Origin of the sequence: Virgisporangium aurantiacum (assembly GCF_016863635.1) — a bacterium.
GTDB lineage: Bacteria > Actinomycetota > Actinomycetes > Mycobacteriales > Micromonosporaceae > Virgisporangium > Virgisporangium aurantiacum.
Window position 1 is genome coordinate 1 of record NZ_BOPG01000032.1, and the last position, 56331, is coordinate 56331.

55 protein-coding genes (1 of these 55 only partly in view) are annotated in these 56331 nt (G+C 71.9%); 32 read left to right on the plus strand and 23 right to left on the minus strand.

Annotated features, from left to right (window positions below):
* A partial coding sequence (locus tag Vau01_RS24840; RefSeq protein ID WP_239151826.1) for an Ig-like domain-containing protein occupies positions 1–329 on the minus strand: 329 nt, incomplete at its 3' end.
* 310 nt (positions 330–639) lie between these two features.
* Between Vau01_RS24840 and Vau01_RS24845 the strand changes: the two genes are divergently transcribed.
* The 4 genes from Vau01_RS24845 (at position 640) to Vau01_RS24860 (ending at position 6065) form a co-directional block, all read left to right on the plus strand.
* Positions 640–1635 carry a helix-turn-helix transcriptional regulator gene (locus tag Vau01_RS24845; RefSeq protein WP_203996852.1) on the plus strand — a complete coding sequence of 332 codons (996 nt, stop codon included), beginning with the start codon at positions 640–642 and terminating at the stop codon, positions 1633–1635.
* Positions 1632–2153, plus strand: coding sequence for a hypothetical protein (locus Vau01_RS24850; RefSeq protein ID WP_203996854.1), 522 nt, complete (start codon positions 1632–1634; stop codon positions 2151–2153). Before Vau01_RS24845 ends, Vau01_RS24850 begins: the two co-directional genes overlap by 4 nt.
* 79 nt (positions 2154–2232) lie before the next feature.
* On the plus strand, positions 2233–5529 hold the full coding sequence (locus Vau01_RS24855) for a S8 family peptidase (protein WP_203996856.1): 3297 nt from the start codon (positions 2233–2235) through the stop codon (positions 5527–5529).
* Between the two features lie 77 nt (positions 5530–5606).
* Complete coding sequence (locus Vau01_RS24860) at positions 5607–6065, plus strand: hypothetical protein (RefSeq protein WP_203996858.1); 459 nt, start codon at positions 5607–5609, stop codon at positions 6063–6065.
* Here the strand turns inward: Vau01_RS24860 and Vau01_RS24865 are convergent.
* On the minus strand, positions 6041–8851 hold the full coding sequence (locus Vau01_RS24865) for an AfsR/SARP family transcriptional regulator (RefSeq protein ID WP_239151828.1): 2811 nt from the start codon (positions 8849–8851) through the stop codon (positions 6041–6043). The genes Vau01_RS24860 and Vau01_RS24865 overlap by 25 nt on opposite strands.
* A 175-nt stretch (positions 8852–9026) precedes the next feature.
* On the opposite strand from Vau01_RS24865, the gene Vau01_RS24870 reads away from it, so the two are divergent.
* The 4 genes from Vau01_RS24870 to Vau01_RS24885 all read left to right on the plus strand — a co-directional run bounded on the left by Vau01_RS24870 (position 9027) and on the right by Vau01_RS24885 (position 12172).
* On the plus strand, positions 9027–9605 hold the full coding sequence (locus tag Vau01_RS24870) for a hypothetical protein (protein ID WP_203996860.1): 579 nt from the start codon (positions 9027–9029) through the stop codon (positions 9603–9605).
* Between the two features lie 106 nt (positions 9606–9711).
* Entirely contained in the window at positions 9712–10395 is a 684-nt protein-coding gene (locus tag Vau01_RS24875; RefSeq protein ID WP_203996862.1) for a VanZ family protein, read from the plus strand.
* Positions 10383–11048, plus strand: a complete 666-nt coding sequence (locus Vau01_RS24880) for a response regulator transcription factor (RefSeq protein WP_203996864.1) — start codon at positions 10383–10385, stop codon at positions 11046–11048. The genes Vau01_RS24875 and Vau01_RS24880 overlap by 13 nt, the downstream gene beginning before the upstream one ends.
* The gene (locus Vau01_RS24885) at positions 11045–12172 is read left to right on the plus strand and encodes a sensor histidine kinase (protein ID WP_203996866.1); all 1128 of its coding nucleotides are present in this window, start codon (positions 11045–11047) and stop codon (positions 12170–12172) included. Before Vau01_RS24880 ends, Vau01_RS24885 begins: the two co-directional genes overlap by 4 nt.
* Here Vau01_RS24885 and Vau01_RS24890 read toward each other — a convergent pair.
* The 4 genes from Vau01_RS24890 to Vau01_RS24905 all read right to left on the minus strand — a co-directional run bounded on the left by Vau01_RS24890 (position 12141) and on the right by Vau01_RS24905 (position 16353).
* Positions 12141–13211 carry a hypothetical protein gene (locus Vau01_RS24890; protein WP_203996868.1) on the minus strand — a complete coding sequence of 357 codons (1071 nt, stop codon included), beginning with the start codon at positions 13209–13211 and terminating at the stop codon, positions 12141–12143. The genes Vau01_RS24885 and Vau01_RS24890 overlap by 32 nt on opposite strands.
* Before the next feature lie 65 nt (positions 13212–13276).
* Complete coding sequence (locus Vau01_RS24895; protein ID WP_239151829.1) at positions 13277–14302, minus strand: NAD-dependent epimerase/dehydratase family protein; 1026 nt, start codon at positions 14300–14302, stop codon at positions 13277–13279.
* A 54-nt stretch (positions 14303–14356) separates the two neighbouring features.
* Positions 14357–15151, minus strand: coding sequence for a glycosyltransferase family 2 protein (locus tag Vau01_RS24900; protein WP_239151830.1), 795 nt, complete (start codon positions 15149–15151; stop codon positions 14357–14359).
* Between the two features lie 8 nt (positions 15152–15159).
* Positions 15160–16353 carry a nucleotide sugar dehydrogenase gene (locus Vau01_RS24905; protein WP_203996873.1) on the minus strand — a complete coding sequence of 398 codons (1194 nt, stop codon included), beginning with the start codon at positions 16351–16353 and terminating at the stop codon, positions 15160–15162.
* Positions 16354–16513: 160 nt separating this feature from the next.
* Here Vau01_RS24905 and Vau01_RS24910 point away from each other — a divergent pair, with 160 nt between their 5' ends.
* Positions 16514–18319: a hypothetical protein gene (locus Vau01_RS24910; protein ID WP_203996874.1), complete on the plus strand. Its 1806-nt coding sequence runs from the start codon at positions 16514–16516 to the stop codon at positions 18317–18319.
* On the opposite strand, the gene Vau01_RS24915 is transcribed toward Vau01_RS24910, so the two are convergent.
* The 5 genes from Vau01_RS24915 to Vau01_RS24935 all read right to left on the minus strand — a co-directional run bounded on the left by Vau01_RS24915 (position 18316) and on the right by Vau01_RS24935 (position 22265).
* On the minus strand, positions 18316–18897 hold the full coding sequence (locus Vau01_RS24915) for a GNAT family N-acetyltransferase (RefSeq protein WP_203996876.1): 582 nt from the start codon (positions 18895–18897) through the stop codon (positions 18316–18318). The two genes, Vau01_RS24910 and Vau01_RS24915, sit on opposite strands and share 4 nt — an antisense overlap.
* Before the next feature lie 65 nt (positions 18898–18962).
* On the minus strand, positions 18963–19850 hold the full coding sequence (locus Vau01_RS24920) for an SRPBCC family protein (RefSeq protein WP_203996878.1): 888 nt from the start codon (positions 19848–19850) through the stop codon (positions 18963–18965).
* Positions 19837–20400 carry a winged helix-turn-helix domain-containing protein gene (locus Vau01_RS24925; RefSeq protein ID WP_203996879.1) on the minus strand — a complete coding sequence of 188 codons (564 nt, stop codon included), beginning with the start codon at positions 20398–20400 and terminating at the stop codon, positions 19837–19839. Before Vau01_RS24925 ends, Vau01_RS24920 begins: the two co-directional genes overlap by 14 nt.
* A gap of 75 nt (positions 20401–20475) precedes the next feature.
* Positions 20476–21111, minus strand: coding sequence for a response regulator (locus tag Vau01_RS24930; protein ID WP_203996880.1), 636 nt, complete (start codon positions 21109–21111; stop codon positions 20476–20478).
* Positions 21108–22265, minus strand: a complete 1158-nt coding sequence (locus Vau01_RS24935; RefSeq protein ID WP_203996881.1) for a sensor histidine kinase — start codon at positions 22263–22265, stop codon at positions 21108–21110. The genes Vau01_RS24930 and Vau01_RS24935 overlap by 4 nt, the downstream gene beginning before the upstream one ends.
* A 136-nt stretch (positions 22266–22401) precedes the next feature.
* On the opposite strand from Vau01_RS24935, the gene Vau01_RS24940 reads away from it, so the two are divergent.
* The 5 genes from Vau01_RS24940 (at position 22402) to Vau01_RS24960 (ending at position 25630) form a co-directional block, all read left to right on the plus strand.
* Positions 22402–22809 (plus strand): hypothetical protein, encoded by a 408-nt coding sequence (locus Vau01_RS24940; protein ID WP_203996882.1) that lies wholly within the window; start codon positions 22402–22404, stop codon positions 22807–22809.
* On the plus strand, positions 22806–23240 hold the full coding sequence (locus tag Vau01_RS24945; RefSeq protein ID WP_203996883.1) for a GNAT family N-acetyltransferase: 435 nt from the start codon (positions 22806–22808) through the stop codon (positions 23238–23240). Before Vau01_RS24940 ends, Vau01_RS24945 begins: the two co-directional genes overlap by 4 nt.
* 113 nt (positions 23241–23353) lie before the next feature.
* Positions 23354–23977: a DUF998 domain-containing protein gene (locus Vau01_RS24950; RefSeq protein ID WP_203996884.1), complete on the plus strand. Its 624-nt coding sequence runs from the start codon at positions 23354–23356 to the stop codon at positions 23975–23977.
* 25 nt (positions 23978–24002) lie between these two features.
* Positions 24003–24374 carry a YciI family protein gene (locus Vau01_RS24955; protein WP_203996885.1) on the plus strand — a complete coding sequence of 124 codons (372 nt, stop codon included), beginning with the start codon at positions 24003–24005 and terminating at the stop codon, positions 24372–24374.
* Positions 24371–25630 (plus strand): RNA polymerase sigma factor, encoded by a 1260-nt coding sequence (locus tag Vau01_RS24960; RefSeq protein ID WP_203996886.1) that lies wholly within the window; start codon positions 24371–24373, stop codon positions 25628–25630. Before Vau01_RS24955 ends, Vau01_RS24960 begins: the two co-directional genes overlap by 4 nt.
* On the opposite strand, the gene Vau01_RS24965 is transcribed toward Vau01_RS24960, so the two are convergent.
* The 3 genes from Vau01_RS24965 to Vau01_RS24975 are packed head-to-tail and all read right to left on the minus strand — an operon-like array spanning position 25618 to position 30655.
* Complete coding sequence (locus Vau01_RS24965; protein ID WP_203996888.1) at positions 25618–28359, minus strand: hypothetical protein; 2742 nt, start codon at positions 28357–28359, stop codon at positions 25618–25620. The genes Vau01_RS24960 and Vau01_RS24965 overlap by 13 nt on opposite strands.
* Positions 28356–29330, minus strand: a complete 975-nt coding sequence (locus tag Vau01_RS24970; protein ID WP_203996892.1) for an AAA family ATPase — start codon at positions 29328–29330, stop codon at positions 28356–28358. Before Vau01_RS24970 ends, Vau01_RS24965 begins: the two co-directional genes overlap by 4 nt.
* The gene (locus Vau01_RS24975; protein WP_203996894.1) at positions 29330–30655 is read right to left on the minus strand and encodes a DUF4062 domain-containing protein; all 1326 of its coding nucleotides are present in this window, start codon (positions 30653–30655) and stop codon (positions 29330–29332) included. Before Vau01_RS24975 ends, Vau01_RS24970 begins: the two co-directional genes overlap by 1 nt.
* Positions 30656–30857: 202 nt before the next feature.
* On the opposite strand from Vau01_RS24975, the gene qcrB reads away from it, so the two are divergent.
* Together qcrB and Vau01_RS24985 are read left to right on the plus strand one after the other, a co-directional pair.
* Positions 30858–32414, plus strand: a complete 1557-nt coding sequence (gene qcrB, locus Vau01_RS24980; RefSeq protein WP_203996896.1) for a cytochrome bc1 complex cytochrome b subunit — start codon at positions 30858–30860, stop codon at positions 32412–32414.
* An 18-nt stretch (positions 32415–32432) separates the two neighbouring features.
* Positions 32433–33749: a cytochrome P450 gene (locus tag Vau01_RS24985; protein WP_239151831.1), complete on the plus strand. Its 1317-nt coding sequence runs from the start codon at positions 32433–32435 to the stop codon at positions 33747–33749.
* Here Vau01_RS24985 and Vau01_RS24990 read toward each other — a convergent pair.
* Positions 33746–34096 (minus strand): DUF6907 domain-containing protein, encoded by a 351-nt coding sequence (locus Vau01_RS24990; RefSeq protein ID WP_203996898.1) that lies wholly within the window; start codon positions 34094–34096, stop codon positions 33746–33748. The genes Vau01_RS24985 and Vau01_RS24990 overlap by 4 nt on opposite strands.
* A 164-nt stretch (positions 34097–34260) precedes the next feature.
* On the opposite strand from Vau01_RS24990, the gene Vau01_RS24995 reads away from it, so the two are divergent.
* The 3 genes from Vau01_RS24995 to Vau01_RS25005 all read left to right on the plus strand — a co-directional run bounded on the left by Vau01_RS24995 (position 34261) and on the right by Vau01_RS25005 (position 36805).
* Positions 34261–34518, plus strand: coding sequence for an AAA family ATPase (locus Vau01_RS24995; RefSeq protein WP_203996900.1), 258 nt, complete (start codon positions 34261–34263; stop codon positions 34516–34518).
* A 13-nt stretch (positions 34519–34531) separates the two neighbouring features.
* On the plus strand, positions 34532–35308 hold the full coding sequence (locus tag Vau01_RS25000) for a hypothetical protein (protein WP_203996902.1): 777 nt from the start codon (positions 34532–34534) through the stop codon (positions 35306–35308).
* Positions 35309–35476: 168 nt separating this feature from the next.
* Positions 35477–36805, plus strand: coding sequence for a vWA domain-containing protein (locus tag Vau01_RS25005; protein WP_203996910.1), 1329 nt, complete (start codon positions 35477–35479; stop codon positions 36803–36805).
* A gap of 22 nt (positions 36806–36827) precedes the next feature.
* On the opposite strand, the gene Vau01_RS25010 is transcribed toward Vau01_RS25005, so the two are convergent.
* On the minus strand, positions 36828–37985 hold the full coding sequence (locus Vau01_RS25010) for a hypothetical protein (protein WP_203996911.1): 1158 nt from the start codon (positions 37983–37985) through the stop codon (positions 36828–36830).
* Positions 37982–38461, minus strand: a complete 480-nt coding sequence (locus tag Vau01_RS25015) for a SigE family RNA polymerase sigma factor (RefSeq protein WP_203996913.1) — start codon at positions 38459–38461, stop codon at positions 37982–37984. The genes Vau01_RS25010 and Vau01_RS25015 overlap by 4 nt, the downstream gene beginning before the upstream one ends.
* A gap of 79 nt (positions 38462–38540) precedes the next feature.
* Between Vau01_RS25015 and Vau01_RS25020 the strand changes: the two genes are divergently transcribed.
* From Vau01_RS25020 to Vau01_RS25035, 4 genes are all read left to right on the plus strand, one after another.
* Entirely contained in the window at positions 38541–38789 is a 249-nt protein-coding gene (locus Vau01_RS25020; RefSeq protein ID WP_203996915.1) for a hypothetical protein, read from the plus strand.
* Between the two features lie 100 nt (positions 38790–38889).
* Positions 38890–39786 (plus strand): hypothetical protein, encoded by an 897-nt coding sequence (locus Vau01_RS25025; RefSeq protein WP_203996916.1) that lies wholly within the window; start codon positions 38890–38892, stop codon positions 39784–39786.
* A 65-nt stretch (positions 39787–39851) separates the two neighbouring features.
* On the plus strand, positions 39852–40274 hold the full coding sequence (locus Vau01_RS25030) for a hypothetical protein (RefSeq protein ID WP_203996917.1): 423 nt from the start codon (positions 39852–39854) through the stop codon (positions 40272–40274).
* Positions 40275–40333: 59 nt separating this feature from the next.
* Complete coding sequence (locus tag Vau01_RS25035) at positions 40334–41728, plus strand: GDSL-type esterase/lipase family protein (RefSeq protein ID WP_203996918.1); 1395 nt, start codon at positions 40334–40336, stop codon at positions 41726–41728.
* Positions 41729–41735: 7 nt separating this feature from the next.
* Here the strand turns inward: Vau01_RS25035 and Vau01_RS25040 are convergent, their stop codons facing one another.
* Positions 41736–41930 (minus strand): DUF1918 domain-containing protein, encoded by a 195-nt coding sequence (locus tag Vau01_RS25040; RefSeq protein WP_203996919.1) that lies wholly within the window; start codon positions 41928–41930, stop codon positions 41736–41738.
* Between the two features lie 146 nt (positions 41931–42076).
* Here Vau01_RS25040 and Vau01_RS25045 point away from each other — a divergent pair, with 146 nt between their 5' ends.
* Positions 42077–43186 carry a peptidoglycan-binding domain-containing protein gene (locus tag Vau01_RS25045; RefSeq protein ID WP_239151832.1) on the plus strand — a complete coding sequence of 370 codons (1110 nt, stop codon included), beginning with the start codon at positions 42077–42079 and terminating at the stop codon, positions 43184–43186.
* 4 nt (positions 43187–43190) lie between these two features.
* Positions 43191–44270 carry a hypothetical protein gene (locus Vau01_RS25050; RefSeq protein ID WP_203996920.1) on the plus strand — a complete coding sequence of 360 codons (1080 nt, stop codon included), beginning with the start codon at positions 43191–43193 and terminating at the stop codon, positions 44268–44270.
* A gap of 4 nt (positions 44271–44274) precedes the next feature.
* Here Vau01_RS25050 and Vau01_RS25055 read toward each other — a convergent pair whose 3' ends face one another.
* A complete protein-coding gene (locus tag Vau01_RS25055; protein WP_203996921.1) occupies positions 44275–45246 on the minus strand; it encodes a GNAT family N-acetyltransferase in 972 nt (323 codons plus the stop codon).
* Positions 45247–45352: 106 nt separating this feature from the next.
* On the opposite strand from Vau01_RS25055, the gene Vau01_RS25060 reads away from it, so the two are divergent.
* Positions 45353–47266, plus strand: coding sequence for a sensor domain-containing diguanylate cyclase (locus Vau01_RS25060; protein ID WP_203996922.1), 1914 nt, complete (start codon positions 45353–45355; stop codon positions 47264–47266).
* On the opposite strand, the gene Vau01_RS25065 is transcribed toward Vau01_RS25060, so the two are convergent.
* Both Vau01_RS25065 and Vau01_RS25070 read right to left on the minus strand, forming a co-directional pair.
* Complete coding sequence (locus Vau01_RS25065) at positions 47248–47853, minus strand: HdeD family acid-resistance protein (RefSeq protein ID WP_203996923.1); 606 nt, start codon at positions 47851–47853, stop codon at positions 47248–47250. The two genes, Vau01_RS25060 and Vau01_RS25065, sit on opposite strands and share 19 nt — an antisense overlap.
* A gap of 25 nt (positions 47854–47878) precedes the next feature.
* The gene (locus tag Vau01_RS25070) at positions 47879–48733 is read right to left on the minus strand and encodes a helix-turn-helix domain-containing protein (RefSeq protein ID WP_203996925.1); all 855 of its coding nucleotides are present in this window, start codon (positions 48731–48733) and stop codon (positions 47879–47881) included.
* A gap of 115 nt (positions 48734–48848) precedes the next feature.
* Between Vau01_RS25070 and Vau01_RS25075 the strand changes: the two genes are divergently transcribed.
* A complete protein-coding gene (locus Vau01_RS25075; RefSeq protein ID WP_203996927.1) occupies positions 48849–49394 on the plus strand; it encodes a carboxymuconolactone decarboxylase family protein in 546 nt (181 codons plus the stop codon).
* Positions 49395–49403: 9 nt separating this feature from the next.
* Here Vau01_RS25075 and Vau01_RS25080 read toward each other — a convergent pair whose 3' ends face one another.
* The gene (locus tag Vau01_RS25080) at positions 49404–50387 is read right to left on the minus strand and encodes a DUF5937 family protein (RefSeq protein WP_203996928.1); all 984 of its coding nucleotides are present in this window, start codon (positions 50385–50387) and stop codon (positions 49404–49406) included.
* Positions 50388–50449: 62 nt separating this feature from the next.
* Here Vau01_RS25080 and Vau01_RS25085 point away from each other — a divergent pair, with 62 nt between their 5' ends.
* The 5 genes from Vau01_RS25085 to Vau01_RS25105 all read left to right on the plus strand — a co-directional run bounded on the left by Vau01_RS25085 (position 50450) and on the right by Vau01_RS25105 (position 55012).
* A complete protein-coding gene (locus Vau01_RS25085; RefSeq protein ID WP_203996931.1) occupies positions 50450–51505 on the plus strand; it encodes a questin oxidase family protein in 1056 nt (351 codons plus the stop codon).
* Between the two features lie 69 nt (positions 51506–51574).
* A complete protein-coding gene (locus Vau01_RS25090) occupies positions 51575–52087 on the plus strand; it encodes a SigE family RNA polymerase sigma factor (protein WP_203996933.1) in 513 nt (170 codons plus the stop codon).
* Positions 52088–53233 carry a hypothetical protein gene (locus tag Vau01_RS25095; RefSeq protein WP_203996935.1) on the plus strand — a complete coding sequence of 382 codons (1146 nt, stop codon included), beginning with the start codon at positions 52088–52090 and terminating at the stop codon, positions 53231–53233.
* 78 nt (positions 53234–53311) lie between these two features.
* Complete coding sequence (locus tag Vau01_RS25100) at positions 53312–54382, plus strand: hypothetical protein (RefSeq protein WP_203996937.1); 1071 nt, start codon at positions 53312–53314, stop codon at positions 54380–54382.
* A gap of 90 nt (positions 54383–54472) precedes the next feature.
* Positions 54473–55012 (plus strand): DM13 domain-containing protein, encoded by a 540-nt coding sequence (locus tag Vau01_RS25105; protein ID WP_203996939.1) that lies wholly within the window; start codon positions 54473–54475, stop codon positions 55010–55012.
* On the opposite strand, the gene Vau01_RS25110 is transcribed toward Vau01_RS25105, so the two are convergent.
* On the minus strand, positions 55013–56331 hold the 3' portion of the coding sequence (locus tag Vau01_RS25110) for a hypothetical protein (RefSeq protein ID WP_203996941.1). The gene runs 418 nt beyond the window's last position; 1319 of the gene's 1737 nt are visible here — the last part of the coding sequence; the start codon falls outside the window, past its right edge — the gene reads right to left on this strand; its stop codon occupies positions 55013–55015.

Below are 56331 nucleotides of genomic sequence, written 5' to 3' on the forward strand. Positions count from 1 at the left end.
TACTCGAGGGGGGCGGTGGACCGCCAGATGCGCTGCTCACCGTCGAGCGAGCCGGCCAGCGTCTTGCCGGCGGCCGTGACCGCTACCGCACCGAGCGTGCCGCCGCTGACACTGATTGTGACCGCCTCGGTGACGGACACGTTGGCCGCGCCGGTCGCCGGGGCGAAGGTCACCGCGAGCGGCGACGAGTTCGACGCCGGTGCGTCGCCCGCCGCGTCACCGTCGGTGCCTGCTATGAACTTCGCCGGCTTGTCGTTCCCGCACGCGGCGGTCGTCAGGACCCCGACCGTCGCGGCGGTCGCACCCAGCATTGTTCGTCTACGGACCATCGATTCCTCCCGCGTATGGACCGTAGTGATATGAGCCGAAATCGCAAAGCCCGGACGTCACATTGTGTCCTACCGATATCCGCGAGCCGGACCGGCGTTGCACAAAGACGCAACCACGCGGTGTCGGGACGCCGACACGCATGCGCCGCAACCTCCGGCGGACACGGATCGCGACCAGGGTCGATGCGTCGACCGCAGGCACGGACCCGGGCATGGACCCGGGCCCGGGCGGCCGCCGGTCACCCGTTCGTCTGATGACGCCGGTTCCGGCGTCCGCAAATAATGCCGCCATTCGACGGGGGAGGCAGACATGCCGGTACCGACGCTCACCCGATGGGGCGTCTCGGCGCACGGGGACCTGGTGTATCGGATGCTCACCACGTTCGGCGCGAAGTCGGACGCCGCGCTCGCGCGCACGCTGCAACTGCCGGTCAAGAAGATCCGGGCCGGCCTGGAGGAACTGCACGGCCTCGGTGCCGCTTCGGTGCTGCCGGGGCCGCACGAGCGGACGTGGCGGGCCACGAGCCCGACGACGGTGGTGACCGTGCTGCGGGCCCGGCAGGCGCAGCTCGCCGGCGCCCGGTACCGGCTGCCGCGGCAACTGTCCACATTGGACATCGTCGTCTCCGCCGGGACGGCCCTGCGGACGGCGCGGCCGATCCACGGCGTCCCGGCCGTGCGCGCCCGGCTGGCCGAACTGGTCGCCGCCGAGCGCCGCGAGCACCTGGCGATGAGCCCGGAGCCCGCGTTCTCCGCCGCCAGCGCCAAGGCCGGGATCCCGGCCGGCCGGGCGGCACTGCAGCGGGGCGTCACCGCGTGGACCCTCGGCGTACCACCGAGCGCCGAGGACCGGAGCGAGGAACAGACCAGGGAGCTGTACGGCTACGGCCTGCGGTACCGCGAGCTTCCGCGTCAGCCGACGAAGCTGATGATCATGGATCGCGCCACCGCGTTCGTTCCGCTCAACCCGGCCGCCCTGTTCTCCCACGGGGTCTGGGAGATCTCCGCGCCCGCCGTGGTCGACGAGTTGGTCTCGTTCTTCCTGCGACATTGGAGCGCCGCCATGGAACCGGGACCCCGCGGCTGGGTGCCGCCGGCCGCGCTGAGCGCCCGGGAGCAGGCGATCGTCGCCCTGCTCGCCACCGGTGCGACCGACAGCGCGGTATCGGCCAAACTCGGTCTCAGCGTCCGCACGATCGCCTACACGGTCCGCGACCTCATGGAGCGTTACGGGGTGCAGACCCGCTTCCAGCTCGGCCTGGTGCTGGGCTCCCGATCCACCACCGACGGGGGGAACACCTCATGAAACTCGTATGGACGGCCGCCTTCCTGCTGGCCCTCGGCGCGCCGACGGTCACCACCACCGACGACGGTCCCACCTGGCTGGGCTGCGCCGGCGAACCCACGTCGACGACCGGTGTCCTGGCCGACTACCAGCCGGGCACCTTCGTCCGCGAGGTGTGGGCCGGAACGATCACCGGGACGCTCCGTCCCTGCCGTCCGCCGGTCGCCACCGACGTGTTCGCGGTCGCCGTCTACGACGCCCACGGCAGCGCGACCGCGGCCGCGATGCACTATCCGTGGACGGAGGGGTACGCCGCGCCCGTCGGCGTCCCGCCCAAGACCGTGGCGGTCTGCCTCATCGACCATCTGAAGAGCCGCCTCGACTGCATCGGGATCGGCTGGCTGGACCAACCGACTGGCCCGCCGCAACCGGTGAACGCCGGCCACCTCCCGGCCGACTCACCCCTGGTGGCGGCCACGCCCGTGGTGACCATGGCCGGCCGCACGGTGCACCCCGGCTGCCCCACCTGCGTGGATTAGACCATCTGAGAAGGCAACCTTTTGCCCGTCTCGACAGGTGTCGATGTATAGGACATCCATCGACATGACTGGAGAGCGGATGCGATCCCGAACACGAGCGCTCGGCGGTCTGCTGGCCGCGGTGCTGCTCGCCCCCACCGCGCTGATCGGTGCGCCGGGCATCGCCCAGGCCAGGCCGGGCACCGGCACGTTCGACCGGTCGGCGACGAAGAGCACGAAGGACAGCGGCGAGCCGGCGACCGTCACGCTGGTCACCGGCGACAAGGTGACCGTGAGCGGCTCCCAGCGGCTCCGGATCGAGCCGGGACCCGGCCGCGAGCGGGTGACGTTCGACGCCAGCCGGGTCGACGGGCACCTGCGGGTGGTGCCGAGCGACGTGCGGGCGCTGTTGCGGGCCGGCACGGTCGACGGCCGGCTGTTCGACGTCACCACGTTGATCGAGTTCGGTTACGACGACAAGCGCGGCGATCTCCCGCTCATCGTCACCGGAACGGCCGGCGCGGCCCGGTCGACCGCGGCGGGCGTCACCGTCGCCCGCACCATCCCCGGTGGCACGGCGGTGACGGTCGCCAAGAAGGGCATCGGCGCCGTGTGGCAGGGCCTGTCGGCGACCGTGCGCGCAGAGGGTACGGCGCGCGGGGGACCGGCGTCGAAGATCTGGTTGGACGGCAAGCGCAAGCCGGTGCTGACGGAGAGCGTCCCGCAGATCGGCGCGCCGGCCGCGTGGGCCGCCGGCTTCGACGGGACCGGCATCAAGGTGGCCGTGGTCGACAGCGGCGTCGACGCCGGTCACCCCGATCTGGCCGGACGCGTCGTCGCGGCCGCGAACTTCACCACCGACCCCGACAACTCCGACCTGGTGGGCCACGGCACCCACGTGGCGGCCACGATCGCGAGCACCGGCGCCGCTCCGGGCGGCTACAAGGGAGTGGCGCCCGGCGCGTCACTGCTGTCCGCGAAGGTGTGCAGCCTGGAGGACTGCACCGAATCGACGATCATCGCCGGCATGCAGTGGGCGGCCGAGCAGGGCGCGAAGGTGGCCAACGTCAGCCTCGGCGGGCCCGACACGCCCGCGCAGGACCCGGTGGAGGCCGCGGTCGAGCGGCTCACCGCCGAGTTCGGGATGCTCTTCGTGGTCGCGGCCGGCAACGATCCGCGCGAGGGCAGCGTCGGATCGCCGGGAAGCACCGACGCGGCGCTGACGGTCGGCGCGGTCGACAAGTCCGACAACCTGGCGCCGTTCTCCAGCCGCGGCCCGCGCGTCGGCGACGCGGCACTGAAGCCCGACATCACCGCGCCGGGCGTCGACATCACCGCGGCGCTCAGCCGCACCGCCGACATCGGCGCGCCGCCGGGCACCACGCACGTCTCGGCCTCGGGGACCTCGATGGCCACCCCGCACGTGGCCGGGTCCGCGGCGATCCTCGCCCAGCAGCACCCCACCTGGACCGCGACGGAGATCAAGGCCGCGCTGATGGCGTCGGCGAAGCCGAACCCGGACATCGCGACCTACGCGCAGGGCGCCGGCCGGGTCGACGTCGCGCGGTCGATCACCCAGACGGTGACGACCAGCCCGGCGAGCGTCAGCTTCGGGCTGGAGCAGTGGCCGCACGCCGACGACACGCCCGACGCGCGCACGGTCACCTACCGGAACGCCGGTGCCGCCGCCGTGACACTCGACCTGCGGCTCTCCGGTGACCTGCCGGCCGGCCTGTTCAGCCTGTCCGCGTCCACCGTCACCGTGCCGGCCGGCGGAACCGCCGCCGTGACGCTGACCTCCGACACCCGCGCGAACGTGCCGGACGGGCGCTACGGCGGGCGGCTCGTCGCGACCGCCGGCACCGCCCAGGTGGTGACGCCGTTCGCGGTGGACAAGGAGTTCGAGAGCTACACCGTCACCGTGAACCGGATCGACCAGAACGGCCGGCCGACCACCGACGGGTACGCGACGCTGGTCAACCTCGACACCGGCGAACCGATCGACCTCGACTCGCCCGACCGGATCGAGGCCCGGGTGCCCAAGGGCCGGTACGCCCTCATCGGGAACATCGTCGACTTCGACGCCTTCAAATGGTGGCGCGTGGTCGATCCGACGGTCGCGATCGACCGCGACCTGACCCTGACCGTCGACGCGCGGGTGGCCAAGCCGATGTCGGTCAGCGTGCCGGCGGCCGACGCGGCGCAGGTCGTGGGCTACGTCGACCTGACCTTCACCAAGGCCGACGAGTGGCGGTCCAGCTTCGTGCTGTTCGACACCAGCCTCAAGGGGCTGTTCATCGGGCAGATCGACCCGGCCGAGCGGCAGCCGATGCTGGTCTCGTCGGTCGGCAGCCAACTGGTCAAGGGCCCGGTGCCGGACGAGGGCCCGCTGGTGACGCCCAGCCCGTACTCCTACTCCGTGGCCGAGGAGTTCAAGGGGTATGCGCCGACCGGGTACGCGGGCCGGTTCACCGATCGTGACCTGGCCCGGGTCGACACCTCGTACTCGTCCCAGGGGATTCCGAACGGCTCCACGGTGGCCATGGGCACCTTCGAGTCGGGCGGGCAGGCGGTCGGCCGCGTCGTGCCGGTCACGCTGCCCGGGACGCGCACCGACTACTTCGCGGTGCGACCGGGCCTCACCTGGAACAAAGAACTGTACGAGGGTGACTGGCTGGACCCGGACAACATCCACATCGCGGCGCCGATCGCGTACACGGCCGGTCGCCGGACGTCGGAGCGGCAGAACGCCGCGGTGTTCGGGCCGGCGTTCGGTCCGTTCGACGGTGCCGCGCGGCTGGGTAACGAGATGTTCGTGGGCGTGGGGACGTTCGCGGGCGCGGGCAACTGGTCGGTGTTCTCGAACTCCACCGGGCACACCGTGGTCACCCGCGCCGGTCAGGTGATCTACGACGAGCCGACGCTGGGTGTCTACCTGCCCGAGGTCCCGCCCGGTGCCGCCGCGTTCACCGTCCGGGTCGACACCAACCGCACCGCCCCGAACAAGCTGTCGACGACGGTGAACACGGAGTGGTCGTTCCGCTCCGGCACCGTGCCGGGCACCGAGCCGGTGAACCTGCCGCTGTCGGTGATCCGGTTCACGCCACCGCTCAGCCCGACCAACACGGCCCCGGCCGGAAAGGTCTGGGCGGTACCGGTGGAGGTCCAGGGGCAACCCGACTCGGCGGCGGGCCGGGCCCGCACGCTGACCGTCGAGGTGTCCTTCGACGACGGGGCCACCTGGCGCCGGGCGCCGGTGGTGCGGTCGGGCCAGCACGGCGTGGTGCTCCTGAGGCACCCCGCGAAGGCCGGGTTCGTCTCGTTGCGGGCGGCGTCGACCGACACTGCCGGCAACAGCGTCAAGCAGACGATCATCCGCGCCTACGAGATCGCGTAGGCGAAGGGGGAGCGGCTCCGCTGCCGACGGCGGCGGAGCCGCTTCCACCGCGACCCGACCTGTGCCAGCGTGGGTTCATGGTGCTGACGCTGGTGCCGGGTCGCGGTGCCGGGCTGCCGTGGGCGGGCCGGTCGCTCCGGTTCGGCATGACGCTCGACGAGGTCCGCGGCAGCGTCGAGCCGTTCGCGGACCTGCGCGACACGTTCGTCTGCGGCGCCGCCTGGGCACGGGCGTTCGCTCTCGACGGCCTCCGGGTCTGTCTCTTCGCCGGTGAGTCCGGCGTGCTCACCGGCGTGTCCGCGAGCCGCACGCCGGACCGCCCCCACGTTCCTGTCGGGCTCGACGACATCGACCTGTTCGGCTGGCCGGTGGACGAGGTCCTCGACGCGCTCCGCGACACCGGTCGGGACGTGCGGGCGACCCGCACCACCGCCTGGGTCGACGGTGATCTCCATCTCGACTGGGCCCTCCCGCAGCCGGCGTTCGTCGGCCATCTGTGCCTCTACGCACGTCACGGCCGCGCGGGCGACGGGTAGTCCCGCCGCAGCCGGCTCCGGACGCCGTCCGCGTCGGGATGCCCGAGTTCGTCGAGGATCGCCAGCGCCCGCGTCCACGCGTCGGCCGCCCGGTCGGCCGACGCGTGCCGGCCCGCGAAGGCGTCGCCGAGGTTCGCCAGCGATGTCGCCTCCTCGTACCGGTCACCGAGAAGGTGGTACAAGGCGACGGCGCGCCGGTAGCAGGTGACCGCCCGGCCCCGGTTGCCGGCGTGCAGGTGGGCGTACCCGAGGCTGTCCCAGGTGGCGGCCTGCCCGGCCCGGTCGCCGAGGTCCCGCATGAGGGCGAGCGCACCCGTGCACGCGTCGAGCGCCTGCGGGTACTCGCCGACCCGCGCGTGGAACCAGCCGACGGCGTTGAGGGCGAGGCCGAGCCCCGACCGGTGACCGGCCGTCCGGAACAGGTCGCGGGCCCGCCGGGCGTGGTCCAACGCGTCCCGCTCCGCGCCCTGCCGCGCGGACAACTCCGCCAGGTTCAGGTGCGCGTGGGCCTGCCCGGCGGTGTCGCCGAGCGACCGGGACAGGTCGGCGGCGTGTCCGAGGTGCCGGTGCGCATCCGGCAGCCGCCGCAGCCGGAGATAGGCGCGGGACAACGTCCGGTGCGCCCGGGCCTGTTCGCCCACGTCGCCGGCCCGCCGGGCCGCGGCGAGCGCCGCCCGCTGGGTCGCGGCGAACTCCGGCCACCGGCCGCGCCGTTCGAGGACGTCGGCGAGCGCCCAGGCGAGCTGGCACACGTGCGCGTCGAAGCCGTTCGCCGCCGCATGGTCGACCGCCGAGAGCAGGACGGCGCGCTCGGCGTCGAACCAGGCGAGCGCCCGCAGGTGATCGTCGACCGGTTCCGGTGTCACGCCAGGCAGCGGGGGCGCCAGCGCGATCGCGTCCCGGTGCGGGTCGAGCGCGACGGCCGCGGCGTGGGCGGTGCGGAGGTAGTGGTCGAGGGCGCGGTGGCTCGCCGCCGTGCGCTCGGCCGGCGGGTCGACGCGGTCGCACCGCTCGGCGGCGATCGCGCGGAGCAGGTCGTGGGTGACGTACCGGCCGGGTGCGTGTTCGGTGAGCAGATGCGCGCCGGTGAGCTCGTCGAGCGGCTCCCGCACGCGCCCGGCCGGCACGCCGGCCAGGCTCGCGGCCGCCGCGACCGTCACGTCCGGGCCGGGGTGGCGGCCGAGCAGGCGGAACAGCCGCGCGGCCGCCGTCGAGAGGGTGCGGTACGACCACGACAACACCGATCGGACGTCGGTGTGCGCGTCGCCGGCCCGTAACGCGTCGAGCCCGTCCACCGGACGGCGCAGTTCGCCGGCGACGTCGGCGAGAGTGAACCGGGGCCGGGTCACGACGCGGGCGCCGACGACGGCCAGCGCGAGCGGCAGCCCCGCACACCGCGCGACGATCTCCCCGGCGGCGACCGGTTCGGCGTCGACCCGCCGGCGGCCGACCCGGCGGCCGAGCAGTTCCCGCGCCTCGGGGTCGGTGAGCAGGTCGAGCGTGACCGGCGTGGCACCCTCCGCGGCGACGAGCGGCGCGAGCCGGCTGCGGCTGGTCACGACCGTCAGGCACCGGGTGCCGCCGGGCAGCAGCGGCCGGACCTGCTCGGCGCTGCGGGCGTTGTCGAGCACCACGAGGACGCGTCGGTCGGCCAGCAGGCTCCGGTACAGCGCGGTCTGCGCCTCGAGCGTGGGCGGGACCCGGTCGGCGGGCACGGCGAACGCGTCGAGGAACCCACGTACCGCGGCGGCCGGGTCGAGCGGCGTTCCGGCCGGGTCGAAGCCGCGCAGGTTCACGTAGAGGCGGCCGTCGGGGAACCTGTCGGCGACGCGGTGCGCCCACTGGACAGCCAGCGTGGTCTTGCCGACACCGGCCGTGCCCGAGACGACGAGAACACCCGTGGTCGACGGCGTGAGCGCGGCGTCGAGGTCGGCGAGTTCGCCCGCGCGTCCGACGAACGCCGGCAGCGCGGGCGGCAACTGGGCCGGCACCGGCCCGGTGGTGGGTTCGGTGGCCGGCTCGGCCGTCGGCCCGGAGGCCGGGGGAGGGTGCGGGTCGAGGGCCGGGTCCTGCCGCAGGATCGCGCGTTCGAGATCGCGCAGCGGCTGGCCCGGCTCGATCCCGAGGTCGAGATCCAGCGCCTGGCGCAGGCGCCGGTACACGGCCAGCGCGTCCGCCTGCCGACCGGCCCGGTACAGCGCCAGCATCAGCCACCCGTGGACCTGCTCGTCGTACGGGTGCTCGGCGGTCAACCGGGTCAGCTCCGGCACGAGTCGCGCGCCCTCGCCGGCGGCGAGCCGGGCGTCGATCAGGTCCCGGCGGGCGGCCAGCCGCGCGTGCTCGAGTTCGCGGATCTCCGGCACGGCGGTGCCGGCCAGCGGTGCGCCCGTCCACAACGCGAGGGCCGCTTCGAGGACGGTGATCCGCTCGCGCGGATCGTCGCACCCGCGGGCGAGTTCGAGCTGCGCGAGGAAGCGGCCGGCGTCGATGCAGGCCGGGTCGGCGAGCAGCACGTAACCGTCGCCCCGGGTGGCGATGCGGACGTCCCCGCGTCCCGCGTCCTTCAGAGCCGCTCGCAGGCGCGACACCGCGACGCGGACCGCGTGGACCGCGGTTCGCGGCCCACCGTCGGGCCAGATCAGCGTCGTCAGGCGGCGAACCGGCACGACGCGGTTGGCCTGGAGCGCGAGGACGCCGAACACGAACCGTTGCCGGCGCGGACCCAGGTCCACACCGGACAGTTCGACCGGCCCGAGCACCACGATGTCGATGCCCGTCGCCACCACACCGGGACTCTAGGCCGCCCCGCGGATCGACTGCTGTCACCTTCCGGTCGGCAACCGGTCGGGCCCGTCGCCCGTCGCCAGGCCCCGACCTGCGGGATGACCTTTTGATGACCGGTGCGTGAACCGGTCCGGCTAGCGTCCGCCGGCAATTGCCGAACCAGAGTAGGGAGTAACGATGCGAACCATTCTCGGCATCCGGTTCCGCCGCACGACCCGGCGGGCTGTCACGGCGGCGGGCCTCGTGGCGGTCGTCCTCGGCGCGCTGTTCGTCGCGGCGTCCCCCGCGTCGGCCGCGCCGATCGGCCAGCAGGCGTGCAACTTCGGCGGGTACCTCTGGCACACCACCAGCTACAACGAATGCATCCTGATCGGCGGCTACAGCGACGGCGACTGGGACGTCCACGTCGGCCTCGACATCAACGTGCCGCCGGACTACGCGCAGCAGGCGATCCTGAACTGCCCGGCGAACTTCTCGGCCGAACTGTGGGGCTCGGACACCAGGAACACGCCCGGGTTCCAGTCCGGCCCGCCGCCGGGCGACGACGACTTCCTCACGTACCTGCCGATCTCGCCGGGGTGGCCGCGGCTCGGCGCCAACGGTCTCGGCATCGAGTTCGACAAGCGGGTGAACTGGCGGGTGCTCAACGAGGACGACGGCACCGACGAGGTGTACGTGGTGGTCAAATTCAACGACTGCACCACCGACTTCAACCCCGTCCGGCTCCGGACGAACGAGATCGTCCACAACTTCTGATCGCGGCGCGGGTGGCGTCTGCCCGTCCCCGGGCGGGCGCCACCTGTCGTCGGCGTATCGAAAAACGCATACGCCACCGCAACGGGCCGCCCGCTTCGATGAGGGCATGAACAACAGCGAAACCCTGTCGGCACCGCCGAACCGCACGCTCGGGATCGTGCTCGTGGGCCTGGCGGTCCTGGGCGTGGCGGGCGCGGTGTTCACCGGTCGGCGGATGCTCATGATGTCGGTTCCGAGCTGCCTGGGCGGGCACTGGAACGGCTGCTACGACACGGAGAACGGCGTGGTGCTCATGACGCTGGTGGGACTGCCGTTGGCCGCGGTGGTGGTGTGGGCATTGGCGCACCGGCGCCGGGCCGCCGGCGTCGCCTCGGCGTGGCGGATGTCGCTGGCCGAGGTGGGGATGGTCTACGGGACGCTGCCCTTCCTGTGGATGACCCTGATGCCAGGCGCGGGGGCCGGCGTCGTGCCCGGTCGGGTGAGCCTGGTCCCGCTGCGGGACCTCGTCACCATGGGGTCGCTCGGGATCGGCGGCAACCTGCTGGTCTTCGCGTCGCTCGGGTTCTTCGCCCCGATGCGATTCGCGGCGCTGGCGTCGGCGCCGCGGATCCTGGCGCTCGCGGGCGGCTGCTCGGTCCTGATCGAGACCGCACAGTACGTCCTGCGGCTGGACCGGGTGTCCTCGATCGACGACGTCCTGATCAACGCCGCCGGCGCCGCCCTGGCCGCGCTGGCGTCGCGCCCCTGGTGGCGCACCGCGCCGAATAGGCTCCAGACATGCGCGTACTGATCGTCGAGGACGAGCCGTACCTGGCCGAGGCGGTCCGTGACGGGCTGCGGCTGGCGGCGATCGCCGCCGACATCGCCAACGACGGCGACACGGCGCTGGAGCTGCTGAGGGTCAACTCGTACGACATCGCGGTCCTGGACCGCGACATTCCCGGACCCACCGGCGACGAGGTCGCCCGGCGCATCGTCGCGTCCGGCAGCGGCATCCCGATCCTCATGCTCACCGCCGCCGACCGGATCGACGACAAGACCTCGGGGTTCGAACTCGGCGCCGACGACTACCTCACCAAGCCCTTCGAGCTCCAGGAGCTCGTGCTCCGGATCCGGGCGCTCGACCGCCGGCGCGGCCACAGCCGGCCACCCGTGCGGGAGATCGCGGGCCTGCGGCTGGACCCGTTCCGCCGCGAGGTCCACCGCGACGGCCGGTACGTCGCGCTGACCCGCAAGCAGTTCGCCGTCCTCGAGGTTCTCGTCGCCGCCGAAGGGGGTGTCGTCAGCGCCGAGGACCTTCTGGAGCGGGCCTGGGACGAGAACGCCGACCCGTTCACCAACGCCGTGCGCATCACGGTCTCGGCCCTGCGCAAACGGCTCGGCGAACCGTGGATCATCGCCACCGTGGCCGGCGTCGGCTACCGGATCGACACGGCGCCGTGACCAGGGCTCCCGGCCTGAGCGTCCGCCTCAAGCTGACCCTCAGCTACGCCGGGTTCCTCATGGTCGCGGGGGTGCTGCTGCTCGCCACGGTGTGGGTGTTCCTCCTGCGCTACGTCCCCGACCCGCCGCCGGGGACCCGCGACCCGGCCGGATCCGACGTGCCCTTCCTGCACAGTCCCACCCGCGACGATCTCCTGGAAGCCTTCGCTCCGCGGGCGGCCCAGATGCTGGTGTTCCTGCTGCTGTTCGGGCTCGTGGGCGGGTGGATCCTCGCCGGCCGGATGCTCACCCCGCTGACCCGCATCACCGATGCCACCCGCCGGGCCACGCACGGATCGCTCTCGCACCGGATCCGGCTACCGGGCCGCCGCGACGAGATCCGCGAACTCGCCGACGCCTTCGACACCATGCTCGCGCGGCTGGAGACACACGTCGCCGAACAGCAGCGGTTCGCCGCCAACGCGTCCCATGAACTGCGCACCCCGTTGGCGATCTCGCAGGCGCTTCTCGACGTGGCCCGGCTCGATCCGACGCGGGACCCCGGCACGCTCGTCGAGCGGCTGCGCGACGTGAACACCCGGGCGATCAACCTCACCGAGGCGTTGCTCCTGCTGAGCCGCGCCGATCGGCGGTCGTTCCCGCGGGAACGCGTCGACCTGTCGCTCGTCGCGGAGGAAGCCACCGAGACGCTGCTGCCGCTCGCCGAGAAGCACGGCGTCACCATCGAAACCGGCGGCGACGTGGCACCCGCCGTCGGGTCACACGCGCTCCTGCTGCAGTTGACGACCAACCTCGTGCACAACGCGATCGTCCACAACCTGCCCGACGCGGGTGCCGTGTGGGTCACGACGAGCGTCGGACCCACCGCCGTGGTGCTCACCGTCGAGAACACCGGCGCGACGCTCACCCCGGAGTCGGTGCCCACGCTCGTCGAGCCGTTCCGGCGCGGTGCGGACCGCAGCCGCACCGACGACGCGGGCGTGGGCCTCGGCCTGGCGATCGTCAAGCGGATCACCGAGGCCCACGACGGAACCCTTTCCCTCACCGGCCGGGCCGGTGGGGGCCTCCGCGTCGCGGTGCGGCTGCCGGCCGCTACGGAGCGAGCAGCCGGGGGCCCGCCTTGATGACGTTCAGCGAGTCCTGGGTGGGGCTGCCGTCCGACTGTCCTTCGTGCAGGGAGTAGTACGCGGTCTCCGCGCCGACCCAGCCGCGGAACCGGCCGGCGTCGTCGATCACCTGCAGCAGCGGCTTCACGTGCGAGTTGAGCTTGTAGCACGTCTGGCCGGTGTTGGTCCGGTAGCCCAGGCACCGGAACCAGTGCTCGTAGGCGTTGCGGCGGTCGCCGGCGAACTGGGCGAGGTAGTAGTTGATCGTCGCCATGTCCGCGCTGTCACCCGGCGGGTAGTCGGTGCAGCCCTTGCCCGGCTTGGTCCGCGAGGTCGATCCGAGGCACCGCCCGTCCTGGCACTGGTTGAAGTTCCACAACGTGAGGTTGCTGGTACCCGAGGTGAGGGTGCCGGCGTGGATGCCGCTGTAGGCGTACGGATAGTTGACCTTGTTCTCCGGCAGCATCAACTGGGCCATGCTCGCGCTCACCGAGAAGCTGGCGTTGGACCCGAAGCCGTAGCCGACGGTCGCGGTGTAGCCGGTGCCGGCGCCGGCCCACACGAGCTGGACCAGGCTGGTGTCCACCGACCCGTCGGTCCTCAGCACCGGCGTGACGGTCCAGTTCTCCTGAAGCGTGCCCCAGAAGATCGTCAGCGCGTTGTCGACCACGTGGTAGGTGCCGGTGACGGTCTCCGACGGCGGCGACAGGTACCGCTTCGCCGTCCGCGCGTAGCACTGGGTGGGGCCGCAGCCGGCGGCCGCGACCGGGGTGTCCACCCGGATGTCACGCATGGACGTCTGGTTCCACCGCCACCACCGTCCGGTCACGGTCCCCTGGGCGGGGTCGAAGGTGTACTCGCTGATGCGCAACCAGTTGGTGGTGGTGTTGGCCGCGAACCCGCCGACCGAGACCGTGAAGTTGGTCTTGCCGCCCGGTGCGGGTTCGCTCGCCGCGTAGGCGCGGTCGGCGCCGGTGAGCGAGCCGGTGAGCGCACCGGCCAGCAGCACGCCGACGGCGAGCAGAGATGTGGTGAGCCTTGCCAGTCCCCGTTTCATGAGCCGGACAGTATCGAAGGGTATTTATCTCCGCAACGGTCCGGACCGAAATTGTGAGCGTGCGATTAGAGCCGCCCGTCGGCGACCGCCTGGCGCACCCACGGGATGACCTCGTCAAGCATCTTGTCGAGGGACGTGGTGGCCGTGAAGCCGAGCACGTCGCGGGTTTTGGACACGTCCGGAACCCGCTTCTGCACGTCGTACTCGTACGGGTCGTCGCTGACGAGCCGCAGCGGCACGTCGGCGCCCTTGATCTTGCGCCAGATGACCTCGGCGAGCTCGCGGACCGTCGTGGACTCGGCGGTGGAGACGTTGAAGTCCTCGTTGCGGGCCGCCTCGTGCTCCATCGCCGTCACGATGCCCTGCGCGAGGTCGCCGCCGTACGTGTAGTGCCGCACCTGGTTGCCGTCGCCGAGGATGTGCAGCGGATCCTGCCCCTTGAGCACCTTCTGCACGAGGTCGGGCACGACGTGGGACATCGCGAGCTTCACGTTGCCGGAGAGCACCTCGGCCTCGCCGAGCGCACGACCCTCGCCGACGCCGACGCAGTTGAACGGGCGCACGATCGTGTACGGCAACTTGTACTGGTCCCAGGCGGCGCGGGCGTAGTACTCCACGGCCAGCTTCTGGAACCCGTACGACGACAGCGGCGGCGGGATGGTCCGCTCGTCGCCCTCCTTCGACGGCCAGTGCGTGGTCGACTCGAACACCATCGACGACGACAGGTAGGTGACCTTCTGCAGCCGGCCCTGCCGGTGCGCCTCGATCGCCGCGTCACACGACGCCGCCATGATCCGCTCGTTGGTGGCGAGCAGGTCGTAGGCGTAGGCGTGGAAGTACGAGATGCCGCCGATCATGGCGGCACCGGCGATGAAGTGGTCGCAGTCGGCGAGAAGGCCGCTCAGCAGCTGGGCGTCGCGGGCGTCGCCCTCGACGAACTGGTAGTTCGGATCGTCGTCGTAGCTGTGGCTCACCGGCCCGTACTTGGAGAAGTTGTCGACACCCACCACCTGGTGGCCGCGGCGGAGCAGCTCCTCCACGACATAACCGCCGATGAACCCGGCGGAACCGGTGATCAGAACCTTCGCCACGAACCTCTCCCTACTTGAACACGATGACGCCGACGCACGAGACCGGCGGGAACGCTACGGCTGCTGCGGTGGCACGTACTCGGCGACCGGGGTCGGTGCCACGTCCGCGTCCGCGTACTTCCGCGCCCGGTCCGCCGCGCCGGCCCGGATCTGCTCGGCGGTCAGCTGCCGCCCGTAGGCGAAGCGGTACCAGCGCAGGTAGCTCGGTAGCCAGCGGGCCAGGTCGAAGCGGCTCTCGCCGAGCTGGCGGTCGAGCCAGATGGTCGGCAGCTCGGCGACCGGCAGCCGCATCCGCGCCGCCTTCGCGGTGAGCTCGAGACCGATCTCGAACCCGCTGCGGCTCTCGATGCCGACCTGGCGGACGAAGTCCGTCGAGTACGCCTTGAAGCTGTTGGTGGCGTCCCGCGTACCGACGCGCGCGAACCAGTGCAGCGACCGGCCGGCGTAGCGCGACATCATCCGCTTGAGACGCGGGCCGCCGACCTGCTGGCCGCCCGGCATGTAGCGGGAGGCGGCGGCGACCACCACGCCCCGGTCGACCAGCCGGGCGAGTTCGTCGATCTGGCGGGGATCGTCGGAGCCGTCGGCCATCGTGACGACGGCCACCGGTGCGACCGCGACGTCGACGCCGAACCGGATCGCGTTGGCCGGCCCGCGACCGTAGGTGTTGAGGACGGCGCGCACGCGCGGGTCCTCCGCCCCGATCGCCTCCACGTACGGAACGGTCGAGTCGTCCGGAATGTCGTGCACCACCAGGATCTCGCACGGCAGGGTGACCTCCCGCCGGATCCGGCGCAGGCACGACACGATGGCATCGCCCTCCTGGTACACCGGGATGACGACGCTCACCTGGGGCTTCACAACCGCATTCCCTGCCCGGCGATGCCCCACATGTCGGCGACCGGCTTGTCGGTGGTCAGGTCCCGGTACTCCGGATGCGGCGCGGCGATCACCAACAGGTCGGCCCGCTCCAGCACCTCCGGCAGCGGGAGGAAACGCGGGTCGTCGATGTACGGATCGGTGCACACGGTCTCGTTGGCCTTGAGCATGAGGATCTTCCGGAGCTTGAAGGCGAGGCTCTCCCGAGGATCGTCGCTGCCGCCCTTGAACGCCATGCCGAGGATGCCGACGGTGAGCTTGCCCAGGTCGAACGACTGCTCCAGCCGCGACACCACGTACAACGGCAGGCCTTCGTTGATCAGCATCGCCGTGTGGCCGAGCACGAAGTTGTTGTTGTTGAAGGCAGCCAGCTGCATCGTGTCCTTGAGCAGGCACGGGCCGGCCGCGAACCCGGGGCCGGGAATGTCGGCCGCACGCGGGTACTCGAACCGGATGGCGTGGCGGATCCGCTCGAAGTCGAGCCCCGCGTCGTTGGCCATCATCCAGAACTGGTTCGCCGTGGCGAACTTGATGTACCGCCAGGTGTTGGTGAACAGCTTCGCCAGCTCCGCCTCTTCGGGCTGGAGCGGAACGATCTTGTCGGTGAGCACGGAGAAGAACTCGGACGCGCGGCGCATGGCGCGCTCGCCCCGCGCCGAGACGAGCTGCGGCAGCTCGAACAGCTCGGTCATCGCGTGTCCCTCGGCGATGCGTTCGGGACAGAACGCCACGTCGATGTCGAACCCGTGCCGGGTGAGCAGGCGCTCGGTCAGCGTCGTCACGCCCGGGTGCACGGTGCTGCGGAGGACGACGAGCTGACCGTCACGCAGGTGGTCGATGCAGCGTTCCAGCGCGCGGGGCACGGCGCCGAGATCGGGGTTGAGGTGCTCGTCGACCGGGGTGCCGACCACTACCACGATCACTTCGGCGGCGGCGACGCTCGCCGGGTCGGTGGTGGCGACGAGGGTGCCGGCCCGGACCGCCTCGGCCAGATGCTCGGCGGCGCCGTCCTCGGTGAACGGCAGGCGACCCGAGTTGACGACGTCGACGGCGGCGGCGTTGATGTCGTACAGGGTCACGGTCTGCCCGCGGGACGCCAGCGCCACGCCGAGCGGCAGGCCGACCCGGCCACATCCACCCACGATCACCGCGGCCCGTTGGAACTGACCCATGCTCCCCGTCCCCACGCCGTTTCTCCCCAAAGAACGGGGAGACCATACACGAAGGAGACTCTCGTGTCGTATCGCCTACGCTGTGCCGGCGGCCTTCCCGGCCGTGCTGCGATGGCGGTAAATAGGTGTATTTCAGGCGACATATACCCGAGGGGGACGGATGCGGTCAGGTTTCCTGGTTCCACCGTTGCTGCTGCTGCAGGGCGCATGGTTCCTGGCACCCGGCCTGCTCGCCGCGCTGGTCCTGCTCGGTCGGAAACGCATCCCCGCCCACCTCACCGTGCTGGTGGCGGCGCTGATCAGCAGCCTCGTCGCGTACCTGGCATTCTGGGCGTATCTGCTCCACCGCAGTGCCGGGTTGGCCTACACCGCCGGCACGGCCGTCGTCGCGGCGGCGGCGGTCGTCGCGCTGCTGCGGGGCGACCGTCGCCGGTTGCTGCGGAGCGCGGACATCGGCCTGCCGCTGCTGTTGATGTTCCTCGTCGCGTTGTTCTACATCGGGGTCACGGACGGCTGCACCTGGCGTTCGCCGGCGACGATCGTGCACGACAGCTGCCACGTGTCCCAGCTGCCGGGCGACAACGTCCTGCCCCAGATGTTCGCCGAGAACGTCGCCCACGGACGGGCGCGCGACACGTTCTGGACCTTCCAGGGCAGTGACCGTCCGCCGCTGCAGGCGGCCGTGGCGCTGCAGCAGTCGCCGCTGACCCTGACCACGGCGTGGGAGGTCACCGGCTACCAGGTGATCGGCCAGCTCCTGCAGCTGCTGTGGATTCCGGCGCTGTGGGCGATGTGCCGGATGCTGCGCCTGTCCGGCCGCCGGTTCGCGATCGTCTTCGCACTCTGCGTGTTCAACGGCTTCTTCCTGCTCAACACGTACTTCGTGTGGCCGAAGCTGCTCGCCGGCGCGTTCGTGCTGCTGGCCATCGGGCTGCTGTTCCCCGGCGATCGCCGACCCGCGCCGGGCGAACCGCCGCGGCCGTTGACCGCATGGACGGTGGGCCTTGCCGGGCTGGCCGTGGCGCTCGCGATGCTGTCGCACTCCGGGGCCGTGTTCACGCTGATACCGGTCGGCGTGGCACTGCTGCTTCCGCGGTACCGCCCCCCACTGCGTCAGCTGCTGACGATCGGGGTGCTGGCCCTGGTGCTGATCGGCACCTGGACGGCGTACCAGCGGCTGTACGACCCGCCCGGCGACCGGCTGCTCAAGTGGCATCTCGCCGGACAGGCGGAGGAGGACCCCCGGTCGTTCCCGGCTGTTCTCGTCGATGCGTACACCGACACGCCCGTGAAGCGGATCGCGCTCAACAAGGCCGACAACGTCGGCGCACTGTTCTACACGTCGGAGGGCTGCGTGTCGCCGACCCTCGGACCCGGCAACGTGCTGCGCCACAAGGAGTTCTGCCACGTCGCCCCGTCGCTGGAGACGCTCAACGTGGGCTGGCTGCTGCTCCTGCTCCCGTTCGTCCGGCGGCGGTTGTGGACCCGTGCGGACCCGGCCCGCTTCCGGCTGCTGCTCGGCGTCACCGCCGGGGCGCTTCTCTGCTGGGTCCTGCTCATGTTCGGCAACGCGCCGGCGCTCACGTTCGCCTTCCAGGGCTCGTACGCGACCGCGATGCTGCTGTTCCTCCTGGCGGCGACCGTGATCGCCGTCCTGCCCCGACGCGTGGCGCACGCGCTGGTCGCGTTGCAGGTCCTCTACTTCGGGGTGGTGTGGGTCGCCCTGGTGTGGGCCCGGGACAGCTCGGTCACCCACCCACCGTCGTATGTGACGCTGACGGTGATCGGGGCGATCGCGGTCGGCGCCGCGCTGTTCCGGATCGCCCGCTGGCAACCGGACGACGCCCTGCCGGAGCCGACGGACAGCGCCACCGGTCCACCGGACGACGCCGCTTCCGAGGATGACGCCGCTTCCGAGGATGACGCCGCCGAGCCGGACCAGCAGATCGCCGGGCGCCCCACCTAGCCGGCGGACGACGTGAAGTCCCGCGGCACGAACGAGAAGACCATCATGTCGTGGGACTCGCCCGACCAGCGGGCCCGGTTCCGCAGGCGCCCCTCGAACACCGCGCCCGACTTCCGGGCGGTCGCGATGCTCGCCGCGTTGGTGGCCACCATGGTGATCTCGACGCGGGCCAGCCCCAGGTCGTCGACCGCCCACCGCGCGAGCCGCCGGGCCGCGCCGCTGGCGATTCCGCGACCGGTCGCCGACGACCGCACCCAGTAGCTGAGGTTCGTCGACGCGCGGGTCGCGTCGACGTTCTCCAGCGAGCACGCGCCGAGGTAACGCCCGCCGGCGGCATCGACGACGCTGAACGCGTACAGGGTTCCCTGCTGCCACGCCGATTCCGCGTACGACGTCCACGCGGCGATGTCGTTCTTCGTCTGGTCGTCACGCCACCACGCCATCGTGCCGCGCAACGCCCCGGCCGACTCGGTCATCGCCGCCCACATGTCGTCGAGGTGGCCCGCGTCGAGCGGAACGAGCGCGACGGACCCGGTCGACAGCACGATGTCGCGCGAGGGCGGGCTCATCGCAAGCATGCCCTCCATCATCCGCCGGAACGGACGCGGATGAGTGCCCCGGAACGGGTTCCGGGGCACTCGGCTCAGTCGTCGGTGGTGAACATGCCCATGGGTACGCCGGCGATCTCGATCTGACGCCAGATCGGGCGCCACTGCTCGAGCTCGTGGTAGCGGCGCAGCGCGGCGAGGCCGGTCAGCCAGCCGGCCCAGCCCGGGTACGGCGGGTTGGTGGGGTCGAACCCGCTCTGCGTCACGGTGAGCCGGGTCTTGCCGTCGGAGCCTTCCAGCTCCCACTTGTCGAGCATGCCGTCGGCGAACCGCAGCGTCGCCCGGCGGCCCGGCTCGAACTCGACGAACTTGGCGCCGCCGGGGTCCAGGTCGAACCCGCCCATCGCGAAGCGGCCGCCCACATGGGGCTCGATGTCGATGTTGGCGCCGGACCACCGGCGGAACTGCTCCGACTGCGTCATCGACTCGAACACCGTCTCCGGTGACGCGTCGATCACCATCGACGCGGTGAACTCGGTCGACGTGAAGTCGCACTTCGGCGTGAGCTCGCGGCCGGCCAGATAGTCCGCCAGGTTGGCGATCGCCAGCATCCAGAACGTCTGCAGCGCGCCCCGGGCACCGGCCTTGTCGGCGATGACGTCCTCGAAACTGGGCAGGTCGGTCTGGCTCAGCGTCACCAGCGTGCCGTCCGCGTCCTCGGCCAGCTCGAACTGCGACGTGGTCTCCACCCCGTCGACGGTCCAGGCGAACCGGATGGTGCGCTCGTCGACGTGCAGCACGCGCTGGTGCGGCTCGGCGCCATCCGGGGTGTAGCGGCCCCAGAACGCGTACGTGCCGGGCAGGTCGACCTCGGCGTGCTCGGCCAGCCACACACGCAACGCGGCCGGGTCGGTCAGCGCCTCGTACGTGACCTTCAACGGGGCCGGAACGACCGCGCGCAGGCGCAGGTCAGGTTCGGTCATCGGGGGTTCCCTTCGGATAGCAGGCGACGGCCAGTCGGAACGCGTCGCCGTCGGCACCGCCGTAGCGGGTGAACAGGTCCTGCAAGGTTTGCTGCAGTTCGTCGAGGAACGCCTTGCGCTCCTCCGGGCGCACCCGGATGTCTCCGGACACGGCGATCGAGGGCAGGTCGGGCCGGGTGAGGTCGAGCGCGGCGACGTCCGCCTGGACGTCCTCCATCAGGTCGACCAGGTAGCCCAGGTTGAGCTGGTCGCGGGTCTGGCGCAGGCCGATCCGGCCGACCAGGGCGGGGGACAGCCAGTAGGACCGGCCGGCCGCCTGGTAGATCCCCTCGTTGATCCCGCGCACCCGGCGCTCGGCCACCTGGCGGACCAGGTCGGCCTCCACCAGCCGTTTGACGTGGTAGTAGACCCGCTGCGGGGTCTGGGCGAGCTCGACCGCCACCTCGGTACACGACCGGGGCTCGGCGAGCAGCCGCAGCACTTCGATCCGCTGCGGCTTGAGCAGTGCCTCGGCCTGCTCGATCTGGTCGAGGTAGACGACATCTCTCATGACGAAAATGAGTCTTTACGTAAAGGACTTTTTTGTCAATGGACCGCGACGAGGGTGAGCTGGTCCGGAGCGGGGCTACGAAAGGCCGTGCCGGAACGCGTACGCGACGGCCTGGGCCCGGTCGCGGGCGCCGATCTTCGCGAACAGGCGGTTGATGTGGCTCTTCACCGTTCCCTCGCTGACCACCAGGTGAGCGGCGATCTCGGCGTTGGACAGCCCACCGGCCATCAGCGACAGCACCTCGGCCTCGCGCGGCGTGAGCCCGTCCCGCAACGTCGACTGAGCCGGCCGCGAAGCCGCGATGGCGTCGACGAGATGACGCTGGACGGCCGGGTCGATGACGGCCTGGTCGTCGAGAACCTGCCGCAGCGCCTCGTGGATCTGCTCACCGCTGGCGTCCTTGGTCAGGTAGCCGCGGGCACCGGCCCGCAACGCCTCCAGCACCGACCGGTCGTCCGAGTACGTGGTCAGCACCACCACCCTGACCTCGGGTGCCTCGGTGCGCAGGCGGCGGGTCGCCTCGACCCCGTCGCACCGCGGCATCCGCAGGTCCATGAGCACGACGTCCGGGCGTGCGGACAGGGCCAGCGTCACCGCCTCGGCGCCGTCGGCGGCCGCGCCGACCACCTCGACGCCCTTCATCAGGCCGAGCACCATGCCCAGCCCTTCCCGGACCACCCGCTGGTCGTCGGCGATGAGCACCCGGATCACGCCGGCACCGCCAGCTCGACCCGGAACCCGTGGCCGGTCGGACCCGCGTCGAGGGTGCCGCCGAGCAGTTCGGCCCGCTCGCGCATCCCGGTCAGCCCGTAACCGTCGGAAGCCGAGGGAACCACCGGCGGCCCGGCCGCGAAGTCCTCCACGGTCAGGCGGGTGGCCGTCGGCTCGTAGGCGAGGCGCAGCGAGACCCGCCTCGGCGACGCGTGTCTGGTGACGTTGGTCAGCGCCTCCTGGGCCACCCGGTAGAGGGCCAGCCGCGCCTGCGACGCCAACGGGTGCGGCTCCCCAAGCACCGTGAAGTCGCACGGTACGGCCTGGTCACGGGCGAACTGCTCGGCCAGCGCCGGCAGCCGTTCCGGCCCGGGCAGGTCGTCGTCGCGCAGCATGCCGATGGCCCGGCGGGCCTCCTCCAGGCCGGTCCGGGCGAGGTGGTGGGCGCGGTCGACGGCGACCGGCAGCCGCGGGTCGGTCGGATCGTCGGTGACCAGCATGCGGGCGCCCTCCAGTTGCAGCGTCAGCCCGGACAGTGAATGGGCGAGCACGTCGTGCATCTCCCGGGCCAGCCGCTGCCGCTCGGCCAGCCCGGCCGCCTCGGCCAGCGCCGCCTGGCCGGCCTCCAGCTCGGCGAGCAGCCGCTTGGTCTCGCGCTGCGCCTCGGCGAGCCGGAACGCCAGGTACATCAGACCGAACAGAACGGCGAACCCGGCGAGCACGGCCAGGAAGCCGAAGCCCTGCCCGGTGATCGTCGCCACCATCTCCAGCACCACGAACGCCGCGATCAACGCCGGGACGGCCACCCGTACCGGCATCAGCGCGGTCGCGGCGCACAGCACCGCGACCAGTACCGCCACCGAGCCCGGGCCGCCCGGCTGCACCGCCACCAGCGTCACCGAGCTGACCAGCATCGCACCGACGAACACCGCGTGCGCCGTCCCGGTCGGCGGCCCGGCGGTGGCGTTGCGACCGAACACCCCGACCACGAACACGGCGGCGGCCAGGACGACGATCAGCCGCCTCCCGGTGAGCCCGAATCCGGGGTCGGCGGTGGCGGCGCCCCAGCCGAACCAGGCCAGCATCAGCGGGGTCAGCAACTGCATCCACCGGACGACCCGCAGGCGGGTCAGCGCGGGCTCCTCGGTCTGCACCTCTCGAACCTAGAGCGAGGCTCGCCGTACCGGCATCGGCGCACGGGTGTAGGCGCGTCTTCACCCCCGGGTGGAGACGGGACTTCGGTCCGCGCGCCGATGCCCGACCGTGGCACCGGGACGCAGGCTGGGCGGCATGAGGAACGACCATCTGAACACCGTCGTCAAGCTGCTGGCCGCCTTCCTGGTGATCAGCGTGTCCACCGTCGTCGCCGCGGTGGTGCTGCGCCACCACCCGGCCCTCGTCACCCCGGCCGTCTGGATCCGCACCCCGCTGGTCGCGGCCAGCGCGGCGGTGCTCCTGCTGTTCGCCCGCCGCGCGGCCGCCGGCCACCGCGCCTCGTTCCGCCGGTTGCGCGTCATCTCGATCGTGGTGCTGGCCGCGATCGTCGCCGTCGTCGCCTGGCCGGGCGCGTTCCCCGGCTGGCTGCGCGTCGAGCAGGCCGTGTGCGGCGTGTTCATGCTCAGCGTGGTGGTCCGCACCAACCTGCGTTCGGTCCGGTCGGCGATGGAGCCCGTGTCATCGGCGACACTGGGCAGATGATCACTGTCGCCCCGCTGCAGCCCGAGGACCGCGCGACCTGGGAGGCGTTGTTCGCCGGCTACAACGCCTTCTACGACCGCACCTGGCCGGCCGAGCGCTACGAGCAGGCGTGGGAGGAGTTCCGCCGCGACGACCGGATCCACGTCCTCGGCGCCCGCCTCGACGGCCGCCTGGTCGGCATCGCGCAATTCCTGGTCCATGCCAGCACGACCTCGTCCGACCTGTGCTACCTCCAGGACCTGTTCACCGACGCCGACGTGCGGGGCCGGGGCGTCGGCCGGAGCCTCATCGAGGCCGTGTCGGACTGGGCCCGCGAGCGGGGCTGCGGACGGCTGTACTGGCACACCCAGCAGCACAACGACACCGCCCGCCGGCTCTACGACCAGGTCGGCGAGTACCGCGACTTCATCGTGTACATCCGGCCGCTGTAGCGGCGTCCCCGAATTCTTTGAAGATTTTTTGGACCGCGTGTCGAAACGGCGTGCCGTTGTTCGAGCTACAGGGCGAAGGCCGGGAAGCGGCCCGTTCCGGTGGGGAGAACACCATGTTGACGAGCACACGCCGACGAGACGATCTGCTGACCGCCGGCCTGGTCGGGGGTCCGCTGTACGTGGTGGTGTCCCTGATCGAGGTCGCGGTCCGCGACGGCTTCGACCCGTCCCGGCACGCGTGGAGCATGCTGGCCAACGGGTCCTTCGGCTGGGTCCACAGCGCGAACCTGGTGGTGTCCGGCGCGCTCGTCGTCGCGGGCGCCGCCGGCCTGTTCCGGGCGACCGGGAGCCGCGCGGCGGCGGTGCTGATCGCGCTCTACGGCGCCGGCATGGTGGGGTCCGGGATCTTCCGCGCCGACCCCGGCCGGGGCTTTCCGGTCGGCACGCCGGAGGTGGTGCCGGTGAGCTGGCACGGAATCCTGCACTTCGTGGTCGGCGGCATCGGCTTCCTCGGCCTGTTCGGGGCGTCCCAGGTCCTCGGACGCCGGCTGCGCCGGGAGAACCGTCCGCGACTGGCGCTCTTCTCGCGCGTCACCGGCATCGTGTTCCTGGTTTCGTTCGTCGCGATGGCCGCGACCGGCGGGGCCGCCTGGGCGCTGCTGGCCTTCACCGGCGCTGTGATCCTGGCCTCCGGCTGGCTCACGGTGGTCTTCGCCCACTACCGCCGTTCCCTCTGAACCACCCTCTGATAGGAGAGATGACATGCGCTACCTCACGTTGCTCCGCGGCACGCACTCCACCACGCCCCCACCGCCCGAGCTGATGGAGGCCATCATGACCCTGGGACAGGAGGCCACGCAGGCCGGTGCGCTCCTGGACACCGCGGGCCTGGCCCCGAGCGCGAGCGGCGCCCGGCTCAGCCTGGCCGGGAACGAGCTCACCACGATCGACGGGCCGTTCGCCGAGTCGAAGGAGGTCATCAGCTACGCGATCTACGACGTGCGGTCGAAGGAGGAGGCGGTCGAGTGGGCCGCGCGGTTCCTCAAGGCGCACCGCGACCTGTGGCCCGGCTGGGAGGGTGAGGTGGACGTCCTGAAGCTTTTCGGCCCAGAGGACTTCCCGGCGCCGGCATGAGCACTGATCCGGCAGCCGTGCGCCGCGTGGTCGAAGCGGTGTGGCGGATCGAGTCGGCGAGGCTTGTCGCGAGCCTCGCCCGGCTCGTCGGCGACGTCGGGCTTGCCGAGGAACTCGCCCAGGACACGTTCGTGGCCGCGATCGAGCAGTGGCCCCGCGACGGCGTCCCCGCCGATCCGGGCCCGTGGCTGCGGGCCACCGGGAAGCACCGGGCCATCGACGCGATCCGGCGCCGCCAGCGGTACGCCGGCAAGCTCGTCATCGTCGGGGCGGATACGGTCGAGCGCGACGGCGAGGACGAGCTCGTGGACTCCCTCGACGACCACATCGGCGACGACCTGCTCCGGCTCATCTTCACCGCGGCGCATCCCGTCCTCTCCACCGAGGCGCGCGTCGCGCTCACGCTGCGCCTGCTGGGCGGGCTGAGCACGACGGAGATCGCGCGGGCGTTCCTCATCCCGGAGGCCACCGCCGCCCAGCGCATCGTGCGGGCCAAACGGACGCTCGCGACGGCCGGCGTGCGGTTCACCATGCCGACACCGGCCGAGCTCGCGGACCGGACGGGCACGGTCCTCGGAGTGCTCTACCTGATCTTCAACGAGGGCTACTCGGCGACGGGCGGCGAATCCTGGACCCAGCCGGCGCTGTGCCGGGAGGCGATGCGCCTCGGGCGCGTGCTGGTCGGGCTGCTTCCGGACGAACCGGAGGTCCACGGGCTCGTCGCCCTGATGGAACTGCAGGCGTCACGGCTGCCCGCCCGCGCCGACGACGCCGGCCGGCCGGTCCTGCTCGACGACCAGGACCGGCGCCGCTGGGACCGGCTGCTGATCCGGCGCGGGCTGGCCGCCCTGGACCGCGCCGAGTCGCTCGGCGGCGGCTGGTACACCGTGCAGGCCGCCATCGCCGCCTGCCACGCCCGGTCGCACACCGCCGCCGACACCGACTGGAAACGCATCGCCGCCCTGTACGAGGTCCTCGCCTACCTGCGGCCCTCACCGGTGGTGCGGCTCAACCAGGCGGTCGCGGTGGGCCGGGCCGGCGACCCGGCGCGCGGCCTGACGATCGTGGAATCGTTGGGCCTGGCCCTACGCGGATATCCGCAACTGCCGGCGGTGCGCGGGGACCTGCTGGCCCGGGTCGGGCGGATCGCGGAGGCCCGGGCCGAGTTCGAGCGGGCCGCGGAACTGACCCGCAACGAGGACGAGCGGACGCTGTTCCTGGCCCGCGCGGAGGCACTGGCCACTCAATCGAGATGAAGCGGGGACCGCGTGTCGAGCCGATGCCGGGCCACGAACGCGCCCACCCGGTCGGTCATCAGGCTCAGCAGGGCGAATACGACCGCGATGCCCACACCTGAGGCCGTTGCCAGCGGGTCCTCCCCGGAGAGGACGAACACCAATGCGCCGACGATGCCGGGCGCCGTTGCGGTCAGCGGCCGCTGCCAGTCGCCCCACCGGGTTTCCCAGAACTCGGGCGGCGGCCGGTCCCGGAACCGCCCCATCTGCAAGGCGAAGCCGACCAGTACCGCGACCGCGGCCGCGTAGAGCAGCAGAATCGAGTATGGATCGGATGCGAGGAACCCGAAGCGGTCGCCGAGCAGGACGGTAGCCCCGAGCGCCAGCGGAATGACGCGCACGCCGCCGACGTACGCCGTACCCAGCCCGACCCCGAGGCCGGCCAGCGTCAGGCTGGTTAGGCCCCAATGCAACCAACTCTCCTGGTAGAAAAGGCCCGCTCCGATCGGCGTGAGGGAGGCGACGCCGGAGCCGACGGCGAATATCACCCGGTTCCGCCGCTGGAACCGGGTCCACGGCGTCGTGGTGGAGGTGAATTTCCAGGACAGCGTCGGAAGAATCCAGGCCCAGGCCAACACCGGCTCGACCACCAGCACGGCCGCCTGAAGGTTCGGCGGCAGGAGATTGTCGTCGTTCAGGAGAGACGTGGCGACGATGAGCGGGAGCGACAGGCCCGCACCGAGAACGAATCCGCGTCGTCGGCCGGCCGCCGCCGACACGACGCAGGAGAACATCCCCGCCACGAAGGACGTCAGCATCGGAAAGAATGCGACCGCGGGCCAGAAGTCCCGGGCCCGCCAACGCTCGTAGAGGGCATCGGGATCGGGTGAGCCGAAGGTCTGCCCGACCATCACCGCGACGCCGACCGTCGACATCAGCGTCGCGGCGACCACGATCGCGTTGCTCACCACGAGAGCCCGCCGCACCCGGGGCGCCGGCGCGTCGGCCGGGAGTCCCGTCATCGCGAGCCGGTGCCGCTGCCGCCGGATCGCCGCCACCAACGCCCTGGGCGCCGCCGCCGCGAGCTGCCGACGGCGGAGCGTCGGGTCGGTCAGGTGGACGCGGTCCGTCGGGGCTTCGCCGCGGCCGGCTCCCGGACCCGACTCGGTGACGGACAGTCCGGCTCCCGCACCGGCGGTCGGGAGAAGGCCGTCGGTCAGGATCTGGTGGACGGCCGACCGCACAGCGCCGAGCTGGCCGCGCGACAGCGTGACGATGAGGCCGGCGCGCAACCAGTCCGGCATGTAGGCGTGCCGGAACCAGGGCAGCCGGGCCAGCACCTCGATCGGCAGGTGGTCGGCCAGCGGTCGGCCGTCGTCGGCGTGGACCAGCCGGCCGAGCGCGACCGTCAACTCGTAGCTGATCTCGGGATACACCGCGCACGTCGCCAGCCAGTACCAGCCGCCCGGCCCCAACGCCGTCCCCAGCAGATCCATCGCCCGCACCAGCGCGTCGCGCGGCGGCGGCACCGCCTCGATCCAGACCTGGTCGTCCTCCTCGAAAACGGTCGGAAGCGCGAGCCCGGCCGGCTCCGACCGGACCCGCTCACGGGCCCACGCCGGGTCGAGCGCGCGCACGTCGTCCAGGACCCGGTGGACCGGCCGGAGCGGCCGGGCGTACCGGGCGTCGGGATCGACCTGGATCGTCTCGGCCCACCGGTCGAACCGGGCGAGCCACGGCCGCTCCGCGCCGGTCAACGGATCGCGCAGCGACGCGTCCCGGGCGAACAGCAACACCCGTTCCCGCTCGCTGGTGGGGTGGAGCGTGTCGAGGTGACGCGGGCCACGCGCCCGGTCGATGACGAGTTGCGAGCGCGCCTGCAGGCCGACCCGGCTCATCGCCACGCCCTGTGCGGCCAGCTGATCGACGACGCGGGCGTAGTGGCCGGCCAGCACGTCGCCCGCGCTGTGCTGCTCGATGACCGCGAGATATTCGGGAGCGCGTTTGTACTCCACGAATCGAGGCGTGAGCCGGACTCCAGCCCGGAGCGAGGCGTCGACCGTCCGCGGGACGTCGAGCGTGCTGCGGCCCGGCTCGCGGATGCGGGTCCGCAGCGTCCGGGCGAGCCGGGCGCTGTCGGCCGGATCCAGCGGGTGGGTGGTCTCCCAGCCGAGCTTCACGTCGGGGCCGGGCGCCGGCGACGTCGATCGCCGGCGCAGCCGCTTGCGGAACGCCAGCAGCATGGTCGCGGCGCCGGCGGCCAGGAACGCGACCAGGCCCGACCACATCCACACGGGCCAGCCCGGATCCTCGTCGGACGCCGGGCCGCCCGATCCACTCTCCCCGCCAGAGCTGCCGGTGCCCAGGTTCAGCCGCAGGAGCACGACGGCGAAGGCGATCACGAAGAAGGCCGAGAGAAGCAGGATCGGAAGGCTGTGCCGCCACGGCGGGACGGCCGGACGGGAATCGTCGTCGGACCCCGGCGCCGCCGCGGGCGCGCTGTCCCGGAAGACCTCGGCGAACACCTCCAGTTCGCCGTCCCGCGCGCAGAAGACCGGCCGCAGGTACCGTCGGAGCTCGTCGTCGGAGGGTGGGCGGCCCAGCGTGGCGAAGAGATACGCGACGACGTCCTGAGCCCGCTGGATCTCCCACAGCGAAATGTGCCAGCCCCGGGCCCGCAGCCGGCCGACCACACTCCACAGCGTCGCCTCGACGGCCGTACCCCGGTCCGGGTCGGGCGGCACGGTCACCGGTTCCGGTCGGCGAGCCAGGCGGTCAGCACGCCGTTCGCCCGCTCGACGTCGGCCGCGGTCTTCGCCAGGACGCCGATCGTGACGTGCAGCGTCCGGACGCCGAGCGGGTCCCCGTCGGTGCCGGCGTGCGCGAGCACCACCAACCAGTTCAGGAACTCGGCCAGTCCGGGCCGGCGGGACAGACCGGTGCCGTCCGCGCGTAGCGCCGTGAACAGCGAGACCGCCTGGTCGAGCAGCGGGTCCAGACCACGCACATGGGCACCGAGGTGGCTGAGCGCGATCCTGCGCAGGGTCTCGTCGTCCGGGAACGTCACGTGGTGGAACACGCAGCGGCGGAGAAACGGCTCGGGCAGGTCCCGCTCCGAGTTGCTGGTGATCACCACGATCGGGCGGTGGCGGTTGTCGGCACGGAGCACGACGTCACCGAGCTCGGGGATGCGGAAATACAGGTGCTCGAGCTCGTTCAGCACGTCGTTCGGGAAGTCGCGGGGCGCCTTGTCGATCTCGTCGATCAGGACGACCGACCGCCGCGGCGCGGATCCGTCGTCGCCGGCGGCGCAGAACCGGGCGCGCTGCTCGGGCGGCAGCGTGGCCAGGATCGCCCGGCCCAGCGCCGTCCAGGTGAGGAACCGGGCCGGATCGCCGACCTCGTGGCGCGACGACGCCTCGAAGCGTCGCAGCGAGTCGTACCGGTAGAAGAGGGAGTCGGCGGTCGAGTCGGACTTCGTCTCGAACTTGAGCAGCGGCCCCAGGCCGAGCGACCACGCCAGGTTGTCCGCGAGCTGGGTCTTTCCGCAGCCCGGCTCGCCGGTGAGGAGGAGCGGCTGGCCGAGCAGCAGCGCGACGTTCACCGCGTCGACGAGGTCAGGCGCCGGCAGGTAGGCGGCCGGGTCGGCCAGCCGGGCGGACGGGGAGGGCGGCATCGAAGCCGTCGACGCCCGGACCACGCCGGTATAGAAGTCGAGCATCAGGCCATCTCCGTGTTCGTCGCCTCGGACCGCAGCAGGTAGGTCAACGCGGCGGCGAGTTTCTCCATCGGCATGCCGCGTTCCCCGCTGGTGCGTTCGTGCTGTTCGAAGATCCGCCGGATCGCCGGCACCAGATCGCCGCCGCCCAGGAACCGGCGTACGTCGGGCAGCTCCGACCAGACCTCCACCTCGAACATCTCCACGTTGCTGAGCTCCGGCAGGACGACGGCCGATCCGGCGACCTTCCGCACGGCCTCGGCCAGGCGGGCGGCACCCGACGTACGCCAGGGGAGACGTTCGGCCCACCCGGAGGGCGCGCGGTACTGCGCGGAGATCACCGGCAGGACCCGCAGCGGACGCCGTCGCGGCCACGTCTCGAAGTACCTGACCAGCCGGTCGACCTGCCGCACCTGGGGCCGGCCGTAGCGCAGCTCCACCTCGACCGGGAACCGCAGCATCGTCAGCGTGCCCAGTTCGTGGAGTCGCGCGGCCAGCGTCGCCACGTCGGTGTCGGCGTCGAGCGAGCAACTCCGGGCGATCCGGCGGGTGATCACGTCGGGTTGGTCCAGTTCGGCGGCGCGCAGGGCGACCGCGAACATGTGCACCGTTCCGGTTGCCGGCAGGTGCCGCGCCAGCAACTGCTCCTGCATGTGCTCGGCGAACTTGTGGTGCGCCTGTCCCGCCGCGCCGTGCAGAACGACGACGGAAGGCGAGAGACCGAGACGGTCGCCACGCGCGGCCTCGGCGAGCTCCTCCTGCTGGGCGTGCCGGTCGGGGACGTACGGGAGCAGACCCGGCACCGGCGCGGTGTTCTCGCCGAGCAGCCGGTGCAGCGCGCGCCGGACACCGTCGGCCAACTGGTCGGGGGTGGTGAACTGGTCGACGATGTGGTCCCTGGCCTGAACCCGACGCAGCCGGCGCACCGCGCCCTGCGAACGGTCGACGTGAGCGGTCGGCCACGAGGCCTTCTCGTCGAGGTGGAACAGCAGGACGTGCTTGCGGAGGCGGACCGCCTCCTCGTACTCCAGGTGGGTGAAGCTCCGGCGCGAGCCCGGCGGCGCCGAACCGTAGCGCCAGGCCACGATCCCGACGTAGACCTCGCAACTGCCGACGTCGGCCAGGCACCGCTCGACCGGCGGGCGGCCGTCCGCGCCGTAGGTCTCCATCGAGACCACCTCGCAGCCGCTGCGCCGGACGACGTCGATCACCCGGCGGCGCGCATCGGCCAGATCGAGCGCCGGCGACGACACGTAGACCCGGGGCCTGCGGCCGCGGCCGGGGCCACCGGCGGGCGGCCGCGCGACCAGCACCTCGGTCTGGGACATGCGGGGATTGTCGGCCCGAAGCACCGGGCCCGATGCGGGAATGCGCCGTCACCCCACTTCCGGGTGGAACGGATGTGACTCGACGGTTCGGCGGACGCGTGACGCCCGCCACGGTGGTGCGCGTCACGGAGCCGTACGGTCACACGGCTCGGCCCTCTCTCGTCACACGGTGGAAGGACATCTCCACACGAGCGGGGCCGACATGAAACGTCGAAGGCTTGACCGCGCCGCGTTGTCGGCCCGGACCGGGACGGCGGTGGACGCCCGGCTACGGGTCGCCACACCGTTGCGGGGCATACTCAACCGCGTCTTTCCCGACCACTGGTCCTTCCTGCTGGGCGAGATCGCCCTGTACTCGTTGGTCGTGCTCATCGTCACCGGCACGTTTCTGTCGCTCTTCTTCGAGCCCTCGATGAAGGATGTCGTGTACGAGGGGTCGTACGTGCCGTTGCGGGGAACGCACATGTCGGCGGCCTATGCGTCCACATTGGACATTTCCTTCGACGTGCGCGGTGGCCTTCTGATGCGTCAGATGCACCACTGGGCGGCGATGCTGTTCATCGCGACGATCGTGATGTATCTGCTGCGGGTCTTCTTCACCGGCGCGTTCCGCAAGCCGCGGGAGCTGAAGTGGGTCGTCGGCCTGCTGCTGTTCTGGGCCGCCCTGGTGACCAGCTACACCGGCTACATGATGATGGACGACGGCATGTCGGGTACGGGCATGCAGATCCTGCAGAGCATCCTGCTGTCGGTACCCGTGGCCGGCAGCTGGTTGGCGTCGTCGGTTTTCGGCGGTGAGTTCCCGGGCGACGTCATCGTCGGCCGCTTCAACGTCCTCCACGTGGTGCTGCTTCCCGGGCTGCTGGTGACGCTCATGCTCGCTCTGGTCGGGCTGCGGCTCCGGCACGGGTCGACCCAGTGGGCGGGCCCTCGCCGCACCGAAACGAACGTCGTCGGCCGGCGGATGTTCCCCGGGTACGGGCTGAAGCAGGTCGGACTGTTCCTGCTCGTCTGCGCCGTGGTCGCGGTGCTGGGCGGCCTCTTCCAGATCAACCCGGTCTGGTTGTTCGGGCCGGCACAACCGGCGGCCGCGTCGGCGCTGTCGCAACCGGCCTGGTATCTCATGTTCCTCGACGGCGCGGTCCGGATCATGCCGCCGTGGGAGCTGAGCATCGCCGGGTACACCGTCCACCCGATCTTCTGGGCGGCGGTGGTGCTGCCGACCTTCCTCGTCGCGCTGCCCATGGCGTACCCGTTCATCGAGGCGCGGGTGCGCCGGGACCACCGGGAGCATCACCTGCTCGACCGCCCGCGGGACGTCCCGCGCCGCACCGCGCTGGGTGCCATGGCCCTCGCGTTCTACCTCGTGTTGACGCTGTCGGGCGCCGGCGACGTTATCGCCCTGACGTTCCACGTCAGCACGAACGCCGTGACGTGGGCCGGCCGGATCGGACTGCTGCTCCTGCCGCCGGTGGCGTACTGGCTGACGCACCGCGTCTGCCTCGCGCTCCAGCAGCACGACCGCGAGGTGCTGGTGCACGGCGTGGAGACCGGCATCATCCGGCGCATGCCGGACGGCGGGTTCACGGAGGTCCACCAGCCGCTCGCGGCCGCCGAGCTGTCGTATGCGGGCCGGGCGGTGCCGAAGAAGATGAACCACGTCGGCGCGCTCGCGCCCGCCGCCAAGGGATTCTTCACCCCACTGGAACGGCCCGCGGTCGCCTCGTCGTCCGCGCGCGCGGTCGATCGGGCGGCGTGACGACGATACGGTTCTCCTGTGCCGCGTCCCGACACCGAGATCGTCTTCGATCCGAACACCTACGTCGACGGGGTGCCGTACGACGCGCTGGCCCGCCTGCGCGCCGGGCACCCCGTGGTGTGGGTCGACGAGGTGCCGGTGCTCGGCTGGCCGGGCGGGCCGGGGTTCTGGCTCGTGCTGCGGCACGCCGAGGTCGAGTCCGTGCTGCGCCGGCCGCAGCTGTTCTCGTCGTGGCTGGGCGCGACCCAGATCCGTGACCCGGCCACGCCGGCCGCGCTGACCTACGTCCGCTCGATGATGCTGAACATGGACCCGCCGGACCATTCCCGGTTGCGGCGGCTGCTGGCCCGGTCGTTCACCCCGCGCGCCGTGGGCGAGCTGACCGACCGGATCGGCGCCCACGCCGCGGCGATCTGCGACCGGGTCTTCACCGGTCCCGCCGGCGTGTGCGACTTCGCCACCGACGTCGCGGCCGACCTGCCGCTGCTGGCGCTGGCCGACGTGCTCGGCATGCCCGAGTGCGACCGCGGGCTGCTGTTCGACTGGTCGAACCGGGTCATCGGCTACCAGGATCCGGACTACGCGTCGTCGGCGACGTTCGACCCGGCGGAGGGGACGCCGATGGCCCGCGAGGCGGTGGCGCTGCGGCCGGCCGCCGGGTCACAGCCCGACCCGCGAACAAGGGAGGGCATGCCGGACCTGTACGCCTACGCCCACCTGCTGGCCGAGGAGAAGCGCCGGCGGCCGGGCGACGACGTCATGTCGATCCTGCTGGCCCAGGTCGACGACGACGGCGGGCAGGTGTCGGTCGAGGAGTTCGAGAACATGTTCTGGCTGTTCGCGGTCGCCGGCAACGAGACGCTCCGCAACGGTCTCCCCGGAGCGTGCGTCGCCCTGCTCGAACACCCGGACGCCCAGGACCGGCTGCGGGCCGACCCGGGCCTGCTGCCCACCGCGGTCGAGGAGATGCTGCGCTGGTGGACGCCCGTCATGACGTTCCGCCGCACCGCGACCGCCGACTGCGAGCTCGGCGGGCAACCGATCCGCCGCGGCGACAAGGTGGTCGTGTCGTTCTCCTCGGCGAACCGGGACGGGACCGTGTTCGCCGACGCGGACCGGTTCGACATCGGGCGCAGCCCCAACCCGCACCTCGTGTTCGGCCACGGCCCGCACTTCTGTCTCGGCGCGCACCTGGCCCGGGCACAGATGCGGGCCCTGTTCGCCGAGGTGCTGCGGCGCACCTCGACCCTGCGCGCCGGCGGCCCGTGCGCGCGTCTGCGGTCGAACTTCCAGCACGGCGTCAAGCACCTGCCGGTGGCGTGGACGGCGCCCTAGGAGTCGGCGTGCGCCAACGTGACCAGAGCGTCGAGCTGTCGCAGGGCGGCCCGCGCCTGTGCGGCGGTGAGGGAGAGGAACTCCGGGTCCGCCGTCGTTCCGGCCTTGAGGTACGTCACCGGCTCCCACGGCGGCGCCGGCTGGGCGAGAAAGGCGACGAGCGGGTTGAGGTCGGGGTCGAGCACGATGTCGCCGACGTGCGGGACGTCGCCGAGCGTGACGGGTGCCGACCGGTGGAAGCCCGTCTCGCCGGCCCGGTACTCGGGTCTCGGCACGGTGGCGGTGCAGTGCGCCCGGTCGCACCAGCTGGGATGCTCCAACGTCTCCACCGGATCGTGCTCGTCCACAGCTAAACAGGTTACGCACACAGGGGTGTGCGCCGGGCCCGGACGGCCGGGCCCGGCACGGGTCGGACCGGCGGCACGCTACGGCCGGGTCGGCGACCCGGAACGGGGGAAGCCGCCCAACCTAAGGGCCAGAACCGTGGGACGCGTGCGGCTAGTGTCGACGCGTGGAGTTGTGGGAACGCTCTGCGGCACTGAGCCTGCTCGATGGGCTCCTGGCCGACAGCGCCACCGGCGGCGGCGTCGCCCTGGTGGCCGGCGAGGCCGGACTGGGCAAGTCCGCCCTGGTCACGGCGTTCGCCCGGCGGTGCGGGCCGCGGGCCCGGGTCCTCTGGGGCGGCTGTGACCGCCTGATCACCCCCCGCACGTTGGGTCCCGGCCAGGCCACCGCACTCGCCCACCGGCCGAACCTCGTGGGCCCATGAACGAAGGGACCGCATGAGTTACGCCGATCCGGCCCTCATCCAGGCGCGCAACTACCTGATCAGCATCGGGATCCCCGTCGACTCGATCGGGATCATCGGGGACCAGTCGCACCGGTCGAGCGGCGGGTACCACGTCGGCAACGACGTGCTCGCGATGATCGGGAAGCTGAACACCGACTACTCCAAACGCCAGACCGACCTGGACCGGCCCGGCAGCAACGCCGCGATGGCGCTCGACATCGGCGGCCTGTCGGGCCGGCAACTCTACGAGCTGACCGCCTGGCTCATCGCGCAGTGCCGGGCCGGGACGCACGACACGCGCAACATCCGCGAGGTGATCGGCCGCCGGTCACTTTCGGGCGGCGTGACGCGGTACGACGCGTTGGGAATCCTCCCCGACGCCGGAACCGCCGATCACGAGTCGCACACGCACATCTCGTACTACCGGGACTCGGAGGGCGGCGACAAGACCTCGCTGTTCCGCCGGTACTACCAACCCGATTCGTCCACGCCCGTACCGGGTCCGTCCGAGGATGAGGAAATCGACATGAAGCCGCTGATCGTGTTCACGGCCGCCGAGTCCGACCTGCCCCACCGGTGGGGGATGGGTGTCGTGTCCGGTGGCGAACGGATGTGGTTCGAGACGCTCGACCAGGACCAGGGCACCGCGTACGCCGTGAGCCAGGGCGTGAGCGCCAGCACCCTGTCGCAGTCGTCGTTCGCGGAGACGCGTGAGCAGTTCGGTGGGACGCCCGCCATCACCCGGTCCCTGCCGCCCGCGCTCGACTGACCGGGCGCAGCCGGCCCCTGCTGGTCGACGGCCAGCCGGTGCTGCCGTCGGGGGCGTACCTGAACGAGCACGGCCGGTTGCACGTCGGGCGGGACGCCCACGGCGACCGCGTTCACGGTCTGGCGCTTCGCCGCGTAGGTGCCACTCCCGGCGCCCTATGCTGCCCCGGTGACACCGACCGCGCTGACCAGCGGCGCCACCGTTCCCGTCCCCGACGCGACGATCCGGGTCGAGGTGCGGTGGGACCCGGCGGGTCCCACGGTGGACCTCACCGGGCTGCTCCTCGGCGCCGACGGCCGGGTGGGCGGCGACGGGGACATGGTCTTCTACAACCATCCCCGGCACGCTTCCGGCGCCGTCCGCCTGCACACCGGGGCCGGCCGGCTCGAGGTGGCGCTGCCGTCGGTGCCCGCGGAGGTCGCGACGGTGGCGCTGGCGGTGTCGGTGGACAGCGGCACGTTCGACGCGGTGACGGGGCTGCACCTGCTGGTGCGGGAGGTGGGGAACGAGCCGGTGCTGCGCTTCGACCCGCCGGAGCTGGCCGGGCTGTCGGCGCTGGTGCTCGGTGAGCTGTACCGGCGCGGGGCGGGGTGGAAGTTCCGCGCCGTCGGGCAGGGCTGGTCGGACGGCCTGGCCGGGCTGGCCCGGACCTACGGCATCGCCGTCGAGGCCGATGCCGACGGCGCCCCGTCGGTCGTGCCGGGCGTCGCCGCGCCGGCCGTGGCCGTGGTCGCGACGCCCGGGGAGGAGCGGTTGCCCGCCGACGTGCGTGACCGGCTGTCGTTGCGCAAACGGCTCGTCGGCGAGGTGCTCGCGAAGCAGGACGCGGCCGGGGTGCGGGCGCGGGTGTTCCTCGTGCTCGACGCGTCCGGCTCCCTGGAGCACGCCTACCACGACGGCACCGTGGCCCGGGTCGTCGAACGGCTCGCCGCCGTCGGTGCGCAGCTGACCCCCGACGGCGTCCTCGCCGCCTGGATCTTCGCCAGCACCATGACGCGGCTGCCCGACCTCACCGTCGCCGACCTGCCCGAGTGGACCCGCCGCTACGTGCGGCCCGGGCGGATCCAGGACTTCGCGGCGGACCCGGTGCCGATGTTCCGGCCCGACGGCACCCTCGACGGGGAGGCGCTCGGCTACGGCAACGAGGAGCCGAAGGTCATGAAGGACGTCGTGCGGACGGTGGCGGCGCTGCCGCCGGGGCCGCCGGTGCTGGTGCTGTTCCTCTCCGACGGCGGGGTGTCCCGGAGCCAGCAGATCGAGTCGATCCTGCGCAAGAGCGCCGACCGGCCGATGTTCTGGCAGTTCGTCGGCGTCGACGGGGCCAACTACGGGGTGCTGGAACGCCTCGACGCGCTCACCGGCCGGCGGGTCGACAACGCGGGGTTCTTCGCGGTCGACGACATCGACACCCTCACCGACGCCGACCTGTACGCGCGGCTGCTGTCGGAGTTCCCAACCTGGATCCGCGCGGCGAGGAGCGTCGGGGTGATCCGCTGACCTCGGCGTAGGTCCCGTCTCCTCAGCTGACGCACGCCCACCGCAGCGGCCGGTCGGCCTCCTTGGTGTCGCGGGCCGACGAGGTTCCGACCATGACGCCGTCGTCGCTCATTCCGACCGCGACGGTGGAATGGCGTCGCCGGTCCGGCGGCAGCGGCCGCACGTTGTTGTCCGGACCCACCAGCCGGGGTGGCTCCCGCGGCAGGAGGATCCGCCCGGCCGCGTCGACGGCGGCCGGCATGGCGTCGATGCCGATCGCGGCCACGTCGCCGGTGGTGAGGTTCCAGCGGACCGCGGCGAGCCCGCCCGGGGGAAAGTTCATCACCTGCGGGTTCGGTTCGTTGATCCGCCAGTGGAGCAGGCCGGTCGCCCAGGTTCCGGCCGCGTCGACCGCGACGCCACCGGCGGCGCCGGGCAGGGTGGCCAGCGGCCGGCCGGTGCCGTTCGGCTCCCACCGGTACGGCCCGCCGTCCTCGATCCCGCCGACGACGATTCCGGTGTCGGTGATCGCGTGGACCACCGGAGCCCCAGGCGTGTCGAGGAGCCGGTAGGTGCCGGGATCACTCGCGGGCCACACGATCGGGACGGTGGCGCCGTCGCGGTGCAGGACCCCGGCGATGTCGCCCCCGGCGTTGATGGCCACCGCGCTCGCCGCACCGCCGGGCGGGACCGGCAGCCGGTCGACCCGGCCGTCGCGGTAGACCCAGGCCGGGCTGCCGTCGGGGCTCGCGGCCGTGCCGACGACCACCCCGGACGCGTTGACCGCCGCGACGCCGCCGGTGCCGGCCGGGAGCAGCCGCGGCCGGCCGTCGGTCCACACGATGCCGGCGTCGCGGTCGGCGGCGCCGGCGACGAGGCCGACGACGAAGCGGCCGGTGGGGTCGATGCCGGTGACCGTCGCCGCCGTGACGCCGCCGGGCAGCGGCAGGTCCTCCGGAGTGCAGCCGGTGGCCGGGCGCCCCACCGTCGCGTCCGGTGGGAGCGTGGTCTCCCACGCCGGGATCCGCGCGACGGCCGCGGCCCCGGCGAGCACCGCCACCCCCGCGGCGACCGTGGCCGTCCACCGGACCGCCCGGCGCCGCCGCCCGATCCGCACGGTGTCCCGGACGTCGTGCCGCGGTTCGGGGAAGTCCACGTCCCGGAGCAGCGCACGTACCCGCTCGGCCTCGTCCACCGTCATCGCTGTCTCGTCTCCTCGGGGAAGTGCCGTCGGATCGCCGCCAACGCCCGCGCCGTCTGGCTTTTGACGGTGCCGGGCGAGCACCCCATCGCGTCGGCCGTGTCCTCGACGGACAGGTCGGCGAAGTACCGGAGCACCAGCACCGTCCGCTGGCCCTTCGGCAACCGGCGCAGCGCGTCCATGATCAGGTCCCGGTCGTCGCTGGGACCGGGATCCGCCGGCCGCGGCTCCGGGGTCGTCCACATCAGGCGGACCCGGTTCCAGCCCAGCCGTTTCTCGTCGAGGTACCGCCGCACCAGGATGCGGTGCACGTACGCGTCGAGGTTGTCGGCCCGTCGCGCCCGCCGCCAGTGCAGGAACAACGAGACGAACGTGGCCTGCACCAGGTCGTCGGCCCGGTGCCGGTCGCCGCACAGCAGGTACGCCGACCGGTGAACCGCCCGGGTACGCGCCGACACGTATTCGGCGAAATCCATGCGCCCTCCCTCTGCCTATCCGTCGGGTCCGGGCGCCGGTTCGGTTGCGTGGCCCGCGAACTCGATCCGATCACGGGGAGTGTTCACGATCGTGGGCGCCTCCATGCTGGCGATCAACGCCGAGATGGGATATCCCGAACGGCGGGAGGTAGTGATGTTCAGACGATTGCGGTGCTTCGTGCGTCTGCACAGTTGGGATCGGCGGGTCAATCCCGAGCTGGGCGGCACGGAAGCGGTTTATTCGGTCTGCCGATTCTGCGGCAAGGAGAAGAGCGACTACGGCCCGCCGACCCCTGGCCAGTCGATCGGGCTGGGCGGTGGGCACTGAGGGACGTGTGCCGTCAGGTACGCGACACCTCGAATGTGTTGTCCTCCGGTGCCGGAACTTCTCTCGACGGCGTCATCTCGTTGAGAGGAGTACACGGAGAATGTTTCAGAATCTCAGGCGACGGGTCCTGGCCGTCGCGGTGGCCGCGGGGCTCGCGGCGGGTGCCCTGACCGCGGGCGAGGCGGCACAGGGCGCCCCGATGCCGCTGTCAGTCGAGACGGCGGCGTCGGCGTTCGACCTGTCGCCGTCGAAGGAGGTGCTCGTCACCTGCCCCGGCGACGCCGAGGTGCTCGGCGGCGGAGCCGACGTGATCGGCGGTGCCCGGCGCGTCCACATCGTGCGGAGCCAGCCCAGCCCGAGCCAGACCGGTTGGCTCGTCGGCGCGCAGGCGATTCCGGGCGGCAAGGCCGGAGCGTGGCAGCTGCACGCCTACGTCGTCTGTGCCTACCACGTGAACATCGACCTCGGGTTCATCGGCGACACCCGGGTCGTCAGCATGCGTTCGCCCACCGACAGCGAGTCGGCCAAGTCGGTCACCGCGACCTGTGCCGCCGGGGATCTGGTCGTCTCCGCGGGCGGCCGCGTCGTGACCGGGAACGGTGAGGTGGTGCTGGACGACGTCGTCCTGGACACGGCCACCCAGTCCGTGCGGAGCCGCGCCGTCGAGCGCGAGGGCGGCACCGCCGCCGACTGGTCGGTGTGGGCATTCGCGGTGTGTGCCGCACCGGGTTCGCTGTTCGGCTACGAACTGGTGGAACAGGACAGCGACAACACCGCCGGCGACAGGACCGTGGACGTCGAGTGTCCCGGAACCAAGCGCCGGATCGGGCTCGGCGCCTCGATGACCGGTGCGGGTGGCCACGCCGGCTACACCTCGCTCTTCCCGGCCGACGACAGCGTGACCGTCGAGTCCACAGTGGACCCGACCGGCGCACCGGGTCCGTTCACCACCCGGGCGCAGGCCGTGTGCGCGTTCCCGTACTCGTCGGGGGAGTGAGCGGCACCGCTGACGACCCGGCGTGCCGCGTGGCCGCCGGGTCGGCTGTGGCAGAGTCGGGTGCCGTGAGTTCGTTCGTGCTGTCGAAGCTCGACATCGACGTGCTGATGCAGCTCGCGGTCCACGGGCCGATCGACGCGCGGTCCTGGGAGCCGCTCACCGACGATCCGGACCGGTTGGGTCGCGAGATCTGGCAGCAGAACTACGAGGCGGCCGCGTCGTCGGACGAGGAGCGGCCACCGATCGCGGCGTACCGGTTCACGCCGCTGCCGATCGGGGTCACCGTCGGCGAGGGCCTCAAGCAGTGCTCCTGTTACGGCTACCAGACCTTGGGCGCGGGTGCGGCGCCACCCGCCGGGCCGTTCCTGGAACGCCTCGAGCGACGCCTCGTGCGCGAGGTGACCGGGTACGACGCCGCTCCGTGGGGCTGGCGTCCGGCAGACGTCGCGGCCCGCCTCGGCCGGGGTGGGGCGCCGGGGCCTCGTTGACACCTCCGGGCGGGACGGTCATCATATTGACGTCCGTCTTAGTTTGGAGACCAAACTTAATGGAACCAACACTGCGCGCGGCCCTCGTCGTCACGCTGGCCGCCACGGGCGTCGCGCTGACGACCACGCCCGCAACGGCGGCGCCGACCCGGTACGAGGCGGAAACGGCGCCGGCGTCCTGCAACGGCACCATCGACACCAACCACGCCGGCTTCTCCGGGTCCGGGTTCTGCAACGCGGGCAACGCGGTCGGCGCGGCCGCACAGTTCACCGTGAGCGCGCCGACGGCCGGCACCGCGAGGCTGGGCGTGCGGTTCGCCAACGGCACCACCACCGCGCGGCCGACCGACATCCTCGTCAACGGCGCCCGGGTCGCGGGGACCACGTTCGAGGGCACCGGCGCGTGGACCACGTGGGTGACGAAGACGCTGACCGTCGCCGTGACCGCCGGCAGCACCACGATCGCGTTCAGCCCGACCACCGCCGACGGCCTGGCCAACATCGACTACCTGGACTTCGAGGTGGTGGCCGGCGGCACGGGCGGCAACGGGCAGCCGAACGACGCGAACATCCAGTACTACGGCCGGTGGGACCGGTCGAACGCGTCGTACTACGCGATGGGCTGGGCCGGCGGTTACCTCGACGCGCAGTTCACCGGAAGCTCCATCGGGGTGCGCCAGCGCAACGCCATCGACCTGTACTACTCCGTCGACCGCGGCCCGCTGCAGTGGCGGCGCAACGTGTCCGGCAACGTCACGCTCGCCACCGGACTGTCCGGCACCACGCACACCGTCCGGATCGGTTACCGCGAGCGGGCCGGCTCCTACACCGGCGATCCGGTCTTCGGCGGCCTGATCCTGGCCGGCGGCGGGCAGACCGCGCGGATCACCAGGCCGCAGAACTTCGTGGAGTTCATCGGCGACTCCATCACGGTCGGGCAGCCGAACGCCGACCGCCCGTTCACCGCCTACGCGTGGCTCACCGGCGAGGCGCTCGGTGCCGGTCACACCCAGGTCGCCCAGGGCGGCGCGTGCCTGGTCAGCCAGGACTGCTACGGAATGATGGACTGGTTCCGCCGCTCGTCGGGCTACGCCACCACCGACGACTGGAACTTCGCCACCTACCAGGCGACCGCGGTGGTGATCAACCTGGGCACCAACGACGTCGGTCACAACGTGTCGACGACGCAGTTCCAGCAGAACTACGTCGTCATGCTGCAGCGGGTCCGGCAGGCGTACCCCAACGCCCACATCTTCGCAATGGCGACGTTCCGCGGCCGCTACGCGCCCGAGACGCGCAACGCCGTTACGGCGGTGGGTGACAGCCGGGTCCACTTCGTCGACACGACGGGCTGGATCGGCACGGCCGACCTCGTCGACAGCGTCCACCCGAACGACGCCGGCCACGCGAAGATCGCGCAACGACTGACGCCGGTGATCGACCAGTACATCTGACCGACGGTCACGAGCCTCCGGATGCCGGCTGGACGTGGGCGTCCGGGCCGGGGGAGACGTAGGTCTCGTGGCCGTCCGACCAGCGGACGCGGTAGGGCGGGGTGCCGTCGGAGTGGCTGATCTCGATGATGGTTCCGACGCGTTGCCGGTCTCCGACGTGCTGGCCCTCGCACACGAGCCGGTCGCCGATCTTCGCTTTCATGGTCACCTCCGGGCGTCGCACAGTGGTGGCTCCTGTTCGACACGGTACCGGCGGCGCCGCTCCGGCGAAATCCCACCGGTCAGGCGGGGGGCGCGTCATCCGGCGGGGATGACGCCCGGCCCGGCCGGCGATGGCACCGTCCTGGCATGCGCCTGGTCATGCGGATCTGTGCCGCCTGTGCCCTGACGATCATGCTGGTCGGCTGCGGCGACGACCCGGACCCCGAACGCGCCGAGGACCGGGTGGCGAAGGCCCAGAAGGCGCTCGCGGACGCGCAGGCGGAATTCGCCACGAAGACCACCGAGTTCTGCACCTCGACGGCAACGTACATCACGGCGCTGGACCGCTACGCCGACGTCCTCACCGACACCGCGCCGACCGTCGGCGACGTCAAGGACGCGGGGAAGTCGCTGGCCGCGCCGCGCGACGACGTCGTCGCGAAGGCCGGCGCGGTGACCCAGGCGCAGGAGGACGTGGCCGACGCCCAGAAGGACCTGGCGGAGGCCACCGCGGCGCTGGCCGCCGAACAGGCGAAGGCGTCCGGGCTGCCGACGCCGACGCCGCCGCCCGCCAGTCCGAGCGCGGCGCCGCTGGTGTCGAGCCCCACGGTGAACCGGGTGAAGCAGGCCGACGCGGACTTCACCACCGCGCAACAGGGGATCACCGACCAGACGCCATTGAAGCAGGCGTCGCAGCAGTTCAACGCCGCCGCCGTGGCGCTGCAGATGTCCTGGCTGCGGCTGTTCCACGAAGCCGGCTGCCTCGACGACGAGCAGCAGAAACAGGCCGAGGCCGCGGCGCGTGCCTACACCTCGGCCCTCCAGCAGTCCCTCGCCGGCGCCGGGTACTACCAGGGCGCGGTCGACGGGATCTACGGGCCGGCGACGGTCGACGCGGTGTCGGCCCTGCAGAAGGCGCACGGCCTGCCGGTGACCGGAACCGTGGACAAGGCCACCGACGCGGCGCTGCAGGCAGATCTCCAGGCCAAGGGCGGTGCCGCCGCCCAGCAGGCGACCGCCTCGACCGCCGCGGTCCAGCAGACGCTGAAGCTCGCCGGCTACTGGACCGGCCCGGTCGACGGCGCCTGGACGCCGGCCCTGACCGAGGCGCTGAAGGCGTTCCAGACCGCGCTCGGCGTCCCGGCGACGGGCACGGTCGACGCGGCCACCGTCGCGGCGGTGCAGAAAGCCATCGCGGACGCGAAACAGCCGGCGCCGACGACCACGCCGACGACCACGCCGAGCGCCGGCGGCTGATCCCGTGGACCTCGATGAGCTGACCGTGTTCGTGGCCGTCGTCGGCGCGCGGTTCCTCCTGCCGTTGCTGATACCGCGGTTCCCGTTGCCCGCGATCGTGTCCTGCCTCATCCTCGACGGCGTCGACCAGACGATCTTCCAGACGCTCGGCTACGACCCGCCCGGTTACCAGGGCTACGACAAGGCGATGGACGTCTACTACCTCGCGATCGCCTACCTGTCGACGCTGCGCAACTGGACCAACGAGGCCGCCCTGGGCGTGTCCCGGTTCCTGTACTTCTACCGCCTCGTCGGCGTGGTCGCGTTCGAACTGACCGACTGGCGTCCGCTGTTGTTGATCTTTCCGAACACGTTCGAGTACTTCTTCATCGCGTACGAGATCGTGCGCCTGGCCTGGGACCCCCGCCGGTTCGGCGCCCGGTTCTGGATCGTCACGGCGGCCGCCATCTGGATCTTCGTGAAGCTTCCGCAGGAGTACTGGATCCACATCGCGCAACGGGACTTCACCGACACGTTGAAGCAGGTTCCGTGGCTGGGGCCGGCCATTCTCGCGGCGATCCTCGTCGTGGCGGCGGTGTTGTGGTTCGTGGTCCGGCCGCGGTTGCCCGACCGGGACCACGCGCTGCGCGTCGCCGCGGATCCGCTGCCCGCCGACATGGCCACCGCGGCCGACCGCGACCGGTGGGTCGCCGCCCACGGCCGGGTGTGGTCGGCCGCCACCGTCGAGAAGGTCGTGCTGGTCGGCTTCCTCAGCGTGATCTTCGGGCAGGTCATGCCCGACCGCCGGTCGACCGAGCTGCAGCTGTTCCTGGGCGTCGCCGCGGTGGTCGTCGTCAACGCCGCCGTCAGCCTGTGGGTGGCCCGGCGCGGTCGCAGCCTGGACTCGGCGCTGGCGGCCTTCGGCGCGCGGGTCCTGCTGAACGTGGGCCTGGTGCTGGTCTCGGCCTGGCTGCTCGGGCGCGGCGACGGCGAACTCAACCGCGCGAACGCGTTGTTCTTCATCCTGCTGCTGAGCCTGATCACCCTGCACGACGACCGGTTCCGGCCGGTGCACGAGATGCGCGGCGCGGTCCGCGTCCATTGAGACGTCAGGCGTCGAGCGCCCAGCGCACGAACCGCTTCGTCGGGGCGAACCCGGCCTTCCGGTAGAGCCCGAACGCCCCGGTCGGGTTCGCCGAGTCGACGCCCAGGCTGGCGCGGTCGTAGCCGCCGTCGGCGACGGCCCGCAGCGCGTGCGCGATCAACGCGCCGGCGACGCCGCGCCGCCGGTAGTCCCGGCGGGTTCCGATGAGCATGAAGTGCGCGTCGCGGACGCCGGTGGCCACCGTGTCGGCCTCCCAGTACATGGTGACCAGCATGCCCGCGGGTGCCCCGTTCGCCTCGTCGCGGAGCAGGAAGCTGAGGTCGGGCCGGAAGGTGTGGTTGGTGATCCTGTTCTTCCAGGCGTCGGCCGGCATCGGCGCCGAACCCCAGTGGTCGGTGAACGACTCGTTGCGGACGAACCGGAACTCCTCGTCGGTCCGCTCCGACCACGGCTCGACCCGCAGCCCGTCGGGGACCGCCGTGTCGGGGATCGCGTCGCCGAGCGGATGCTCCATGTGCTGGTAGTAGCGGACCGGCGCGAAGCCCTGCGAGCCGAACAGCTCCGCCACACCGGCGATGTGCTCGCCCTTGTGCGTCTCGACCACGAGTTCCAGCGTCGGGTGGTGCAGGGCGTGCAGGACCTTCGCCGCCGCCACCCCGGCCTTCAGGAGGGTGCCGCCGATGCCGCGGCGCCGGTGGTCCGGGTGCACCCCGCCGTCGACGAAGACCCGGTCCACCTCCGTGGCCGCCCGGTACGTGGCCTTCATGTAGCCGATCATCAGGTCGCCGGTGAAGGCGGCGAGGCTGGCGCGCTCCAGGTCGGCGTAGGGGTCCTCCAGTTCCTGGAGCACGTCCTCGGCGTCGAAGTTCTCACCGACCCTGTCGACGGCCTCCATCGCGTTGAGGAGGCCGGCCGCCGCGTCGGCGTCACCGGTGGTGAGGGGCCGCCACGTCACGGCGGTGGACTCGTCGCTCATGCGACCGACAGTATGGACACGGCGCGCGGGCGGTCACCCCGTTTTCCGGGGAGCGCGGCGGTCCGATGGCCTCAGTTCGGGCGCCGGTGGGCCGATCAAGCGGGATGTGACGTGGATCCGACTCGCCGCCGGAAGAAACGCGCGGGCCGGTTCGGGGCGGGCGTCGCTCCTCGTGGCCGCGTGCGTGTGCGCCGCGCTGTCGGGGCTGATGTACGCGATCAACTTCCGCGCCGCGTCCGGTCCGCCGATCCTGGTCATCGCGCCGGTGGTCGGCGCGAACGCCGTCATGATGGTCGCGTCGTGGCGGGCCTGGAAGGCGTCCGCACAGCCGGTGGGTCGGCGGTTCTGGCGGGCGGTGTGCGCGTCGGCGGTCATCACGCTGGTCGGCACGGTGGTGGACTTCCGGGCCTACCTGGACGGCCCGATCCCGCCGCCGTCGCTGCTGCAGGCCGGGTACTCGGTCACGCCGATGCTGTTGCTGTTGTGGGCCCTGTACCGGTTGCCGTTGGGTGCCCGCAACCGGGGGGAGCGGCAGCGCCTGCTGCTCGACATCGTCACGGTGGCGCTGGGTGCGGTGGTGTTCGTGTGGTACTTCGCCCGGACCCAGCTCGGCGGCACGCCGATGGGTGATCAGGGCACCCTGATCAGCGCGGTGATGGTGCTGATCTCGGTGATCCTCTTCGGCCTGGTCAAGGTCGTCATGTCCGGATCCCGGGCGGTCGACCCGCTGGCCCTGCGGCTGTTCGCCGGTGGCTTCCTGCTGGAGGTCGCCGGCATGATGGCCTCGCCGGCCCTCGCCGACCGGCCGCAGGTCAGCATCGAACTGGTCAGCCGGGCCGCGACCTACGTGTTCACCACGGCCGCGGCGGTGGTCCAGTGCCGGGCCGCCGACGCCACCGGCACGGGTTCGCGGCCGACCGACCGACGCCTGTTCAGCGTGCTGCCGTACGTCGCGGTCGCCGGGGTCGACGGGCTGCTGCTGGTCAACCTGTGGGGGCAGGGCGAGATCCGGCTCGTGGTCGGTATCGCCGCGGTGACGCTGACCGGGCTGGTGGCCGTCCGGCAGATCGGTGCCTTCCGCGACAACGCGCGCCTGCTCGGCGAGCTGGGCCGGCACGAGAGCCGGTTCCGGGCCCTGGTGCAGAACGCGGCGGACGTCATCGCGATCTGCGGCCCGGACGGTCAGGTGACCTACATCAGTCCCGCCATCGGCAGGATCACCGGCCAGGCGCCGGAGGAGCTGATCGGTACCCAGGGCCCGACGGTGCATCCGGAGGACCGGATCACCGTCGGCCAGACCTTCCGGGACGTCGTCGTCGACGCCAGCCGGCCCCGGAAGGCGGAGATCCGGATCGCCCACATGGACGGTGGCTGGCGCTGGGTCCGGGTGACGTTCACCAACCTGCTCCACGATCCGGCCGTCGGGGGAGTGGTCACCAACACCAGCGACATCACCGAGGCGCACGCGTACCACCTGCAGCTGTCCCACCAGGCGACGCACGACGCGCTGACCAACCTGGCCAACCGGACCCTGTTCGCCGAACAGGTCGACCTGGCGCTCGCCCGGCACGACCGCCGGGTCAGCCTGGCCCTGGTCGACCTGGACGACTTCAAGTGGGTCAACGACACCCTCGGCCACCCCGCGGGCGACGCCCTTCTGGTGGCGGTCGCCGAGCGGCTGCGCCGCGGGGTGCGCCCGCAGGACCTGGTCGCCCGCCTCGGCGGTGACGAGTTCGCCGTCCTCCTCGACGACTGCGACCCCACCGAGGCCGACATCACCGTGGACCGGGTGCTGCGCCTCGTCACCGAACCGCTGGTGGTGGAGGGGCAGACGTTACATGTCCGGGCCAGCATCGGAGTCGCCGACGCCGGGCCCGCCGACGACGCCGACCTGTTGATGCGCCACGCCGACCTGGCCCTGTACGAGGCGAAGGGCGCGGGCAAGGGCTGCTCGGCCCGCTACACCCCGGCGATGCGACCGAAACTCGACGTCCGGTCCGATCAGGACGCGTTGCGGTGAGACCGGACGGAGAAGGCGGCGAAGATCTCCGCGACACCGAAGAAGATCATGTAGATGCCGACGAGGTTGACCAGCAACAGCAGCTCGCGCCCGGGTGAACCGATCGCCCACATGCCGAGCATCACCTCGAGGACGCCGGCGATGAGACCCATCCACCACCAGTCCCGCTTCGCGCCCATGAACGCCGCGACGATCGACAGGATGCCACCGATCACCAGGTACCAGGCGATGAACACGGCGACGACGTAGAGGGTCTTGCCGGGCCACACGAACGCGCCCAGCCCGGCGAGGATGCCGAGCACGCCGCCGACGTAGAACAGCCATTTCCAGCTGTCCACCCGGGACGCGGTGAGGATGTAGGAGATCCCGGCGAAGATGAAGGCGAAGCCGGCGAACCACGCCAGCGACGCGACGCTGCCCGGACGCACACTCAGCACGAACATCCCGTAGAGCGTCCACAGGGTGCCGGTGATGAGGGAGAGCCACCACACGCCGGTGACGGCGGCGGCCGAACCCGCACGCAGGAAACCGCTGGTGGCCGTGGACTCCGATGCCGACAGCGGCACCGCTGACGAGGGCGAGGACATCTCAACTCCTCCGTTGGCTGATGGCTCACGTCCCCTCAGCGTGATCGTGGTGATCGGGGAATCCCTCACCCGTGGGGAATGATTCCCAGAGCGCGTGCGTCGCGTCGTCGAGCGGGAAGAACTCCTCGACCCGCAGCTCCTGCGACGTGAGGTCGATCGCGGTGCCGACGGTGGTCAGCAGCGAGAAGAACGCCAGCCGGTGACCGCGGAACCGGAACAGCACGTCCAGCACCGGAGTGGCGGGTGACTCGTCGCCGCGCTCGATCGCGGCCACCTCCGGTAGCGTCACCAGGTCGTCGAGCAGGGCGACGGTGGCGGCGTCCAGAACCCCGCCGACGGCCTCCCGCCGCACCCGCGCGAGCAGGGTGGCGACCACCGGCTCCCAGTTCAGCACCGAATCGCGCACCGGGCCGGGCCCGATCATCAGACGCAGGACGTTGGCCGGCTCGGGCATCGGCTCCGGGCGCGACAGGCCACCGAACAGCCGCCGGGCGCCCGCGTTCGCCCGGACGACGTTCCAGCCGCGGTCCATGACGACCGCCGGGAACGGCTCGTGATGGCGGATCATCGTGGTGAGCGCGGCGTTCACGTGCCGCAGCGCCGGCGAGTCCAGCGGCAGCTCCGGATACAGCGCCGCGAACCCGGCGGCGGCCAGCAGCGCGTTGCGTTCCCGGAACGGCACGTCGAGCGCCGTCGCCAGCCGGATCACCATCTCGCGGCTCGGGTTCGCCCGTCCCGTCTCGACGAAGCTGACGTAGCGCGCGGTGGTCTTCGCCTCCACCGACAGGTCGAGCTGGCTCATCCGGCGGAGCTGCCGCCAGTACCGCAGCAGGCCGCCGAGATCCCCAACCGGCGACGCCGGCAGCCTGGTCAGGCTCACGCGGCCGATCCTACTGTCGGCGGCTCGCCGATTCCCTTCCCTGGCAGGGAATGGCGCCGCCCCGCGACGGCACACACGATGGACCGGTCCTTCCGAACCGGATTGGGGTCCATCCATGAAACTGACCATCCACACCTCCGAGTCGGCGCCGGCGACGTCCCGCCCGGTGCTCGACGGCATCAACGCGGACCTGGGCTTCGTGCCCCACCTGGCCGCGTCCGTCGCCGAGTCGCCCGCGCTCCTGCACGGCTTCGACGGCCTGCGCCGCGCCGTCGCCGGGATCGAGCCGGTCGACCGCGAGGTGGCCGGACTGTCGACCGGCGTGGCCGTCGACAACCACTACGGCGTGGCGTTCCACTCCACCCTCCTCGCCGGCCTCGGCGTCGCCGAGGAGGACATCACCGCCATGCGCGCCGGTTCGCCGCCCGCCGACGAGCGTCAGGCGGCGGTGTACGAGTTCGCGCGCGAGTGCGTCACCACCCGCGGCAAGGTGAGCGACGCGACCCTCGACCGGCTCACCGCGACCGGCGCCACCCAGGCCGACGTGCTCGACCTCGTCGCCGAGTGCGTGTTCGCGTCGCTCGTGGGCGTGGTGGACAACCTGGCCGGCCGGGTCGACCTGGACCCGTTCCTCCAGCCGCGGGCCTGGAAGCCGGCATAGAAACGGCGGCTACCCGGCGCGCAGGAGTTCCTCGCCGAGGTGGGTGCGTTGGTAGAGGACCGACCGACCGTCGCGGCGGGCGGTGACGACGCCGGACGCCTCCAGGGTCTTGAGGTGGACGCTGAGCGTGGGCGGGGTCAGGTCGAGCAGGCACGCCAGCTGGGTCGTGGTCATCGGCAGGTCGAGCTGGGCGAGAACCGCGGCCCGGCTGCGTCCGATGAGGTTGGCGAGCGCGTCGGTCCGCTCCGCCGGTCCGCTCCAGAGCCGGCCCAGGCCACGCGGGGAGTAGGTGAGCGCCGGCTGCGGGTCGGCGGTACGCACGACGACGTCGGGCCAGGCGAAGACGCACGGCACCAGCAGCAGCCCCCGCTGGCCGAGGTCGACCGTGCCGTCCCAGTACTTGGTGACGTGCAGTTCGTCGCCGCGCAGGGCGACCAGCGGGTGCAGCGTCCGGAACAGTTGCTGGACGCCGCCGGTGGCGAGTTCGTCGAGCCGGTAGGAGAGGTCGGCCCGGAGCAGCGCGCGGATGCGGGGCCAGTACGGTTCGACGGCCACCTGCCAGTACCGGCGAAGCTCGGTGGTGACGCGGGTGAGGGCCGCCGCGGGATCGGCCGCGAGCCCGCGGAGCAGGGCCCGGTGGGCGTCCCCTCCCTTGGCCGGGAACGCGACCGGGTGCGTGGACAGGTGGTGCAGCTGCGCGGCGACGAGCGCCGGGTCGGTGCCGGCGACGTGGGCCAGGCCGGAGTCGAACCCGGCCGCCCGGGCGCGGGCCGGCGGGAGCAGGAAGTCGGGGATGTATCCGGCGCGGGGGACCAGCGTGGTGAGCAGCTCCACGTCGACGCCGGCCGGCAGCGGCAGGACCCGACGCAGCCACGGAGTGTGGAGTGCGCTCTTCGTCGCGAGGGTGCGCAGGCTCAGCACGGTCTCGGCCAGCGGCGAGAACCCGAAGCGGATGCGGCCCACGTCGGTGAGACCCAGTCGGATGCGAATCATCGCGAGGATTAGACCAGAATCTAATCGTCGACAGCCGGTGCGGGTCCGGGCACCGTCTTCCCATGACCACGGGCATCCTCGACGAGGCCTACGAGCGCCTCGCCTTCGCCGGCCCCGAATGGGGCGAAGACACGCTGACGAATCACGGCCCCATGGCGGTCGAGACGATGGTCCGCCGCGGCCACGCCGACCGCGTCCACGGGTGGCTGGACGCGTACCTGACGCGGCTGGACGCCCTCCCGTCCCCCCGGTGGCCCATCGACCCGACCGCCTGGCACGAGGCGCTGGGCGACGGCCGCCGGGTCGCCGACTGGACCGAGTACTTCACCCGCGCGGTGCGTGAACGCCCCTGGCGGGACGTCCTGACCGAATGGTGGCCGAGGCTGCTGCCGGGCATCGTCGCCGGCACCACCCACGGCGTGATCCGGGTGAGCCACGCCGTCGGCGCCCTGCTCGGCACCGCGTCCCCTTCTCCCGCCTCTGCCGCTTCTCCGGCGGTGACCGAACTCGCGCACGCGCTGGCGTTCTGGGCGGCCCGCTGGCGTCCGGTACCCGGCACCACCGGGCCCGGCCCGGAATCGCCCTGGCGCGCGGCGGCGCTCACGGCCGTCCCCCGGATCCCGGACCAGAGCGGGCGGGTCGCGGCGCGGCTGGCCCAACTGGACGACCTGCCCGGCTGGTCCGGCCCCGGTCCACGGCCGAACTCGCCGGAGGACGTCCCGGCGGCGCTGCGGGACCTGGTCGCGACCGGAACCCGGGTGTACGTCGACCACGGGCAGGCCAGTCCCGTGATCCTGGTCCACGTGGCGACCGCGCCGAACGCCGTGCTCCGGACCCTCCCCGCCCTGCCACCTCAGCTGTGGACGCCCAGCCTCGACGCCGTCTGGGCGGTGAGCGCCGCGCTCGTCTCCGCCTACGCGCCCCCGCACCCGGTCGCCACGCCCCGGCCGGCATCCCCGGCGGACGGCGCCACCCTCCTCGACCAAGCCGTCCACCACCGCGACGAGCACGTCATCAAGCTCAGCGACACGGCCGCGGACGTGTACGCCTGGACCGGCGACCCCACCGTCCTGGCCGCCGGCGTCCGGGCCGCCGAGCTGATCGGCTCCCCGTCCTGATACCGGTGGACCCCCAACCGAATCGCGTCCCCACTACGCCGTAGTGGTGAGAGAGCGTGGAGGTCCCGAATGGCGGATGCCATCGACGAGGAGTTCGGCCAGTTCGTCCGCTCCCGGTTGCCGGGCCTACGGAGAGCCGCCCACCTGCTGTGCGGCGACTGGACCCGGGGCGATGACGTCGTGCAGCGCACACTGACCGACGTCTACGTGAAGTGGAAGCGGATCCGGCAGGTGGACAACCTCGACGCGTACGTGCGGGCGGTCCTGGTGCACCGCGTCATCGACGAGCAACGCCGGGGCTGGGCGCGCGTGCGGTTGGTCGACCGGGTGCCGGACGTCGGCGGCGACGACGTGCGGCTGGACAACGTGCCGGCCGAGGTCGACGTGCGCGCGGCGCTGGCCGAACTGTCGCCGCGCCAGCGGGCCGTGCTGGTGCTGCGCTTCTTCTACGACATGTCGGTCGAACAGACCGCTGACGCGCTGCGTTGTTCGCCGGGCACGGTCAAGAGCCAGACCTCGGTCGCGCTGGCCGCGATGCGTCGCCGGCTCACACCGTCGCTCACGGAACTGGGGAGGAACTAGATGCTGGACGAACAACGGATGCAGGTGCTCCTGCACGAGGATCCGCCGGGTGGCGTGCCGGAGTCGCTGGTCGACCTCGACCGGGTGTTCGCCGACGGACGGCGCCGTCGCCGTCGCCGGCACCTGCTCGTGACCGGAGGCGCCGGCGCGCTCGCGCTGGCCGTGGTCGCGGGGTTGGGCGTGGCGCTGCCGTCGACGCCGGCGCCGACGGTGCGACCCGCCGTGCCGCCGGCACGCGTCACGGTCGCCGGGTTCGATCCGCTGCTGTATCTGCGGATCGCGCCGGGCTGGCTGCCCGACGGGGCGCGGACGGTCATGGGGCCGCAGATGACGGCGGCGAGCCAGTCGGTCTCGTACAGCGTGGGCGACGGCGACACGCCGCAGTCCACCGATGTCACCATCACGATGTACGCACCGGGGTTCACGCCGTTCTTCCTCGGCCCGAAGACGGAGAACCAGCTCGACTTCTCGACGTCGCCGACCGAGCCGGTCGGGTCGGCGCCGGCCCGGTCGTACACGATCGAGACGCACTACAAGCCCGGTGAGCCGCACACCCGTCCGGTCCTGAACGGCATCGTGTGGCAGTACGAGCCGGGTGCGTACGCGGTCGTCGGCGGGCAGGCACCCGGAACGGTCGAGCAGAACCAGACGATCTGGCGGCGCATCGCGCAGCAGGTCCGGTTCGACGGTTCCACGCCGGTGCCGGTGGACGTCACGGTGGCGCACGTGCCACCGTCGCTCGCGCTGATCTCGGCGAACCGCGAGACGCGTCCGAACGTCACCACGATGCTGGTGTTCAACGACGAGTCCTACCTCTCGGGCGAGGGCCGCAGCGACGGCGTGTCGGTCGCCGTGGTGCCGACCTTCCTGTTGACCGACAACGGCGGCGCCACCGCGAAGGACGGTCGGCCGCTGACGCCGCCCGAGGTGCGTCAGGTCGATGGGCACCAGGTGTACGTGCTGGTCACCGGAGACCGGCTCTTGGTCGCGATGGCCTACGACGGCACGCACAACGTCATCGTGTCGGCACAGGGCCGCGCGGGCGGGTCGGTGCCGATCAGCGTCGAGGACGCGATCGCGATGCTGACGTCCGTCCGGCTCATCCCCGACCGGGCCGACTGGACCACCGACCCGATCCGCGACTGACGACCCCGTGTCGTGCTCCCGACACCGGCGCGCCGCCGAAAAGTGTTGGTCGGCGGACGGTCCGGAGCTCTTGCCGGCATGCGAATCTCCAGAATCCTCGTGCTCGTCTGTGTTCTCTCCTCCATAGCGGTGGCCGAGCCGGCGGCGGCCGCTCCCGACCCCCCGATCGGCACGATCGTTCCGCCGATCGAGGGCTACGTGTGGGGCTGGCAACCGACCGCCGCCAGCTACACCTCGACCACCGGGTACGAGCACAACTCGGCCGGCGGCGCCGTACAGATCACCCGCACCGGTGTCGGCCGGTACACGGTCCGGTTCGTCACCATGGCCGGGCAGGGCGGCGTCGCGCACGTCAGCGCGTACGGCGGCAACACCATCTGCACGGTGACCAACTGGGGACCGGTCGCCGGCGACGAGCTCATCAACCTGCGCTGCTTCACCGCCGCGGGCGCGGCGGCGGACAGCCGGTTCGTCGCACACGTCTCGAACCGGAAGGACGGTGCCGCGCGCGGCTACCTGTACAGCAACGACGCCACCCCGCCCGTCGGCGGGTACGTGCCGTTGCCCGGGTACTCGTACGACTCCACCGGGCAGCAGATCGCGGTGTTCGGCGAGGGGACCGGCTCGTACGCCGTCGAGCTCGGGGCGTTCGGCCAGGACATCGGCGGGGACTGGCGGTCGGGCGCGCTGCGGGTGACCGCGTACGGGACGACCGCGGTGACCTGTCAGGTGATGGACCCCGACCTCTTCGTCGACCCGGGCGTGCTGCGGGTGCGCTGCTTCGACACCGCCGGCAACCCGGCCAACAGCCGGTTCGTGCTCTCCTACAGCCGGGCGGTGGTGCCGGTGTCGGCCACCGTCGACAACTACGGCGCCGCCCCGACCGCGGCCGGCTGGTCCAGCCCGGGCAACGTCGCCCCGGTGATCACCGAGGTCGACGACGACGGGGACTACATCGTCGCGTTCGCCGGAGCCGGCGCGGCGGGCGGGCACGCGTTCGCCGGCATCATGGGCACCCCGCCGATGTACTGCACGATCTTCTCGTGGACCGTCAGCGGTGGTGCGCTGAACCTGCGGGTCCGGTGCTACCAGCCGGGCGGCGGCCAGCTCAACCCGGCCGTCCTGTTCACCGTCGGGTTCCTCACCTGACAGACATCGGGATCGGTCGTTATCCGACCATGACCGGAATGTGAGCATCCCGTAGTGGGCGCGGCGGCCCGGGGCCGGTTCAGTTGATCCATGACGAGGAGGCCACCGCGCAAGGCCGTGATGCTGATGGTGGCCGTGCTGGCCGCCGTACTGGCCGGATACGGGCTCTACTGGTACGCACCCTGGATGCGGGCGTACGACACCACGGTGAACGACCCGCTCTCCACCCGCCCGCCGGGGGAACCCGATCCGACCCGCACCAACGCCGTCGAGCTGTACATGCAGTCCACCGGCACCTTCGTCGCCCAGCGGCACAAGACGTCCGGTCGGGTCCAGGTTGTTCTCCCGGAGGGGCGGGCGGGGGCGGAGGCCCAGCTCGAACTCATCGACTTCGAAACCGTCAACGGCCCCGATCTGGAGGTGTGGCTGTCCGATCAACCCGTCCAGCACGACAGGTCGGGCTGGCGGGTGTACGGCACCGGCCAGCATATGAAGCTGGGCGCGTTGAAGGGCAACAAGGGCAACCAGACGTACATCATTCCCAACGACAGACGTGAGTGGTCGACGCGCAGCGTCGTGATCTGGAGCGCGCGGCACGACGTCGCCTACGGCGCCGCCGCCGTGGACTGATCAGCGGACGTCCCAGATCCACGCGTCGGCCACCAGCCGGCCCGGGCCGGCCAGCCCGTCGACCACCCGGCGCAGCTCGGTCGCCATCGGATGGTCGGCGGGCAGCACGAGCGTCGTCACCCCGAGGTTCCGGAAGTCGGCCACCGCGCCGGCCCGCAGCGTGGTCGTCACCTCGATGGACATGTCCCGCTCGGCGACGTCCAGCAGCATCGACAGCGTCGGCGCATAGACCGGCCCGAACATCCCGGTGCGATCGGACGTGCGGGGATCGGGCGCGAGAAAGTAGCCACCGACGATCCTGAAGTCCAGCCCGGTGGCCGTCTGCCACTGCATCGCGCGCAGGCCCGGCCCCCAACCGGGCGGCAGGCCGAGAACGACCGCGTCGCGCGGGAGGTGGTCGCGGTAGATCCCGGTGGTGAAGAACGCCGGTACGGGTGGACGCGCCGCCGCCGGCACCGGCGTCGGCACCAGCGGACCGAGCATCAGGGCCAGCACCACCAGCCCCGCCACCCGCGCTCCGGTCGCAGGCGCCCGGTCGGCCGGCTCCGTCACCAGCCGGTCGTACCGGACCACCGCGATCGCCAACAGGCAGCCGACCACCGGCGTGACGACCAGCGCCAACCGTGTCGGCACCACGGAGTCGAACAGCGGCAGCCCGTCGAGCGCTCCCCACGGCATCGGCACCCGCAGGTCGGCACCGGCCAGCCGCGGCCGCGAACCGAGCGACAGCACCGCGAAGACGAACCCGGTGCCGGCCAGCGCCCGCACGACGGCGTCGCGCCGCAGCCAGACCACGACCACGGCGAGCGCCAGCAGCAGCGGAAAGCCGAAGAACGAGTTCTCCTCGGTCGCGTTCTGCGTCAACGCGTTCACGATCCGGAGGTCACCACCCAGGGACCGGCGGGCGAACGCCCAGTACGAGGCCAGGTCGGCGCCGTACAGCACGACGTCGTCGGGCAGCCCGTGGTACGCCCCGCGGCCGAAGAACTGCAGATACAACGGGTAGGCCAGCACCGCGCCCGCGGCCAGCGCCGTCGTGGCGAGGCTGAGCAACGCACCACGGACGCGGGGGAGCACCTCCCCCGGCCGCGACGCCGCGTAGACGCTCACGAACACGCCCAGCGCGAGAGCGGTGAACAGCAGCAGTTCCTCGTTGATGAACGCCTGCACCACGACCAGCCCGGCCAGTACCAGGCCGCGCCGCGCGTGCCCGCCGCCCGGCCCGCCCAACCGCAGCACGACGAGCACGATGAACGGCAGCACGAACTGCGCCACGATGTTCGGGTGGCCGTTCGCGTGCGAGATCATGGCCGGCGCGA

Bases quoted from the DNA above. Each gene is read 5' to 3' on its own strand.
- Vau01_RS24845 (WP_203996852.1), top strand. From the start codon at position 640: ATGCCGGTACCGACGCTCACCCGATGGGGCGTCTCGGCGCACGGGGAC.
- Vau01_RS24850 (WP_203996854.1), top strand. From the start codon at position 1,632: ATGAAACTCGTATGGACGGCCGCCTTCCTGCTGGCCCTCGGCGCGCCG.
- Vau01_RS24855 (WP_203996856.1), top strand. From the start codon at position 2,233: ATGCGATCCCGAACACGAGCGCTCGGCGGTCTGCTGGCCGCGGTGCTG.
- Vau01_RS24860 (WP_203996858.1), top strand. From the start codon at position 5,607: ATGGTGCTGACGCTGGTGCCGGGTCGCGGTGCCGGGCTGCCGTGGGCG.
- Vau01_RS24870 (WP_203996860.1), top strand. From the start codon at position 9,027: ATGCGAACCATTCTCGGCATCCGGTTCCGCCGCACGACCCGGCGGGCT.
- Vau01_RS24875 (WP_203996862.1), top strand. From the start codon at position 9,712: ATGAACAACAGCGAAACCCTGTCGGCACCGCCGAACCGCACGCTCGGG.
- Vau01_RS24880 (WP_203996864.1), top strand. From the start codon at position 10,383: ATGCGCGTACTGATCGTCGAGGACGAGCCGTACCTGGCCGAGGCGGTC.
- Vau01_RS24890 (WP_203996868.1), bottom strand. From the start codon at position 13,211: ATGAAACGGGGACTGGCAAGGCTCACCACATCTCTGCTCGCCGTCGGC.
- Vau01_RS24905 (WP_203996873.1), bottom strand. From the start codon at position 16,353: ATGGGTCAGTTCCAACGGGCCGCGGTGATCGTGGGTGGATGTGGCCGG.
- Vau01_RS24910 (WP_203996874.1), top strand. From the start codon at position 16,514: ATGCGGTCAGGTTTCCTGGTTCCACCGTTGCTGCTGCTGCAGGGCGCA.
- Vau01_RS24915 (WP_203996876.1), bottom strand. From the start codon at position 18,897: ATGCTTGCGATGAGCCCGCCCTCGCGCGACATCGTGCTGTCGACCGGG.
- Vau01_RS24920 (WP_203996878.1), bottom strand. From the start codon at position 19,850: ATGACCGAACCTGACCTGCGCCTGCGCGCGGTCGTTCCGGCCCCGTTG.
- Vau01_RS24925 (WP_203996879.1), bottom strand. From the start codon at position 20,400: ATGAGAGATGTCGTCTACCTCGACCAGATCGAGCAGGCCGAGGCACTG.
- Vau01_RS24940 (WP_203996882.1), top strand. From the start codon at position 22,402: ATGAGGAACGACCATCTGAACACCGTCGTCAAGCTGCTGGCCGCCTTC.
- Vau01_RS24945 (WP_203996883.1), top strand. From the start codon at position 22,806: ATGATCACTGTCGCCCCGCTGCAGCCCGAGGACCGCGCGACCTGGGAG.
- Vau01_RS24950 (WP_203996884.1), top strand. From the start codon at position 23,354: ATGTTGACGAGCACACGCCGACGAGACGATCTGCTGACCGCCGGCCTG.
- Vau01_RS24955 (WP_203996885.1), top strand. From the start codon at position 24,003: ATGCGCTACCTCACGTTGCTCCGCGGCACGCACTCCACCACGCCCCCA.
- Vau01_RS24960 (WP_203996886.1), top strand. From the start codon at position 24,371: ATGAGCACTGATCCGGCAGCCGTGCGCCGCGTGGTCGAAGCGGTGTGG.
- Vau01_RS24970 (WP_203996892.1), bottom strand. From the start codon at position 29,330: ATGCTCGACTTCTATACCGGCGTGGTCCGGGCGTCGACGGCTTCGATG.
- Vau01_RS24975 (WP_203996894.1), bottom strand. From the start codon at position 30,655: ATGTCCCAGACCGAGGTGCTGGTCGCGCGGCCGCCCGCCGGTGGCCCC.
- qcrB (WP_203996896.1), top strand. From the start codon at position 30,858: ATGAAACGTCGAAGGCTTGACCGCGCCGCGTTGTCGGCCCGGACCGGG.
- Vau01_RS25000 (WP_203996902.1), top strand. From the start codon at position 34,532: ATGAGTTACGCCGATCCGGCCCTCATCCAGGCGCGCAACTACCTGATC.
- Vau01_RS25010 (WP_203996911.1), bottom strand. From the start codon at position 37,985: ATGACGGTGGACGAGGCCGAGCGGGTACGTGCGCTGCTCCGGGACGTG.
- Vau01_RS25015 (WP_203996913.1), bottom strand. From the start codon at position 38,461: ATGGATTTCGCCGAATACGTGTCGGCGCGTACCCGGGCGGTTCACCGG.
- Vau01_RS25025 (WP_203996916.1), top strand. From the start codon at position 38,890: ATGTTTCAGAATCTCAGGCGACGGGTCCTGGCCGTCGCGGTGGCCGCG.
- Vau01_RS25035 (WP_203996918.1), top strand. From the start codon at position 40,334: ATGGAACCAACACTGCGCGCGGCCCTCGTCGTCACGCTGGCCGCCACG.
- Vau01_RS25040 (WP_203996919.1), bottom strand. From the start codon at position 41,930: ATGAAAGCGAAGATCGGCGACCGGCTCGTGTGCGAGGGCCAGCACGTC.
- Vau01_RS25045 (WP_239151832.1), top strand. From the start codon at position 42,077: ATGCGCCTGGTCATGCGGATCTGTGCCGCCTGTGCCCTGACGATCATG.
- Vau01_RS25055 (WP_203996921.1), bottom strand. From the start codon at position 45,246: ATGAGCGACGAGTCCACCGCCGTGACGTGGCGGCCCCTCACCACCGGT.
- Vau01_RS25065 (WP_203996923.1), bottom strand. From the start codon at position 47,853: ATGTCCTCGCCCTCGTCAGCGGTGCCGCTGTCGGCATCGGAGTCCACG.
- Vau01_RS25075 (WP_203996927.1), top strand. From the start codon at position 48,849: ATGAAACTGACCATCCACACCTCCGAGTCGGCGCCGGCGACGTCCCGC.
- Vau01_RS25080 (WP_203996928.1), bottom strand. From the start codon at position 50,387: ATGATTCGCATCCGACTGGGTCTCACCGACGTGGGCCGCATCCGCTTC.
- Vau01_RS25085 (WP_203996931.1), top strand. From the start codon at position 50,450: ATGACCACGGGCATCCTCGACGAGGCCTACGAGCGCCTCGCCTTCGCC.
- Vau01_RS25090 (WP_203996933.1), top strand. From the start codon at position 51,575: ATGGCGGATGCCATCGACGAGGAGTTCGGCCAGTTCGTCCGCTCCCGG.
- Vau01_RS25095 (WP_203996935.1), top strand. From the start codon at position 52,088: ATGCTGGACGAACAACGGATGCAGGTGCTCCTGCACGAGGATCCGCCG.
- Vau01_RS25100 (WP_203996937.1), top strand. From the start codon at position 53,312: ATGCGAATCTCCAGAATCCTCGTGCTCGTCTGTGTTCTCTCCTCCATA.
- Vau01_RS25105 (WP_203996939.1), top strand. From the start codon at position 54,473: ATGACGAGGAGGCCACCGCGCAAGGCCGTGATGCTGATGGTGGCCGTG.